This is a genomic window from Gilliamella sp. wkB308, from assembly GCF_001690185.1.
GTDB lineage: Bacteria > Pseudomonadota > Gammaproteobacteria > Enterobacterales > Orbaceae > Gilliamella > Gilliamella apicola_I.
In genome coordinates this window covers 1-57,671 of record NZ_LZGN01000007.1, presented here as the reverse complement: position 1 = coordinate 57,671, position 57,671 = coordinate 1, and the positions used below count along the sequence as shown (strand labels likewise).

Here is a 57,671-nt window from a genome sequence, read left to right as displayed (position 1 = left end):
ATATTTTTACAAGGCTGTAATTTTAAATGCTTAAATTGCCACAATCCCTATACTATATCACTATGTCAGGATTGTGGTGATTGTGTTGCCACATGCCCACATCAAGCATTAACGTTTAGTCATCATCAAGTTGTCTGGCAAACATCAGCTTGCCAGCAATGTGATACTTGCCTTCAGACATGCCAATATCAATCAACGCCGATGACTTACCGATATAGTATTGAAGATATATTAAACATCATTCGCAAATACCTACCCTTTTTAAATGGTATTACCCTCAGTGGAGGGGAAGCAACCATTCAATTACCTTTTATTGAAAAACTGTTTCATGCCATTAAAAATGCCGATGACTTAAAACATTTAACCTGTTTTATTGATAGCAATGGTTATCTATCCCAAACAGGTTGGCAAAAAGTAGTAAATGTCATGGATGGTGCGATGATTGATCTGAAAGCTTGGGATACCCAAGTTCATAAAAAGTTAACCGGCAGAGATAATCATCGAGTCATCAAAACAATAGAATATCTTTCAAAGATCCATAAATTACACGAAGTCAGATTTTTGATCATCCCCACTCATACGGATCTTCAAAATAAGGCAGAACAAATCGCGCACTTTTTATTGGCGCTGGATCCGACTATGAGAGTGAGAATTAATGCTTTTCACCACCATGGTGTCCAAGGAATAGCCAAAACATGGGAACCTGCATCAAAGCAGCATGTCGAAAATTTTGCTACTGAGTTAAAACAATTTGGGCTGAAAAATATTATTTTGCCTACTGTGTATTTATCATGATAATTAATTTGTTTTGCTTAGAGTAAAATAACCAACATATCTAAACCGTGACCCGCTAATTAAAAAGATCGATATAATGAACGACACCTTCATTACTGTGAAATTTTACAATAAAAATGAGCAGGTTTTTAAACCTACTCATTAAAGGAAAATCCAAAATAAATTTAAAGATATTATTTTACTACTTTAACTGCGTTTTTAAAAAAGCAGATAATTTTATATCCGCTTTAATATTTAACACATAAGGTATATGCTATATCTGGCTCAACAATAACGTTACCTTCTACAATCCCTACACTGTAGTATCGATTATTTCCATATATATTTTTTACTGATGATTGTTCATTGGTGAAATAAAAATCATAATAGATGAAATTTTTCAAATTTAACAAACCATTTAACATATCTCGACCAATAATATCTAAAGGTGCATAAAAGTAGACTTTACCCCATTCTGGCGTTAATCCTTCACCAATTGCTCTTTTGTATCCATTACCTTTTACATAATAGTTATCATTAGTGGTTGGAGTGTAAGCTAAAGGCGAGTTTGTAATCTCAGCTCGTGTTGGCAATCTATCATTATTGTTTTGACATAATCTATTTGAATTTTGCCAATTACCCGGAAGGTTATTTAAGAAATATAACCAATGTTTTATAGAAAAAGTATAATAAAACTGTGCTAGCGTTCGATTATTGGTCACTAATATGACAAATTTATCACCTTGTCCAGGTACATTGTCAGTAAATTTAAATTCACTTTTAGAATCAGCGTTTGAATTACGTGCAGTATTAACTAATGAATTATTTGGATTTTTGACTAAGGTGTAACTATAATCTGATATTGGATTGACAGGTACAATTCTAAAACGAGCTTCCGGAAAACCATAGGTTGGAAAATAATTACCATTTTGATCTTTTGCTGTGGCCTTAAAGCCTTGATGAACAGTAAATTGGTCACTGTTATAAGAAGGTGTAACATCTATTGTATCAGCACCATAAGGTGCATAATTTCCCCCTTCATCCCAACCATCGTGAGTAATCAAAGCCAGTATACCGGGTCTGATATAACAGATACCATCATCAGCACTCACTTCAAATGTTTTTGATACTTCTCTGGGTTCTGAAGTATCAGGCTCACCGTACTGAGTTTTAGCTATAAATTGTATCGTGACTGTTACCGATGATTTTGCATTCGCCGTAGATGAATTACACACATCACTACCCAAAAATGCCGTCGAATCAGAAGGAATAACATTATTGTTCTGATCTCGCCACTCAGCATTAATTGATTGAATGATAAAACTATCGCTAGTAGCCAATTTATCACCATCCACATCATTGATATCACTTTCATTTAAACTTGAAGTATCGACAGCAAATGAATACAGGCTAGGTGAAGTGTTGTAAGCAACAGAAATCTTATTGGCAGGTCCCGGCGAAATAATTGCCGGATCAAGATCATCAATGTTTAATTTGAATTGAATTCCGTTTAAAACTTTGGTGTCAGCGGTTTCAAGAATATCAGGCGGATTACCGTGAATGTATTCCACCGTGGTAGTCGAAACAGCTAATCCTGCTAAAGCAATACGATAAAAAAGCCCAAATATAAAAATAACGACAGTTTTCAATGTGAATTGCATCAAATAAAATTTTTGGGAAACAAACATATCACTATTCATGCTAATTCCTCTACTCATCAACTTGTCTGTAATTTGGAACAAAGTTATTGATTTGAAGTTTTAGTGAACGATAAATTTATCAAAACGTTGATAAATTTGTTACCGATTACATTTTAAATTTATTAAAAACAACATACACGCAATCAGAACTATTCGGTAATTATTCAATGTTGCATCCATGTAAAGGTATATTTTATTGAATAACTTGGTAACAACGGACTATGTCGTTATAAAAAACAGTGCAATATTCTAATATTGTTAATGACTCTTTTTAAGAATATCAAATTAAGGAATGCCATATAGTAGATCAAGTTAAACCAGTTTAATTACACAAACAACTTGATTAATTATCGATAATTAATCTTGCAAGATAACAAATAACTGAATTAATTTTGTATAGTATATAATAATATGAGTAATATGGAATAACTAAATATTGATTTATCATTATTTAATGGCTGTCAAAAGCATATTAGTTGAAAAACACGCAAGCAACCTAAGTTGATCTAGCTAACATTTTTATCATTGCATATCTAATCAGCAATTTGATTAACATGTCATGAAATAAAGATTAAAAAAGAAGGCATAAGCCCTCTTTATTGTTTTACAGATCAAATATTAAGTCCGCTATTTTCCTTTTTTGAAAGCAGCGGCAAACGCATTACCCATTGCACTATTAGTTACAGGCGTTGAATGTATACTTTTGGCAGAGCTAGTCGATTTATTGATTCTCGGTTTAGCACCTTCAGATTTTGGCATTGTTGGATCATCAAGTCGCATCGATAAAGCAATACGTTTGCGAGCAATATCGACTTCCATCACTTTAACTTTCACAATATCACCGGCTTTAACCACCGTTCTTGGATCTTCAACAAATTTATCCGATAAGGCTGATATATGCACTAACCCATCTTGGTGTACACCAATGTCAACAAATGCACCAAAATTAGTCACATTTGTTACCGCACCTTCCATGACCATGCCCACTTTCAAATCTTCCATAGTTTCGATATTATCGGCAAATTGAGCTGTTTTAAATTCAGGCCGTGGATCGCGTCCGGGTTTATCCAGTTCTTTGATAATATCGGTCACAGTTGGCACACCAAAATGGTCATCAACATAATCGACTGCTTTGAGTGAGTTCAAATATTTCGAGTCACCTAAAATCTCTTTTAATGATTTATGATTTTTATCTAAAATGCGTTCCACAACCGGATAAGCCTCGGGGTGAACGGCAGATGCATCAAGTGGATTGTCGCCATCCATAATACGCAAAAACCCAGCACATTGTTCATAGGCTTTAGGACCTAAACGTGAAACTTTTAGTAATTGCTTACGATTAGAAAATTGTCCATTTTCGTTACGCCAATTAACAATATTTTGTGCAATAACTTTATTTAGTCCCGCTATGCGAGCTAATAACATCATCGATGCCGTATTTAAATTTACGCCAACGGCATTTACCCCATCTTCCACAACAGCATCGAGTTTTTTAGCGAGCTGAGTTTGGCTAACATCATGTTGATACTGACCAACACCAATTGATTTTGGATCAATTTTTACAAGTTCAGCTAATGGATCTTGTAGTCGGCGAGCAATCGATACCGCACCACGTATTGATACATCCAAATCAGGAAATTCTTGAGCGGCTAGCTCGGACGCAGAATAGACCGAGGCGCCCGCTTCACTCACAATGACTTTTTGACCTTTAACCTCTGGATATTTTTTTTGTACATCAAGATAAAAACGTTCGGTTTCACGCGATGCTGTGCCATTACCAATCGCCACCAATTCAACTTGGTATTTAATACATAGTGCCGCAACAATCATTGCAGCCTTATCCGCTTGCCCAGTATGTGGATAAATCGTTTCGGTGGCAACTAATTTACCGGTTGCGTCAACAACAGCGATTTTTACCCCTGTTCGTAACCCGGGATCCATTCCCATAGTGACTTTCATCCCTGCCGGCGCAGCCATTAACATATCATGCAAATTAGCAGCAAACACATTGATCGCTTCTTCTTCCGCCTGCTCACGTAATGTGGTCATCAGTTCGGTTTCCATGTGCATTAAAATCTTAATGCGCCATGTCCAATTGATGACAGCCTTACGCCATTTGTCTGCGAGTTGATCGTTAAAATGAATGCCTAAATGCTCAGTAATAATTTGCTCGCAATAGCTTTCTTTTGGCGTTTCTTCAAATTGCGGATCGGCGTTAAGTGAAAGTTGTAAAAAGCCTTCATTTCGTCCTCTAAACATCGCTAAAGCTCGATGAGAAGGCACTTTTGAAATGAGTTCGCTTTGCGCAAAATAATCACGAAATTTTGCCCCTTCTTCCTCTTTACCTGTAACAACTTGCGAAACTAAATGCGCATTATTCCATAGATAATGGCGCACTTTAGCCAGTAATGCCGCATCTTCGGCAAATCGTTCCATTAGGATGTATCGTGCCCCATCCAATGCAGATTTGGTATCGGCAATTCCTTTTTCAGAATTTAAGAATTTTTCCGCTTCGCTATCAGGATCAAGTGTTGGATTATCCCATAACACATCGGCTAGGGGTTCAAGTCCTGCTTCAATAGCAATTTGTCCCCGTGTACGGCGTTTAGGTTTATAGGGTAGATAGAGATCTTCAAGTTCGGTTTTACTGAGTGTTTGGGTAATTTTTTGACTCAGTTCTGGGGTGAGTTTTCCTTGTTCTTCAATTGACTTTAATATCGTTTGTTTACGATCTTCAAGTTCTCGCAAATAACCTAACCGACTATCTAAAGTTCGTAATTGGGTATCATCTAACCCGCCGGTCACTTCTTTACGATAACGCGCTATAAAAGGAACAGTGCTTCCTTCATCTAATAATTGAATAGCAGCTAAAACTTGTTCTGGTTTAACTGTCAATTCACCCGCTATAATATGGCTTATTTGATTATTTATCATGATATCTCTGTATATCTCGTCGATTAACGGAATGTAAACTTATTATGCAAAAAGCTAATTATATAACAAGAGAGGGCTACTTGGCACTCGATCGTGAATTGAAATATTTATGGAAAGAAGAAAGACCTCGTGTTACTCAAGCTGTTTCTGATGCGGCAGCCCTTGGCGATCGTAGTGAAAATGCAGAATATATTTATGGAAAACGACGATTGCGTGAAATTGACAGACGAGTACGATTTTTAACAAAACGCCTAGAAATATTAACGATTGTCGATCCTGACCCAAGGCAAGAAGGCAAAGTTTTTTTTGGTGCTTGGGTCAAACTGGAAGATGAATCAGGTCACATACAAATTTACCGCGTTGTAGGAGCCGATGAATTTGATCCTAAAAAAAATTGGATTTCTATTAATAGTCCTGTTGCCAGAGCGTTAATTGGTCATAAAGTTGACGATGAAATATCAGTAATGACACCCAGTGGTAAAACTTATTTTTTTATCCTAGAAATTAGCTATACTGCAATGACATAATATTTTAATAATTTAATCATAAAGGAAGTAGATGATTGGTATGAAAAGAAGTAAAATTTTGTTTTTTCAATGCGTACTTTTTTTAATCCTATTACTGATAATAATTTCTTATTATTTTGTTCAACCTAATGATACAAAAACGTTATTATCAAATAATGAATTGACTTTAGAATTTGATCATGTTGAATTTGCCAAACTAAATCCTCTTTTTACTATAATGGATAAAGATGGATTTTATTTGCAATCAGACGATGAATTCGATCCAATTAGCTTCTATAATGAGAATTCTAAGCAATATTATTCATTTAATGGATCGGGTCTAAAAAGTTTTAAATTCAAAAGTAAGACACCTATTAACGGTCATTACTATCCTGATTTTTCTGTTATCATTTTACCATTTGATTCTAAAAATGAAGCTGAAAAATATAGTAAACTATTGCAGAAACAACTTTTTTGTAATCGTACTATTGACGAATGTGAATTGATGAAAACACCTTATACATTAATCACTAATGGGCATTTCGTTTTTATACTTAATACCAGAGCCGAAATGTTTAGAGGGTATATAGAAAAATATGCTAAAGTTCTACAAGATCTCCCTATGTAGTCAATCGATTATTTATAGACGTACTATCTACTGCCTATAAATTACGATGAATTCAGTTTACAATTAAGATCACGTTTACTCATCATTTAATTTATTATGATCACTGTCAGCCAATTATTTATCTATCCGATTAAATCGCTTGCCGGTATTCCCCTCAATATATCGGAGGTCGTTAAAGGAGGATTCAAATATGATCGTGTATTGATGATTAGTGAACCCGATGGAACATTTATCACTGCAAGACAATTTCCTGAGCTTTTAAAACTAAAAACAGCTATTGTTAACAACAGTATTGTTGTTTCAACGTTAAATAACGAATCAATTGCGATTCAATTTGATGAATTTATTGAAACTAATGAACCAACCGAGGTTTGGGGTAACCATTTTACCTCTCATATTGCACCAATCAGACTAAACCAATTTTTTAGTCACATTCTTCAAAAAAATGTGCAACTGCGTTGGATTGGCACTAATTTGACAAGACGAACAAAACGATATCCTCAAACACCGGTGAGCTTTGCAGATGGCTATCCTTATCTACTATTAAATGAAGCATCATTCAATCATTTACAACAAAGATGCTCGGAAAAACTCGATATTCAGCAGTTTCGAAGCAATATCATCATTCAAGGTGCCCTTCCTTTTGCCGAAGATGGCTGGAAAACAATCAAAATTGGCGATGTCATTTTTGATATCGTTAAACCGTGTAGTCGCTGTGTACTTACTACTTTTAATATTAATACAGCAAAGCCGTTAGCAAATAATGAACCACTTAATACGCTCCGCCATTTTCGTACTGATGAACAAGGGGAAATAGATTTTGGTATGAATATGATAGCTCGCAATGTCGGATCAATATCAATTGATGATCCTGTTGAGATAATCGAAAGGCAACCGGCCAAAAAGTATATTAAATCTTTTCCCGAAAATAATCAGTTTAACCACAAACAGTGTAATATTACTTTTGAGAACAATACAATTAAAGGAAATCAGCAACAGACTATTTTAGAACAATTGGAACAGCATAATATTACTATCCCTTATTCATGCAGAGTTGGAATTTGTGGAAAATGTGCAGTGGTATTAAAAGAAGGAAAAGTGAATCCTCTTACTCAATCAGCAATAAAACGTAACCACCATATTTTAGCTTGTAGTTGCATACCTGAGGGTGATATCAACATTGAATTAATAAAAAAACCCCAATAATCGTCGGTTATAGTATCCTGATTTATCAATAATAAATCGTTAATTATTGATTAGAATGGTTGATTGACACTTAATAAATTATCACACCCTCTAAGATAACAAGTTAGCCAGCCAATCAATACGCTAATAATGTAATGTGGCTTCATTTTAAAACCGTTGATGCTAAATGCTGTCCTTTAAAACATTTGTATTTAGTTTTAAAGCATTCAACTGCGATACAGTCACGAAAAGCCGTTTAAGTCATCGATTAAACAACTTAATGCATTGCCTGCTTCACAAATTGTTGTAAATAACAAAATCAACAAATCGAAATGAAGTCTTACTGACATGACAATAGTCAGATTGGAATGGAATTATTTACGAAATGGCTTCTAACTTAAGGTCTGTCAACGAACTCTCATCCATAACATTTTTTTGGATTGGTGCGAGTCTATCATTCATTACCTTAATTGCTTCAGAAAAATAAAATGTTTTATTCATTGCCACAAATGTAGGTTGAGCAATAATACACAGTGAAGCATTTTCACCCGCTTCAACAACTAATAAAAAAACCCGTTGTTCGCCCTCTTGCATGCTGACTTCAACTATGTCCGCTAATTTAGGGCGATATAGCTTAGGTTGTTGGCAAAAATACCAACTTTTTGGCATTTGAGGTTTAATGAAATTAGCCGCAACAATGGCATTAATGGATAATTCAATTTTTTGCGAGTCAGTTAATGCCAATATTTGACAACTATCATAAAATTGATAATAGGATGTTGCATCACTCACTGAAAATGGAAATTCCCTAAAAACATCAGGAATTAACATTTTACTTGAATAACATGAACGAAATAACATATCGTTTGATACTTCTAGCATCAAACTATCATATTGATTATCAAAATACCAACGCCAACAATCTGTCGGTCGAAAAGCAATTTTCATTGATATGTTATCCCTCCATAAAATTAAAAAATTGCATAAAAGATAACATAATTTAGGTAAAAAATAAATAAAAAAGTAAAATAAAATTTATTTAATTATATAATTTTTAAAAATTTTAGTGATCCATTATCAAGATCAAAAGGATCTAAGTTAGATCCTTTTGATCCTATTTTCGATCCTTTAAGATCACATCAAATTTAATACTAAAATTTAACTTAAACAAACCCGCTATTTTTTCTAACATTTATCCATAAAAAAAGGTGCAATTAAGCACCTTTTTGCGACCAAGCCAATTTGGCTAATTTATTGATTAACTAGCAACATTGATACGTTTCATATCAGTCATATAGCTTCTTAATTTACGGCCAATAATCTCAATTGGATGATGACGAATTTCATCATTTACATCTCGTAATTGCGCATTATCAACGCTACCTTCTGGGATCGCTTTACCAAGATCCCCTGATTGTAACATTGGCATAAATTTTTCTTTTAATAATGGGATCGCTGCATTAGCGAAAAGATAATTACCATATTCAGCAGTATCAGATATCACCACATTCATTTCGTATAAACGCTTACGGGCAATCGTATTGGCGATTAAAGGAAGCTCATGTAAGGATTCATAATAAGCAGACTCAGCTAAAATGCCAGATTCAAGCATAGTTTCAAAAGCAAGTTCAACCCCTGCTTTTACCATAGCAACCATGACGACACCCTGATCAAAATAGGCTTGTTCATCAATTTTACCTTGGTATTCAGCGGCTTTTTCAAAGGCTGTTTCACCGGTTTCTTTACGCCATTTTAATAAGTTTGCATCATCATTTGCCCAGTCTTTCATCATGGTTGCTGAAAACTCACCCGAAATAATATCATCCATATGTTTACGATAAAGATCGGTCATGATCACTTTTAATTCTTTTGCTAATGCATTAGCACGTAGCTTAGCCGGATTCGACAAGCGATCCATCATTAAGGTAATACCACCTTGTTTCAATGCTTCGGTAATAGTTTCCCAACCAAATTGTAATAATTTACATGCATAAGCCGGATCAACACCATCAGCCACAAGTTTATCAAAACAAAGTAATGACCCTGTTTGCAGCATACCGCAAAGGATCGTTTGTTCTCCCATAAGATCAGATTTAACTTCAGCAACAAATGATGACTGTAAAACACCAGCACGATGTCCACCGGTAGCCGCCGCCCATGCTTTAGCAATAGCTAAACCTTCACCTTTAGGATCATTTTCAGGGTGCACAGCGATCAAAGTCGGAACACCAAATCCTCGTTTATACTCTTCACGTACTTCGGTACCCGGACACTTCGGTGCTACCATGACAACTGTGATATCAGGACGAATTTTTTCGCCAACTTCAACAATATTAAAACCATGAGAATAACCTAAAGCGGCTCCCTGTTTCATCAATGGTTGTACTGCTTTTACTACCGCTGAGTGTTGTTTGTCAGGTGTTAGATTAATCACTAAATCTGCAGTAGGAATTAACTCTTCATAACTGCCTACTTTAAATCCATTTTCAGTTGCTTTTTTCCATGAAGGACGCTTTTCTGCAATCGCTTCTTTACGTAAAGCATAGGCGATATCAAGTCCTGAATCTCGCATATTTAAACCTTGATTCAAACCTTGTGCACCGCATCCTACTATTACAATTTTTTTGCCTTTTAGAAAATCGGCTTCTGATGCAAATTCATCACGAGCCATAAAACGGCATTGACCAAGTTGGTGTAATTTTTCACGTAAATTCAGGGTATTAAAATAGTTTGACATTGGGATCTCCATTAATTTATTTGTCATAATCGAATTGTCCAACACTATAGCCGAATTTAATTGTTGCGAAAATTGATATATTTAAAAAATCATATTGCATAAAATGCAATATACTTGCTAAATGTAATGCTTTCTTTTACTCTAAGCCACTATTTAATTATTGATAAATTATTCAATATGGATACACGATATAAGCAAGCAAATAAAGAAGCTAAGCTTTCACTGTTATTAACAATTATTTATCTTCTTGGCTGGATTGTTTGTGCTTACGGCGCTGACGATAAAACTGGCTTTTTGGGTCTTCCATTATGGTTTGAATTATCCTGCATTATGGTACCTGTCGGGTTTATTTTATTATGCTGGATCGTTGTAAAATTTCATTTCAAAAACATCTCATTAGAACAAACTAAGTGATCAAACAATGCATTTAGATATTATATTACCACTAGTCATCTATCTTATTTTTGTGTTTGCTTTATCTATCTATGCTTATGTTAAACGCAAAAAAGTCAATCAATTTACCGATTACTTTATTGGTAATCGAACAATGGGGGGATTTTTGCTCGCCATGACACTGGCTGCAACTTACATCAGTGCCAGCTCGTTTATAGGGGGGCCAGGTGCTGCTTATAAATACGGACTAGGCTGGGTATTGCTGTCTATGATTCAAGTCCCTACTGTCTTGCTATCTCTGGGAATTTTGGGTAAAAAATTTGCCATTTTAGCGCGCAAGTATAATGCTATCACATTAAGTGATATGCTCTATGCTCATTATAAAAGTAAAACCATTGTCTGGTTTGCCAGTATAGCTTTAGTGGTTGCTTTTGTCGGTGCAATGACTGTCCAGTTTGTCGGCGGTGCCCGTTTATTAGAATCTTCAGTAGGCATACCTTATAAAGTTGGTCTACTTATTTTCGGTATTGGTACAGTGATATATACCGCATTTGGTGGATTTCGAGCAAGTATCTTAAACGATGCTTTCCAAGGTTTAGTGATGATCATTGGCTCAATATTACTTTTAACCGCCATTATTTATGCTGGTGGTGGATTAACAGCTATTGTTGAACGTTTAAAAGAAATCGATCCTGCGTTATTAACCCCACAAGGTCCTGGCAATTTTATGGACTTTCCATTTATGGCATCATTCTGGATTTTAGTCTGTTTTGGTGTGGTTGGTTTACCGCATACAGCAGTACGTTGTATGGCTTATAAAGACAGTAAAGCGGTACATCGAGGCATCATTATCGGTACAATCGTTGTCACCGTTATTATGTTAACTATGCACCTTTCTGGCGCACTTGGGCGAGCAATTATTGATGATTTAACCATTCCCGATCAAATTGTCCCAACTTTAATTATTAAGGTGATGTCGCCACTTGCAGCGGGCATCTTTTTAGCTGCGCCTTTGGCTGCGATTATGTCAACCATTAACGCGCAACTGTTACAAGTCTCTTCAGTAATTATAAAAGATCTATTTTTAAGCATAAAACCTGAAACAAAATGCAGTGACAAAACCTTAACGCGAATATCCGTTATCATTACCTTTATTTTTGGCGCATTGCTCATTTTAGCAGCTTGGAATCCACCAGATATGATAATTTGGTTAAATTTACTTGCTTTTGGTGGGCTGGAAGCGGTATTTTTATGGCCTTTGGTACTTGGCTTATATTGGAAGAAAGCTAATGCAACTGGCGCATTATGTTCAATGTTTGCAGGAGCCATTAGTTATACCTTTTTAGCCGCTTATGACATTAAAATTTATTCTTTCCATCCAATTGTTCCTTCATTAATTATTGGATTGGTTGTTTTTATCATCGCCAATATATTTGGTAACTTAAGGAAAAATTATGCCTTGGATTCAACTCAAAATTAATACAACAAATGATCTTGCTGAACCAATAAGTGAGCTTTTGGAAGAATCAGGGGCGTTATCTGTTACATTTCAAGATACCTATGATACGCCTGTGTATGAACCCTTACCCGGTGAAACAAAACTTTGGGGTAATACAGATGTAATTGGGCTTTACGATGCTCAAACTGATTTAGATGAATTGAAAGCAATATTAAATCTTGATCAATATTCTTATAAATTCGAACAATTAGAAGATAAAGATTGGGAACGTGAGTGGATGGACAATTTTCATCCTATGCAATTTGGTCAACGCTTATGGATTTGTCCAAGTTGGCGCCCAGTTCCCGATCCTAGTGCAATCAATGTGATGTTAGATCCTGGCTTAGCTTTTGGAACAGGTACCCACCCTACCACTGCGTTATGTCTTAAATGGCTTGATAGTTTGGACTTAAAAAATAAATTAGTGATTGATTATGGTTGTGGCTCTGGAATTTTGGCGATTGCTGCGCTAAAACTGGGTGCAAAACGTGTCATCGGCATTGACATTGATCCTCAAGCTATTCAAGCTAGCCGAGATAATGCAGAACGTAACAATGTAAGTCATGACATTGAACTTTATTTAACTAAAGATATTCCTGATAATTTACAAGCTGATGTTTTAGTCGCCAACATTTTAGCTGGACCATTAAAAGAGCTCGAGCCGAATATCAGTAGTCTGATTAAAAAAGATGGATTACTAGGATTATCAGGTATTTTAACCTCTCAATCTCAAAGCGTCTGTACCGCTTACCAACCCCATTTTGACCTTGATCCTGTCGCTGAGCAAGAAGAATGGTGTCGAATTACTGGCAAAAAAAAGTAAAAAAATGACATTACCCCCTTTTAAGTTCGAGAAAAAATGCGTAATATAGCCGACCTTAAATTACTAAGCATTGGTAAGGTCACATTAAGAAATAATTTAATCGCCGCACCAATGGCAGGAATTAGTGACAGACCATTTCGAAATTTATGCTACCAGTTTGGTGCTGGTATGACTATTTCAGAGATGTTTTTAGCTAATTCAGATGTTTGGCAAACAGATAAATCTGCATTAAGAATGGTCTCAACGCAAGATTTAGGCATTCGCGCAGTACAAATAGTTGGCGCCGATCCTGACGAAATGGCTAAAGCGGCAGAATTTAATGCCAAACATGGGGCTGAGTTAATTGACATTAACATGGGATGCCCTGCAAAAAAGGTTAATAAAAAATTGGCAGGTTCTGCTTTAATGCAGTACCCGCAATTAATTGAACAGATTTTGCAAAAAGTTGTTGGTGCTGTTGATGTGCCAGTAACATTAAAAATGCGGACTGGATGGGATAAAAATCATAGAAATTGCATTGAAATCGCACAAATTGCGCAGGATTGTGGCGTAAAGGCGATTACTATTCACGGGCGCACCCGTGAATGTCTATTTAAGGGTGTAGCTGAATATGAATCAATTAAAGCAGTGAAAAAAAAGGTATCCATTCCCGTCATTGCTAATGGTGATATTTGTACCCCTGAACAGGCAAAAGATGTTTTTCAATATACGCAAGCTGATGCTATAATGATCGGCCGAGCGGCACAAGGGCGACCTTGGATATTTGAAGAAATTGCATTCTATTTAACACATGGAAAGTTACAAAAAGAAAAGACAGTTGATGAGGTTGAACAAATCGTTTTTACGCACCTTGAAGAGCTTTATCAATTTTACGGAGAATACAAAGGATTACGGATTGCCAGAAAGCATGTAAATTGGTATACCAAGAATTATGCTGATAGCGATCATTTTAGGCGCTTATTTAGTGTACTTAGCACCACAAGTGAGCAAGCTAGAACACTAAAAGCATTTTTTAGTCAAATTAGAAACAACAAAAAGAGTTAAGAATACTATGTCAGAACAACGCGTTACAGCTGCAGCACTAAAATTTACAACTGTAAACTCTCAAGACCAAATAACACAAAAACCTTTGCGAGATTCTGTCAAGCAAGCTTTAAAAAACTATTTATCACAACTTAATGGTGAAGATCCTAATGATCTATATGAATTAGTGTTAGCTGAAGTTGAACACCCATTCCTTGATATGGTTATGCAATATACACGTGGTAATCAAACTCGAGCGGCTAATATGCTCGGTATTAACCGTGGTACACTACGTAAAAAATTAAAACAATATGGAATGAGCTAATCGAACTGTTATTGATAAGCTTATTACATGCAAAAAAAGCACCTGTTTATTAGGTGCTTTTTTGTTTTTATAACAATAAAAAATCATACGGATTAAAAATCAATACACATATTGATAATGAATTTTAAACAAATGTTTGTTAAAATACGCTGATTTTTAAATTATCTAATCTGGAGAATTCTATGGCAGGTCATAGTAAGTGGGCCAATACCAAACATCGTAAAGCGGCGCAAGATGCTAAACGTGGTAAAATTTTTACTAAAATTATTCGAGAACTTGTAACGGCAGCCAAACTAGGTGGTGGCGATCCAGCGTCAAATCCTCGTTTACGTGCAGCAATGGATAAAGCACTATCAAATAATATGACACGCGATACCATGAATCGTGCTATTGCGCGTGGTGTAGGTGGTGAAGATGATAGTGATATGGAAACCATCATCTACGAAGGTTATGGTCCTGCAGGTACTGCCGTCATGGTTGAATGCCTAAGTGATAACCGTAATCGTACCGTATCAGAAGTACGTCACGCTTTCACCAAAACTGGGGGTAATTTAGGTACTGACGGTTCTGTATCCTACTTATTTACCAAAAAAGGCGTTATTTCTTATCCTACGGGTACAGATGAAGACAAAGTAATGGATGCAGCTTTAGAAGCTGGAGCTGATGATGTTGTCACTTATGATGATGGTGCAATTGATGTCTTTACCACCCCAGAATCATTTGGTGAAGTAAAAGATGCACTTGATGCAGCAGGTTTAGTTGCTGAATCAGCTGAAGTCTCAATGATTCCTGCGACCAAAGTGGATCTTGATATTGATTCTGCACCAAAATTATTACGTTTGATCGACATGCTTGAAGATTGTGATGATGTTCAAGAAGTATACCATAACGGTGAAGTTTCGGACGAAGTTGCTGCCGCACTTTAATGTCTATCATTCTTGGCATAGATCCTGGTTCTCGTTTGACGGGTTACGGTGTAATTCGTCAAACAGGACGACAATTAACCTATCTTGGTAGTGGTTGTATTCGTACAGCCGTCGATGATTTACCAACTCGATTAAAACGCATTTATGCAGGCGTTAGCGAAATCATCTTACAATTCCAACCGGATATGTTCGCTATCGAACAAGTCTTTATGGCACGTAATGCCGATTCAGCTTTAAAGTTAGGGCAAGCTAGAGGCTCAGCTATAGTTGCTGCAGTCAACAACGATTTACCTGTTTTTGAATATGCGGCTCGTTTAGTAAAACAAAGTGTAGTAGGCACAGGGGCAGCCGATAAAAAGCAAGTTCAACATATGGTCAAACTTTTGTTAAAATTACCTGCCAGTCCACAAGCTGATGCTGCTGATGCATTAGCTATCGCAATTACTCATGCCCATATGAGTCGACATCTAGTCAAATCTATTAAATAATCTTAATTATCCTACATTGCCCTTGCAAAATAGTACAATCAGCTAACTTAAATAATAACCTCATGCACCTAGATATCAATAGTAAACCGACAATGCTATTCAATCCTTGGATCAATTTTTTACCTTGTTATTTACAATGAGATCATATTTTGATGAGGATAAGATTAAAAACTCAATAAAAAAGCACGATAGAATCGTGCTTTTTGTTGGTTATCTTATTAATAAGATTTCGACTTTTTTAGCACATCCTAGCTGGTGCTAAGATATGCTTTTCAATTTTTCAAGTCACTATTTTTGGTCAGTGTTGTGCGAAAAATTACGTGGTAAAACGACCTTATTTTTATGTTTAGTAAACATTTTAGTAATAAATAAGAAGAATAATGGTACATAAAATATCGCTAAGAATGTTGCTGTTAACATACCACCAATTACCCCTGTACCTACCGCGTTTTGGCTTGCTGAACCTGCACCACTATTTAATGCTAAAGGTAACACCCCTAAAATAAAGGCGAACGATGTCATTAAAATTGGGCGTAAACGTAATCGACAAGCTTCTAGTGTTGCATCAATCAGCGATTTACCTTCTTTTTCTAAAGCATCTTTTGCAAATTCAACAATCAATATCGCATTTTTCGCAGACAGTCCCATTGTAGTTAATAGACCGACGATAAAGTAAATATCATTATCAAGCCCTCTAAACATTGTTGCAACCACCGTTCCTAAAATACCAAGTGGAATCACAAATAGTATTGAAATTGGTACACTCCAACTTTCGTATAATGCAGCTAATGCCAAGAACACGACAATGATAGAGATAATATAAAGTGTCGTTGTTTGGGATCCTGTTTGACGTTCTTGATAAGAAATATCGGTCCAGTCAAACGTAAAGCCTTTTGGTAAGTCTTTTGATAGTTGTTCCATTATTGCCATAGCTTGACCAGAACTTAAGCCCGGCGCAGCAGATCCACTAATTCCCATTGCAGCAACACCATCATAACGAACAAGCGATGGTGAACCATAACTTTTTGAAGTAGTCGCAAATGCATCATAAGGAACCATTTGACCTTTTTGATTTTTTACATGCCAATAACTAAAATCATCAGGTAACATTCGATAAGCCGCTTCAGATTGAAGGTACACTTTTTTGACTCGGTTATTATAGACAAAGTCATCAATATAAGCAGAACCTAATGCGGTAGATAATACTGTATTGACGCTACTGACAGAAACACCAAGCGCTTGAGCTGTTTCGAAATCCACATTAATTTTATACTGAGGAACATCTAACATACTGCCCGGACGCACTTGTTGAAGTTCAGGTCTTTTCGATGCTTGCCCTAAGATTTGATAAAAAGCACCCATTAAAGCTTCATGCCCTTGTCCTGATGTGTCTTTAAGCATATAGGAGAAACCATTAGCCATCCCTAAAGACGGAACTGCGGGTAAGTTGGCAATTATCACTCGACCTTCAGTAATGGTAGAGGCAAAGCCCCAACCACTGCCAACTAAAGCATCCACTTTTTGATCAGGGCGTTTACGCTCATCCCAATCTTTTAGGCGAACAAATCCAAGCCCCATATTTTGTCCACGACCTACCATACTAAACCCTGCAACAGTAAAGACTTCTTTAACAGAATCAGCTTTCTTTTCCATATAAAACTGAGTTGTTTTATTCAATACTGACATAGTTTGTTCTAATGTTGATCCGGGTGGTAATTCGACCATGACAATCAATACACCCTGATCTTCATTAGGTAAAAACCCTGTTGGTAAGCGGTTAAATCCAAATATTAATCCAACAATGATAACGACATAACAAACAAAGGCAATTAATGGATAACGTATTACTTTAATTACGCCTTTCTCATAAGTATGCAGTCCTTTGTCATAAAATTTATTAAACGCTCTAAAGAATAGTTTGGTTCCTTTGTCACACCAGCTAAATGGTGGAATCGCAAGTAATTTTTCCCAAAACGTTGATTTTTTGTTTTTACTTTTTGATGGTGCTTTTAATATCTGAGCACAAAGTGCAGGCGTTAAAACGATTGCCATAATCACTGACAATGACATCGAGGTAACTATGGTAATTGAGAATTGACGATAAATTCCCCCAGCAGCACCACCATAAAATGCCATAGGTACAAACACAGCAGATAATACAACGGCAATACCAATTAAAGCAGAAGTTATCTGTTCCATTGATTTCACTGTTGCATCATACGGGGACAATCCTTCATCATGCATGATACGCTCAACGTTTTCGATAACGACGATAGCATCATCCACCAGTAACCCGATTGCTAACACCATAGCAAACATCGATAACGTATTTATGGTAAATCCACAAATGTACAAGATTGCAAATGTTCCTAACAATACAACCGGAACAGTAATGGTTGGTATGAGAGTTGAACGAAGATTTTGCAAAAATATATACATGACGATAACAACTAATATAATTGCTTCAATCAGAGTATGCACAACATTACTGATAGATAATTTAACAAATGGTGTTGTATCGTAAGGATAAGCAAATTTAATATCTTCCGGGAAGATTGCCGATAACTCTTCGATTTTTTTATCGACTAATTCAGAGGTATCTAATTGGTTTGCGCCAGTTGCCAGATAAATAGCTAAACCAGCTGATGCTTTACCGTCATAGCGAGAAATAAAATTATAATCAGATGCACCAATTTCAACGTTAGCAACATCTTTTAATAAAATATTAGAACCGTCGGTATTGACCCGAACTAAAATATTTTGAAATTGTTCCGGTGTTTTTAAACGAGATTGAGCCGTTATCGTTGCATTAAGTTCCTGACCTTCAGTTGAAGGTAATGCACCTAATTGCCCTGCTGTCACTTGAGCGTTTTGTGCTTGAATTGCTGCAATAATCTCTTCAATTGACATGTTGAAATAATTGAGTTTATTTGGGTCAAGCCAAATACGCATCGCATATTCTGAGCCAAATAAAGTGGTATCACCAACACCTTGAACACGACGAATCGGATCTTGAACAGTAGAATAAATAAAGTCAGCAATATCTGCTTGAGTCTTTTGGGGGTTCGTTGAGTAAAAACCAATAACTTTTAGGAAGTTAGTGTTATTTTTAGCAACTGAAACACCATTTTTTTGAACACTTTCAGGTAAACGAGACTTAATACTTTCAACTTTATTTAACACTTGCACTTGCGCAAAATCAGGATTCGTTCCCGGTGCAAAAGTCAATGTAGTTTGAACAACACCTTGCGCACTACTGGTTGATTTCATATAGATTAAATTATCTATCCCAGTCAGATTTTGTTCGATTAACTGTGTAACGGTGTTTTCAATAGTTTGTGCATCTGCACCAGGATAAGCCGCTGAAACAGTAACAGCAGGAGGAGCAATATCAGGGTATTGTTCAACTGCTAGCAGTTTGATACATAGTGCCCCGCCTAGCATCATCATGATAGCTATTACCCATGCAAAAACAGGTCTATCAATAAAAAACTTAGCCATAATTAAATCTACCCCTGTTTTATTTCACGCTGTTTTTGATGATATTATCTAACTGTTCTTGAGTAAGAGTAGCTGGTTCACCAACAATTTGGCCTGTCATTGGTTTACCCATTTCAACTGCCGTTAAATTAAGTAAACCCGTAGTGATAACTTGTTCACCAATATCAATACCTTTCGTCACTACCCAATAACCATTGATACCAGTATAAACTTGAATACCTTGACGATATTCAATCGTATTATCTGGTTTTAGGATTTTTGCTGTATATTGGCCTTTACCATTACTCGTAATACCTTGTTGAGGAACAAGTTTTGCATTTTTAATATAACCTAAAGTCAATTGAGGTTTGACAAACATACCGGGCAAAATTTTGCCATCTTGATTTGGAAATTCTGATCTAAGGGTAACAGTACCTGTCGTTTCATTCACTGTCATATCAGAAAATTTGATACTCCCTGCTACGTCATATTTCGAACCGTCATTAAAATAAAGTTCAACATTATTTCCTTGCGCTGGTTCAAAAATCACGTTTTGATCTTGATTATATTTATTGTAACGCGTTGCTGCTTCAGTCATATCAACATAAATAGGATCAAGTTTTTGAACTAATGCTAACGCTGTCGCTTGACCTGCTGAAACTAATGCACCTTCAGTGACACTCGATTTACCAATATAGCCATCAATAGGGGAATATACTTTAGTATAATCTAAATTAACTTTAGCGGTATGTTCAGCTGCTTGAGCAACAAGTACACTAGCTTCTGCCTGCTGAGCATCTGCCGCCGCTTTATCATAATCTTGCTGACTAATGGATTTGGTCTTTAATAAGCCTGCATAGCGTTTTAAAGTCAGTTGGGCAATATTCGCATTAGCTTTTGCGCTAGCTACACTTGCAACAGCACTGTCATAATTAGCTTGATAAATAGCCGGATCGATTTGATAAAGTGATTGCCCTGCTTTTACATTTGAACTTTCTTCAAATTCTCGTTTTAAAACAATACCACTTACTTGAGGTCTAATTTCAGCAATTTGCGAAGCGACAACTCGACCAGGTAAACCAATCTTTAAGGTGTAATTCAATGGCTCTACTTTAAACACCGTAACTTTTGGTATCTGATTATTACCGCCTTGTGATTTGTTATCATCGCAGCTTGACAGTAAAAATAAGCTGGTGAGCGCTACCGGAATGGTGAGTAATAGCTTGTTAAATCTCATATAAAATTGACCTCAATCAACAAAATTGTTATTTTTAATAATTATAAATCTTATTTAAAAGTAACCGATGATTTTACAAAAAATATGCATAAATTGTAAGTATCTTTACAGGTTAATAGCACAGAGTTCTAAAAATTAAAATCTAACATTATTAATAAAAAAATATATACCGATAATTATGATTATTGGCAGAAATAAAGTAATATATGCTTATTGATTTTTAGTGCGAAAAAATTAGGCTTGATAAAATGATTCAATCAAAGGCGTTTATGTACTGACAATCAATTGAATTTTTTTTAATTTGCAAAGAAAAAGTAATTATTTTACATTGTGGTACTCCGTAATCACTTCATTCGATTCTTTTATTGAGTGATTTGAGTCTTTATTTAATTTAATTCTGAGATGGTTATTATGGATAATTTACGTATTGTTCTGATTGTTATTGCATCCTTGGTCATTATTGCATTATTGATACATGGATTATGGATTAATAAAAAGGAACGTTCTTCTCTGTTTAATTCAGATAAAAAAAGGAATATTAACCCTATTGCTCAACAGCAAACAGACATTTATATGGATGAAATAGAAGAAGATGATGTAATACTGATTAACCCCAAAAATAAAAAAACAACGACACCGCATGTTGACGCCGTTGAGATCATTGAAAAAGAAGCTTCTCCTCAGCAAGAGGATTTATTTAGTCATCAACCGATAGACGAACCAGAAGAAGATACTATCCCTGAGCCAGTTGTTAATCTTAATCAGGATCTGTTTGAAAATGAACCATTAGAAGAAAAAGTCGAAACAGAAAGTCACCTTGAAAAAACAGAAACAATCACAATAAATGAAGGAATTCATGAAGATGAACCTGTTGAGCAAAACAAAGTTTTAAACGCTGAATCCTCAGCTAACCATCATGAATCTGAAAAAGTAAACATCAACCATGAAGAAGAAGATAAAACAGAAATCATTGTGCTAAATGTTACAGGCATTAATGGGAGATTATTACAAGGTGATGTATTACTTGCCAGTATTATGCAATCAGGTTTTCAATTTGGTGATATGCGAATTTTTCATCGCCATGTCGATCCTGCGGGTAACGGCCCTGTTTTATTTAGTCTAGCAAATATGGTTAATCCAGGCTATTTGGATCCTGAAACCATGCACGAATTTACCACGCCTGGCGTTTCAATTTTTATGATTGCACCGACACAAGGAAACAATCAGCAAAATTTCAAACTTATGTTACAAACAGCTCAACGTATAGCCGATGATGTGAATGGTGTTGTCTTAGATGATTCCCAACACATGCTAACACCACAAAAAATCGATAGCTACAAAGAACGCATCAAAAAAGCATGCAACGAAATATAATCAAAATATGACAATAATTTTATCAGCTACCACCAACATTAGTTGGTGGTAAATGGACGGGAAATAAAAAGATTCAGATCCGATTGTTAACTAGATTCACCATGATAAACATATTGACTTAATCAAGTCATTCATACTTGATTGGTGTCTAATAACATTTAAAAATCTTAATTTAAATCAAGAGCATACTAACATGTCACTATCTAATTTACCCGAAAACCTTACCCATGATTCACAACAAAAAGTCCTCACTGAAGTTCAATCTTTACGTGATAAGATAAGACATCATGAATATTGTTATTATGTCTTAGATGCGCCTGAAATTCCGGATGCGGAATATGACAAATTGATAAAACAGCTTCAAACTATTGAACAGCAGCATCCCGAATTGATTACCCCTGACTCCCCTACTCAACGAGTTGGCGGTGCTCCCCTATCTCAATTTGCCTCAATAAAACATCAAATACCAATGTTATCTTTAGATAATGTTTTTGATGAGACAAGTTTTATTGCTTTCAATAAAAGAGTGAAAGATCGCTTACACTTAAAAGAGAATGATCCAGTAGAATATTGTTGTGAATTGAAATTAGATGGATTAGCGGTAAGTTTACTTTATGAAAATGGTCAATTTGTGCAAGCCGCAACCCGAGGAGACGGCACAACAGGAGAAGACATTACCGCCAATGTCAAAACAATAAAAACCATTCCACTAGTTTTAAGAGGAGAGCAGATACCAAGACGCTTAGAAGTTCGTGGTGAAGTGTTCATGTCCCATAAAGGCTTTGCTAAACTCAATGCTGAAGCAGAAAAACGAAACGAAAAAGTCTTTGCAAATCCTCGTAATGCAGCCGCAGGCTCTCTAAGACAATTAGACCCGAAAATTACAGCTAAAAGACCTTTATCGTTTTTCTGTTATGGTTTAGGTGTTATTGAAGGTGCCAGTCTGCCCGATACCCATTATGACCGTTTAATGCAACTTAAGACTTGGGGATTACCTGTTAGTGATAAAGTTCAAGTGCGAAAAGGTGCGCAAGCTGCTTTAGATTACTTTAAACAAATTGGTGAAGAGCGCATGTCATTGGATTTTGACATAGACGGTGTGGTGATAAAAGTAAATAATATCGCTTTACAGGAAGAACTCGGCTTTGTTGCCCGTGCTCCTCGTTGGGCAACGGCGTTTAAGTTTCCTGCGCAAGAAGAAATCACCCAATTAAATAAAGTTGACTTTCAAGTCGGCAGAACTGGCGCAATTACGCCTGTTGCAAGACTAGAACCGGTGTCTGTTGCAGGTGTGATTGTCAGTAATGCAACTTTGCATAACAGTGATGAAATCGCCCGATTAGGTGTTCGAGAAGGTGACTATGTTTCTATACGCCGTGCAGGGGATGTAATTCCTAAAATTGTATCGGTCATATTAGATCGAAGACCAGCCGACACCAAAGCGATTATCTTTCCAACCCACTGCCCGATTTGTGGTTCTTTAATTGTTCGTGATGAAGGGCAAGCGGTATCTCGCTGTGCAGGCGGACTTATTTGTCCAGCACAACGCAAAGAAGCGCTTAAACATTTTGTATCCCGTCGAGCCATGAATGTGGAAGGCATGGGCGATAGGCTAATTGAACAGTTAGTGGATAAAGATTATGTTAAAACACCCGCAGATCTTTATAGACTCACGGTACCATTACTCTGTTCGTTAGATAAAGTAGGCGATAAATCGGCTAAAAATTTATTAGCTGCGCTTGATACGTCGAAAAATACAACTTTAAGTCGCTTTATTTTTGCGCTTGGTATACCAAATGTCGGTGAAGTGACTGCTGAAAATTTAGCTAACCAATTTGGTAATTTAACGGCAATTGAAAATGCATCACTTGAACAACTACAATTAGTTAATGATATTGGTGTGGTTATTGCGGAAAGCATCATTGATTTTTTCCAAGAACCCCATAACCGCGACGTAATAGAACAGTTAACCAGTGATGACATTGGTATTCATTGGCAAGACACCAATCCCCAAGCACAAACAAAGACAACCGATTCACCATTTTCTGGTAAAACGATTGTTTTAACCGGAACGTTATCTGTTTTAACACGTGATGAAGCCAAAGATAAATTGAAACAACTTGGTGCCAAAGTAACGGGAAGCGTATCAAAGAATACTGATCTGGTGATTGCTGGTGAATCTGCCGGTTCAAAACTAGAAAAAGCGCAACAACTTGGCATTAAAGTCATTGATGAACAAGCGATGTTAAGTTTGCTAAATGAATAAGATTGTTTGGACTTGTCCAGTTATAGATACTATAACTGGCAACTCAACACCAAGGAGAAATTTATGCCATTATTAGATAGTTTTAAAGTTGATCACACTAAAATGAAAGCCCCTTTCGTCCGCGTTGCAAAGACAATGGTAACGCCAAAAGGCGATAACATTACCGTTTTTGATCTTCGTTTTACTATTCCCAACCAAGCCTTATTACCCGAAAAAGGGATACATACTTTAGAACACCTATTTGCAGGGTTTATGCGCGATCATCTTAACAGTGATACTGTTGAAATTATTGATATCTCGCCTATGGGATGTCGCACAGGGTTTTACATGAGTTTAATCGGTCAACCAGATGAATCGCTCGTTGTTGATGCTTGGCTAAAATCCATGCATGATGTCCTCAATGTAAAATCACAAAACCAGATACCCGAATTAAACGAATACCAATGTGGCACGTATAAAATGCATTCATTGGATGAAGCCAAGGCTATTGCTGAAACGATTATTCACTCAGGTATCGGTATTTGCCATAATCAAGATATTGCCTTAACCGATGCTCAACTTGCCACAATGAGTCACTAGGAGTTTGTTATGCCAAATGTAACCATCGATTTTTTAGAAGGTCGTACTATTGAACAAAAAAGAGAAATGGCTAAACGCATAACGGACGCGATTGTTCAAACGCTTAATTGTAAGCCTGAAGCGGTACAAATTATTATGCACGAATTATCCAAAGATCAGCTAGCAAATGGTGGTGAGCTAAGAATTGATAAGGAATAATACTTTTTAATTCTGCTATTAATAGTGATTAATCCAGCACTATACTTGATGTCTATTGCATAACAAAATAGTACGCAAATCTAAAAAAACCTCGAAAAACATCACTTATTTTTTGAGGTTTAATTATGTCAACTACGTTTGCTTTAATTATTGTCGACCATTTTTATGTCACATTTTATCAATCATCAATAATGTTAAATGTGTTTAATGGTCGCAGTGATGAAGATGAAGCAAATGCCCCATTTTATTAGCCTTGGTTTCTAAATAGTGTTCGTTATTTGGATTCTCGCCCACTTCCAAAGGAACTCTTTCCGTAACTTGAATTCCAGCTTGCTCCAATACTCTTATCTTTTCAGGATTATTCGTCAATAAACGAATTTGTGATACACCAAGCAGTGTCAGCATATCAGCACAAAGTTTAAAATCACGCTCGTCAGCTGCAAATCCTAACTGCTCATTTGCTTCCACCGTATCAAGTCCTTGGTCTTGCAGCGCATAAGCTCTAATTTTATTTAATAAACCGATATTACGCCCTTCTTGCCGATGATAGATTAAAATTCCTTGACCTTCTTTCGCAATTTGTTTTAAAGCTGCTTCTAATTGAAAACCACAATCACACCGTAAACTAAATAACGCATCACCCGTTAAACACTCAGAATGCACTCTGGTTAAAACAGAGGTTGCCTTTGAAATGTCACCAAACACTAATGCGACGTGATCCTTGCCAGTTGCAATTTCTTCAAAACCTACCATAGTGAAACAACCCCATGGTGTTGGTAGCTTCGCTTGTGCGACATGTTTTAATTGCATTATTATCTCCGTATTAAATGAATAACATAAACGAGAATCTATTAAAAATAAACCACATCTATGATAAAATAGACAGCACAATATGCTTAATTGAGTTTTTAAATGGGGTTAGTTATAAAAAAAACAATAGCTACATTGGCTATTTTTTTAATCGTACCATTGTTTATTATAGTCATAAATTGGCATTGGCTACCAGACACATTGAACGATAAATCAGAATATTTTTTTTGGGTTACTGAAACAGCAAGTTACCCATGGGCAATAATAACATCAATATTTTACTTCATTTTATTTTGTGCTTTACTAGTCAGCAAAACAGATAAAAAGTTCAAAAAGATTGTATTAGTATGGTTAGTTCTCGTGAGTGCTGTCCTCAGCGGACAAGTGATAAAATCTATCATAAAATCACAAACAGCAGAATCAAGACCTTATGTCTTATGGATAACAAAAGAACATAATACAACTGACCAATATTTTTATTCATTAACCAAGCCAGAAAGAGCCGCTTTTATCAAAGAATCATTAATCAATTCATCTACAATACCGAATTGGTTATCCAAACACTGGCAAAATGAAACAGGGTATTCTTTTCCCTCTGGTCATACACTATTTGCAGCAACATTTGCTTTTTTAGCCATTGTGCTACTCAACTTCAGGCGTAATTATATTTTTATATCCTTGATTGTGATATGGACGGTATTAATTGAAATAAGTCGATTATTACTCGGTATGCATACACCTATAGATTTAATATTATCCGTCATCATTGGTTGGGGTATTGCATTAATCTGCTATTTTTATGCTAAAAAATGGCATATAGTAACGTAATCATTTACCTAGTTTTTGCGTTACTAAGCGATTTAATGCCTTCAAATAAATCGGTAACAGGTTGTTTAACCAATAAATGGATAACAATAAAGAATAAAAAGTATTAAAAAAAGAAAGGTCAACATTATGAAATTAATTTTATCGATTATATTGATTATTGCTATTTTTGCATTGTCTATTGCTTTAGGTGCAGCCAATGATCAAGTAGTGACATTTAACTATTTAGTTGCTAAATCAGAATTACGCTTATCTGTTCTGCTGGCAATCTTATTTGGCAGTGGTTTTCTGGTAGGTTGGTTTGTTACGGGTTACTTCTTTTTGAAATCGAAATTACAACACTCATCAACTAAACGCCAACTAAACAAATTACAAAAAAAGTATGATGAAGATATCGCAATGAATCAAAAAGCAACATTAACAAAAATTAATTAAGAATAGACGATTATGTTTGAACTGTTATTTCTGTTACTACCTATTGCAGCCGCTTACGGTTGGTATATGGGGGACAGAAATGCAAAACAAAAATATTTAAACCAATCCAACCGGCTATCGCGCGAATATGTTGATGGTTTAAACTTTCTTTTATCAAATCAAAAAGATAAAGCTGTTGATTTGTTTTTGGATATGTTAAAAGAAGATGACAGCACTCTTGAGGCTCATTTAACTTTAGGAAATTTATTCCGCTCACGTGGTGAAGTTGATAGAGCGATACGCATTCATCAATCTTTAATGGAAAGTTCAGCATTGACGTTCGAACAACGCCTTTTAGCAATCCAGCAATTAGGGCGAGATTATATGGTTGCTGGTTTTTATGATCGTGCCGAAGAAATGTTTTTACAATTAATTGACGAAGATGATTTTCAACAATATGCACTACAACAATTGATTATCATCTATCAATCAACCAGTGAATGGATCAATGCGATTAATGCAGCCACCAAATTAGTCAGATTAGGTAACATTAAATACAAAACGGATATTGCGCAATTTTATTGCGAGTTAGCCACTATTGCTATGTCTGCTGATGATATGGAAAAAGCTTATAACTTGTTACAAAAATCAGCCGCCGCAGATGCAAAATGTGCGCGTACCTCGCTCATGCTGGGTCGGGTATTAATGAGACAAAACAAGAAGGAACAAGCCATTGAATCATTCAAACAAATTTTAACACAAGATAAAGCCTTCATCGGTGAGGCATTACCTTTATTAAAAACATGTTATTTAGAATTAAATCAACCCGAACAGTTTAAACAATTTCTACAATTATGCGTTGATCAAGATAGTGGCAACGTTGCTGAATTAATGCTTGCAGATATAGTCGAAAAACAAAGTGGACTTGATGCAGCTCAAAACTACATGTATCGGGAATTACTCAAACACCCTAATTTAAAAGGGTTTTATCGATTGATGAATTACCACGTAGCCGATGCCGAAGAAGGTCGAGCAAAAGAAAGTCTTTCACTTTTACGTAAGATGGTTGGCGAACAGATCAAAACCGTCCCTAATTATCGCTGTATTAAATGTGGGTTTACGGTCAACTCGATTTACTGGCTATGCCCTGCTTGTCGTTCTTGGTCAACCATAAAACCTGTTCGTGATTTTGAACAACATTCAGATAATTAATAAGAGCTTTATATGTATTTAATTGATTCTCACTGCCATTTAGATAGCTTAGATTTTAGCAACAAATCGATTGATGACGTATTGCAAGACGCAATACGTCACGATGTTAAACACTGCTTAAGTGTAGCAACCACGCTTTCAGGCTATGAATCGATGAGAGATTTTTTAAAACCCTATACTAAACAGTGCTCATTTTCATGCGGTATTCATCCTCTTAATATAGAAGAAGAGATCTATGACGCCAATCGCTTTGAGGCATTGGCAAGCCAAGATAATGTAATTGCGCTGGGTGAAACTGGGCTTGATTATTACTATCAACAAGATAACCTTGAACAACAACAAGCAAACTTTAAAGAACATATTCGGTTAGGTCGTAAACTCAATAAACCTATCATCGTTCATACACGCAATGCACGCCAAGATACCTTAAGAATCTTAAAAGATGAGCATGTTCACTCTGGGGTCTTACACTGTTTTACCGAAGATATCGATACGGCCAAACAATTGCTAGATATCGGTTTTTATATCTCTTTTTCGGGCATTATCACCTTCAAGAATGCTGAATCATTACGTGAAGTTGCCAGATATGTCCCAATGGATCGTATTTTAGTTGAAACCGATTCACCTTATTTAGCACCTGTTCCCTATCGAGGGAAAGAAAACCAGCCAGCTTATGTTCGTGAAATTGCTGACTATTTAGCGGTATTGAAAGGTGTTTCTATAGACAAGATAGCACGACAAACAACGAATAACTTTTGTCAATTATTTAATTTACAAGGGGCGTTACATGAGTAATAAGTTAACCATAGATTGGGATGATTTTTTAACGAATTATTGGCAAAAAAAGCCAGTTATTTTACGTGATGCTTTTAAACATTTTGTTGATCCTATCACACCTGAAGAACTTGCAGGTTTAGCGATGGAAGAAGAGATTGATAGCCGAATAGTCACCAACAAAAATGGGAAATGGGATGCCCAATTTGGTCCTTTCATTGACTTTAGCCACTTAGATGAAAACCATTGGAGTTTGCTGGTACAAGCAGTTGACCACTGGCATGAACAAGCAGCTACATTAGTTGAACCTTTCAAATGCCTGCCACAATGGCAATTTGAAGATCTGATGATTTCTTACGCAACAGATAAAGCAGGCGTGGGGCCTCATATTGACAACTATGATGTATTTATCATTCAAGGTAAAGGATGCCGACGTTGGCAGGTTGGCGACCGCAATGAGCATTATAAACAATTTAGTGCTCATAAAGCGTTACTTCATGTTGAAAACTATCAACCTATCATTGATGAAGAAATTACAGCAGGCGATATTCTATATATACCAATAGGCTTTCCACATAATGGTGTTTCAATTGGCGAATCGCTAAGTTATTCTGTCGGGTTTAGAACGCAAACATCTCAAGAACTATTAAGTGGTTTTGCCGATTATGTTATCGACAACCTACCGAATGGTATATTTTATCAAGATCCCAATTTAACATTACCCAAAGATTCCTATCGAATACAATCCTATGAATTAGAAAAATTACAAAACCAGATAATTGAATTGGTTAGAACACCTAAACTTTTTAACGATTGGTTTGGTAAACACATTACTATTCCAATGCATGAATTAAATATTGTTCCTGTCGAGCCACCATACCAATTTGATGAATTTGTCTCGCTTTTAAAAACTAATAATCTGTGCCGAGTACCGAGCATACGCATTCTAAAAGTAGGTGATTATGGCTATATTCATGGTGAAAAAATCCATTTGCCGATGCCTGTTATTGATCTTTTATGCCAAGAAGAAGAGCTTTATTATGAACAACTGGAAGATGAATCGACTTTAAAGGTCATTTTGGACTTAGTTAACAAAGGCTATTGGTATTTTATCGAAGACTAGTCAAGATTATCCGCTGGGAAACACTCAGCGGAAATTAGCTATCAATCATATAAATTTAGAAACTAAGATTCACTTAATAAATCATCTATACCCTATCACGATTCTTTACACAAAATAAAATTATCACTATTTGATGCATCCTTTAATATTTATATATAAAGTTACTTACAAGAAATGATTATTTTCTAGCAAATAACCAATTGTAAAGGCTTTTAGCTTGGATTTTTAAAGTTTTTAAGTATATACTTTGCACCGCTTTTAAACGACCTTATTGAATTAGCCTACAACCTATTTTAAAAGGTAAAGTTTAAATAAGTAACTCACTATTCACAATCATTAGAGGTAAATATGAAAACTGCGATAGACCCTATTAAACAAGCTGAAAGTGAAACTGGCTCCACCACAGCTTATCAAAAAAGAACGCTTTTTGCCTCTACAGTCGGCTATGCATTAGATGGTTTGGATATGATGATTTTAGGGGTCTGTTTTACCCTAATTCAAGCAACTTTTAATCTAACCAAAACCGATTTAGGAACATTAACTTCAGTAACATTATTAGGCGCTGTACTGGGTGGAATTCTTTTTGGAACCTTAGCAGACAAATATGGGCGTGTTAAAGTCTTTTCATGGACAATTATCATATTTTCTGTATTTACCGGGCTGTGTGCTATTTCACCAAATTATGAAAGCTTTTTAGTTTTCCGTTTTTTAAGTGGTCTTGGACTAGGTGGAGAATTTGGCATTGGCATGACGTTGGTGTCAGAAACTTGGCCAAAGCATAAACGTTCAAGAGCAACATCGATTGTTGCGTTAGGATTTCAGCTAGGCATTATACTGGCAACCTTAACAGTTAATTTTGTTGGAGAAGCACATGGTTGGCGTTGGGCTTTTGCTGTCGGTGTACTTCCTGCTTTGTTTGTTGCCTGGACACGTAAAGGATTGAAAGAGCCTGAAATTTGGCAAACGTTAAAAGATCAAAACAAAAATAAAATTGCCTTAGGAAAACTTTTTAAAAATGTCAAAACATCCTCAACAACTGTTGGATTAACCATTGCTTGTGCCGTACAAAATTTTGGTTTTTATGGCATCATGACATGGATGCCAACCATGATCGCAACCGAACGAGGTCTATCATTCAAAAACACCATGTTTTGGACAATATCAACCACCATCGGCATGTCATTGGGCATTTTAATTTTTGGTTGGTTATGTGACAAATTTGGGCGCCGTCCTGCTTATATTGTCTTTTTATTAGTTTCAGCGTTATCTATCTGGTTCTACTTTCAACAAACCGATATGATCGTTTTGATTTTATTTGGTTCAGTCATTGGTTTTTTCGTCAATGGCATGATGGGGGGATATGGTGCACTATTGGCTGAACATTACCCAACAGATGCTCGTTCAAGTGCAGAAAACATTATCTTTAATGTTGGACGAGGAATTGCTGGAGTATCACAAGTCTTAATTGCTTACTTAGCAACAGTTTATTCAATAAGCTATGCACTAGCATTATTATCTGCAGCTTATCTATTATCCGCTGCTGCATTTATGTTTTTAATTCCTGAAACAAAAGGAAAAACGTTAGAATAGTTTTTTATTATTACAGGGCTTATTAGCCCTGTAATAAAACTGCTCAACATAGCAAAAATATTATGTTGCACACAAAAGTGAATAGATAAATACGATGACAATTATCTTGTACAATCTGTTGATTTAACGATAATGGATAACATTTTTTTATTATTTAAATAATAATCATATCGAATACCATCCATGAATATTTCTTTAAAATGAGCAATATCTTTGTTATCCGAACAATAAAGCTCAAGAATCCCTGTGCGAGATGACTGTTCAAACTCTGGTGAGGTTAATTCTACTTCTTCAATATTTTTTATTTCATATTTATATATAAACTGATCGTTGTCCTTTGAAACATCCACTAACGCAAAATTCTCATCATAAACAATAGGAAGTTTTTTTTTCATTGAATCAATAACTATACGTTGATTTTTTTCTTTATAGCTCCCACTATCACAACCAAACAACGCCAAACTCCATACCAATAATGCAGATATTTTTTTATATTTCATGCTATTACCCATAAGTAAAATTAATATTATTTTGTTTTTTCCATTTTAAATAAAACAATTAATAAAAAAATAAAAAGTCCCTATATAATTTGAATGATGATTTTAATTTATATGGTTAAAATTTTACAACATAAAATATATTTTTATTTTAATAGTAAGCGTCAATAACAATACACTGTGTTAATTAAACTTTAGGTAATAACCTGATCGTTATCTTCTATCATTAGAAAATCATCATTTAATTAACTAACATAAATACATCATTTTGAGTTGATAATCTTCATTTTTTAAAATGATATTTAGATTCACATCTTTCTCAATAAACAAAATAAAAAAAGGGCTATTAATAGCCCTTTTCACCTTAATCGATACTCTACAATTTACCATCACAATCACTTGGTTTGAGATTAAGTGTTAATGCGTTACTATTATTGATATAGTAATTATGTGTAGCACCTTCAGGGAAAGCAAGTCTTAATGCTTTCTTCATTAGATCTGAGCTACAATAATCGGTAAGTAAATTATTTAATAATGTTTTTTGAGTATTCTCAATTTTTAAATCATCTGGCGTCACACCTTTCACATCATATTTATAATTAATCGTGTTGTTTTCTTTGGATACATCCACCAATGAAGTATTCTGATCAATATTCAGTGGTAATGTTTGTTTAATATTTTTAATCACCGCATCTTGTGCAAGATTATAGTTACCCTCTTTCAACTTATTCAATATATCGTTACTTTCTTCTTTTGCTTGTTCAAAATAATCTTGTGTTTTATCGCTGATATCTGCACCCGTTTGCTGTACTTTCTGTTTAATATCATCAACAGTCGATTTAGAATTATCACAGTTAACTAAAAAAATACCTAATAATGCAAGCGTGATTACTTTAAAAAATTTCATTTTTTTGCCTTTATTCTAAGTTAAGTTTTAACACTATTATGAACAATGCATAATAGAACGTGATTTAAGATGTCTAGCTTAAAATTTTTTTGTAATAAAAGAGCCTGAACAGCTCTTTTATCACGATATAAACATGAGATTAATTAGTATGCTCACCACCCGTTACACCATAAGTTTCTGCAGTGGTATAACTTGACTCTTCTGAAGCCAAATGTACATAGACCCCAGCAAGTTCAACCGGTTGCCCTGCTCTTTTGAGTGGTGTTTCTTTACCAAATTCAGGAATTGCATCGCTGAGTTGTCCACCACAAACTTGTAATGGTGTCCAAACCGGACCGGGTGCAACACTATTAGCACGAATACCTTTACTCGCTAATTGCTTAGCCAAAGCTTTTGTAAAAGCGATAATTGCCGATTTAGTTGAAGCATAATCTAATAATGTTGGACCAGGTTGGAAGGCTTGAACAGATGAAGTAGTAATAATAGTTGAGCCAGGTTTTAAATAACCTAATGCTGCTTTAGTTACCCAAAATAGCGAAAAGACATTAATTTCGAACGTTTTGCGAATTTGCTCTGTAGTCAGATCCATAATATCAGCTACTGCAGTTTGTTTACCTGCAACCAACGTTAAATTATCTAACCCACCAAGTTTATGATGAGCTTCATCCACCATTTTTTTACAAAACGCTTCATCACTTAAGTCGCCGGGTATTAATACCGCTTTACGTCCGGCAGCTTCAATAACTTTTGCCACATCTTCAGCATCTTTTTGCTCATCAGGATGATAATTGATTGCAACATCCGCCCCTTCTTTGGCATAAGCGATTGCCGCTGCACGACCAATACCCGAATCTCCACCTGTGACCAACATTTTAAGACCTTCTAAACGTTGATGACCTTTATAACTTTTTTCACCACAGTCAGGAACCGGATTCATCTCACATTGCAAACCAGGTGCTTTCTGTTTTTGTTTTGGAAATTTTTCATGATAATATTTGGTCGTTGGATTACAGGTTTGTTTACTCATAATTTTCTCCTAAGTTAAACACATACATGTTCATAAACGATAAATAACTTAAATAAAATCAATTAATAATGACAAAACCGTATAACTAGACAAAAGTTGAAACGAATCAATTAACAATTTTAATAAATAAGATGAATAGAGATAAAAAATTTAAATATTATTTTTAAAAATCATTAAGTTGTGACGAACTGAATCAAATATAATTTTAACTGTGGCTGTCCATAAATAACGGGGCGAGAATACAATTTATCAATCAACAAGACGAAAATTAATAGAATTTGATAAACGATCTCAGTTTAACAAATAAACGTCTATTAAGCCAGCACACAACAATTTATTCCCAATACTGCAAAAACGTAATGACCTATGATTGTTTGATTAAAAAGATAAATAATCAATAAAAGATCATTTATCTATCTGACAGTCATCTGGATTAAGTTCAACAATAATTATTTCTTCATTATCGATGAAGTAATGATAGTGGGCGCCATTTGGGAACACATTTTTCAGTTCTTTCATTTGTGGCACATTTTGGCAATAATCATCAAGTAAATTACTACGTAAAGTATCAAGCGTAGACGTTAATAATAGTGCCTGTTTAGGAGTATTCTTCACACGATATTTATAATGGATAATATTATTGTCAGCAAAAACATCAAATAGTGTTGTCAATTCATCAATTTCAATCGGTAACTCGTTTTTAACCGCATTAATTTCTAAATTTTGCGAAGTGAGCAAATCATTATTGGGTTTAGTTGAACTGTCAGCAGTGGAATGATTTGACGCAGGTTTAGAGTTATCACAATTAAGCAGCACAAAACCAATACTTATTAAAACAATTATCTTTAATATGTTCATACATATTTCGCCTTTTATTATTTTAAAAGTGTTTTTTTGATATGAAACTGTGTAAATAAGCAGATAAAAACGATTAATGATTAACATTTATACACTAATCTTTGAAAAATGCCAATTAAAAACTCGTGTAACGATAAAATCATTTTAGACATCAATCACAATTATTTTCAAACTTCTTGCAATCGCGAAAGCAAGACTTTAAAAAAACGCAAAAAAACAGTTGAATTTTTTTCTAAAACGAGTATTTTGTTAAGAATACTTACTCAAAGAAGCAAAAAAATTTAAATAAAACGTATGAATTTTTCACTTATTATCGTCCTCATCAATATTCTTGTCAGCGTGGTCATTATTCCAGCGCGGGGGCGTTCTTTGAGTTAAAAAAGCTTCATAGTTAACCCAAAACCCCCGCCCCAAAAAGCGGGGGTTTTTTTATGAGCAATGCAAATACCTGAAAAAAAGAGCGAGGAATAAATGTTAGGAACACAGTGGATAGTAAAAACCTTAAAAGAAAAAGGCGTTACCACCGTATTTGGGTATCCTGGTGGACAAATTATGCCTCTGTATGATGCCCTTTATGACGGCGGTATTGAACATGTGTTATGTCGTCACGAACAAGGTGCAGCAATGGCTGCTATAGGTTACGCAAGGGCGACAGGCAAAACAGGGGTATGTATTGCCACATCGGGGCCGGGAGCAACCAATATTATCACGGGACTTGCAGATGCTTTGATTGATTCAGTTCCAATCGTTGCAATAACGGGTCAAGTACCTAATAACTTAATCGGTACCGATGCCTTCCAAGAAGTTGATGTATTAGGTTTGTCATTGGCGTGTACTAAACACAGTTATTTAATTGATGATGCGCATGACTTACCCAATATATTTGAGGAGGCATTTACGTTAGCCAACTTAGGCAGACCGGGACCAATATTGATTGACGTTCCGAAAGATATCCAGCTTGCCAACTTAGATTACCAACAATATTTAACCAACCACACTTCTCAAAGTTATCTCAACAAATCAAAACCCTTTGTTATCTCTTCTGATGATATAAAATTAACCAAAACGATGATTCAAGACGCCGAAAAACCCATGCTTTATATCGGTGGTGGGGTTGGGCTTTCTGGCGCAATATCAGAATTAAGAGAATTTATGGAAATGACTCAAATTCCGAGCGTTTCAACCTTAAAAGGATTAGGGGCTGCCGATATCAATAATCCCTATTATTTAGGATTAATTGGCATGCATGGATTTAAAGCAGCGAACTTAGCGGTGCAAGAGTGTGATCTATTAATTGCGTTAGGGGTGCGATTTGATGACCGTGTTACCGGAAACCTGAATGAATTTGCTCGCCATGCTAAAGTCATTCATATTGATATCGATCAGGCTGAAATCAATAAATTAAAGCAAACGCATTTAGGTTTACAAGGAGACATCAAACAAGTCTTACCTTTAATTCACCAAACCGTATCGATAGAAGATTGGCACAAAAGAATAGACCAATTACGAAAAGCGTATCCAACTCGTTATGATCATCCGGGCGAACCTATCTATGCCCCAGCGTTACTCAAAAGTCTTTCAGAACAAAAAACAGCTAATACAATCGTCACTACCGATGTTGGGCAACATCAAATGTGGACAGCTCAGCACATGCAATTTAACCACCCACAAAACTTTATTACTTCTAGTGGACTTGGCACAATGGGGTTTGGTTTACCTGCTGCCATTGGAGCACAATTAGCAAGACCAAATGATTGTGTGATTTGCATTTCTGGTGATGGCTCTTTTATGATGAATGTTCAAGAACTGACCACAATTAAACGCAAAAAATTACCGATTAAAATTGTATTAATTGATAATCAACGTTTAGGCATGGTTAGACAATGGCAAGAACTCTTTTTCAATCAAAGATACAGCGAAACCAATTTATCTGACAATCCTGATTTTTTAATGCTAGCTAAAGCCTTCGATATCGACGGACAAAAAATTACCCAAAAATCAGAAATTCAAAGCGCCATCGATACGCTATTAAATTCAACAGGTGCCTATTTATTACATGTGTGTATTGATGAGCTTGAAAACGTGTGGCCTCTTGTTCCACCCGGTGCTGCCAATGAAAATATGTTAGATAACAACAGTAAGGAGTAAAAGATGAGTAATAACGATCAGCATCAATTTACTATCACCGCTTATGATAAATTAGGAACACTTGAGCGTATCTTACGGGTTATACGCCACCGTGGTGGTCACATTAAACAGATGCAAATGCAGACTAAAGATGATCAGATTCTATCGTTATCTTTAGCATTGACAACAAAGCGCCCTATTTCAGCACTACTTAATCAGATCGACAAATTGGTAGACGTGATATCGATTGAAATATAGTTATTTTCAATAATAAATCATGATGAAATAATAAGTTAAATTTATAAAAGTATACACTTTAGCAGTTAAACAAAATCGATAGTATAGTATAATGCTTGACCGTTTATTGTTGAAAGCACGGAGCTATATCTATGCTAAACAAAAGTAAAATTTAAGAGGAAATAAAAATGAGTTCTACAGCAAAATCGGATTATATTTGGTTCAATGGTGAAATGATTCCATGGGCAGATGCTAAAATTCATGTCATGTCTCATGCTTTACATTATGGTACATCAGTTTTTGAAGGTGTTCGTTGTTATAAAACTCATCAAGGCCCTGCTATTTTCCGTCATAAAGAACACGCACAACGATTATTAAATTCAGCCAAAATATACCGTTTTCCTGTTCCTTACACGATTGAAGAAATCATGGAAGCCACGCGTCAAACTATCAAGAAAAATAACTTAGAAAGTGCCTATATTCGTCCTCTTGTATTTATTGGCGATGTCGGTATGGGCGTTAATCCCCCTGCTGGTTATCAAACCGATGTCATGATTGCCGCTTTTCCTTGGGGTGCCTATTTAGGTGAAGATGCATTAGATCAAGGAATTGATGCTATGGTTTCTTCATGGAATCGTGTCGCATCCAATACCATTCCAGCAGCGGCAAAAGCTGGGGGCAACTACTTATCATCATTATTAATTGGATCTGAAGCTCGTGCTAATGGTTTCCAAGAAGGGATTGCCTTAGACGTACATGGTCACCTATCAGAAGGTGCGGGTGAAAATCTATTTATCATTAAAGACGGTGTACTATTCACACCTGTATTATCTTGTTCTGCACTTCCTGGTATTACTCGTGATGCTGTATTAACGCTTGCTCGTGATTTGGGTATCGAAGTCCGTGAACAAATTTTATCACGCGAATCACTCTATTTAGCTGACGAAGTCTTTATGACAGGTACCGCTGCCGAAATTACACCTGTACGAAGCGTTGATCGCATTCAAGTCGGTATTGGACGTTGTGGCCCAATCACTAAACAGATCCAACAAACATTCTTCGGGTTATTTAACGGTAAAACAGAAGATAAATATGGTTGGTTAGATATTATTAAATAATATCTCAAAAAATCCGCTAACTAATACGGCGGATAAATACTTTTTGTAATGCGATGCACATCAAAACATGATGGACTCATCAAAATGATAAACCGATTAAATCGGTCGCAAGTATAATAAGAACTTGGGAGCAACAAATGCCTAGATATCGATCAGCAACCTCCGTTGAAGGCAGAAACATGGCAGGAGCGCGTGCGTTATGGCGTGCTACTGGCGTAAAAAATGAAGATTTTGGAAAACCTATTATCGCCGTCGTAAACTCATTTACTCAGTTTGTACCGGGACACGTTCACCTTAAAGACATAGGACAACTAGTGGCTAAACAGATTGAAGCATCAGGTGGTATAGCTAAAGAGTTTAATACCATTGCAGTAGATGATGGTATTGCAATGGGACATGGTGGTATGCTTTATTCGTTACCTTCACGTGAACTTATTGCCGATTCTGTAGAATACATGGTCAATGCGCACTGTGCTGATGCGATGATCTGCATCTCCAACTGTGACAAAATCACCCCCGGTATGTTAATGGCATCTCTCCGTTTAAATATCCCAACGGTTTTTGTGTCAGGTGGGCCTATGGAAGCCGGGAAAACCAAACTTTCAGATCAAATCATCAAACTTGATCTTGTTGATGCCATGATTCAAAGCGCCAACCCCAATGTGAGTGACGCAGACAGTAAAGCGATTGAAGAATCAGCCTGTCCGACTTGTGGCTCATGTTCCGGCATGTTTACAGCGAATTCAATGAACTGCTTAACCGAAGCCTTAGGGCTTTCGTTACCCGGTAATGGATCACTCATTGCCACTCACAAGCAACGTGAACAACTATTTTTAAAAGCGGCCAAACGCATAGTTGAAATTACCAAACGTTATTACGAACATGATGATGAATCTTATCTACCAAGAGCCATCGCCACCAAAGCAGCCTATGAAAATGCCATGTCACTCGATATTGCGATGGGAGGCTCGACCAATACCGTTTTACACTTGCTTGCGACAGCGCAAGAAGGCGAAATTGATTTTACGATGTCAGATATCGATCGACTATCTCGTAAAGTACCGCACTTATGTAAAGTTGCACCAAGTACAGCAAAATACCACATGGAAGATGTACACAGAGCGGGCGGTGTTGTATCCATCATGTCAGAACTTGACAAAGCAGGACTACTAAATCGCAATGTTCACAATGTGCTTGGACTGTCATTACAAGAAACCTTTGCACAATATGACATTACGCAAACCCAAGATGAAGAAGTAAAAAAAATGTATCGCAGTGGGCCGGCTGGCATTCGTACAACGAAAGCATTTTCACAAGATTGTTATTGGGACACACTGGATGACGATCGGGAAAATGGTTGTATTCGTGACAAAGCACATGCTTATAGCCAAGACGGCGGACTTGCCACACTTTATGGTAATGTTGCCCAAGATGGCGCTATTGTAAAAACAGCCAGTGTTGCCGCTGAAAACCTTGTGTTTAGAGGGCCTGCAAAAGTATTTGAAAGCCAAGAAGATGCAGTTGATGCCATTTTAGGTGGAAAAATAGTTGAAGGTGATGTCGTTGTGATCATCTATGAAGGCCCAAAAGGTGGGCCGGGAATGCAAGAAATGCTCTACCCTACCAGCTATTTAAAATCAATGGGACTTGGTAAAGCTTGTGCACTCATTACTGACGGTAGATTTTCAGGCGGATCATCAGGCTTATCCATTGGACATATTTCACCAGAAGCGGCTAACGGTGGCGTAATTGGTCTGGTACGTGATGGCGATATTATTGATATTGACATTCCTAATCGAAAATTAGTTTTAGATGTGCCTGAAGATGAACTAGAACGTCGTCGGGTGGCTGAGCTTACTCGTGGCGACAAAGCATTTACCCCTCATAATCGTGACCGCTATGTGTCGTTTGCCCTAAAAGCTTACGCAAGTTTAGCGACCAGTGCTGATAAAGGTGCAGTCCGCGATAAAAGTAAACTAGGTGGCTAAAAGTGAAACAACAAACAATACTGACTGGTGCTGATTATTTAAAAGCAACGCTTTGCAGTGCCGTATATGATGTGGCGCAAGTCACACCGCTGGAAAAAATGGATAAACTATCTGCCAGATTAAATAATCAGATATTTGTCAAACGTGAAGATCGTCAGCTAGTGCACAGTTTTAAAATTCGAGGTGCGCAAGCGATGATCGCCAGCCTTTCCCCAGAAGAGCGACAATGTGGCGTTATTGCTGCTTCAGCTGGAAACCACGCACAAGGTGTTGCATTTTCAGCGAGCAAATTAGGCATAAAATCGCTTATTGTTATGCCCTTAACGACAGCGGACATCAAAGTAGAAGCAGTAAAAGGATTCGGGGGTGAAGTTTTGCTTTATGGTGCGAATTTTGACGAAGCCAAAGCCAAAGCCTTAGAATTAGCCAAAGAACAACGACGCATTTTTATTCCCCCTTTTGACCACCCACTGGTGATTGCCGGACAAGGCAGTATTGCCATGGAACTGTTGCAACAAAATGCCAAACTCGATCGTATATTTGTTCCCGTTGGCGGTGGTGGGCTTGCTGCTGGTGTTGCTGTCCTAATCAAACAAATTATGCCATCGATTAAAGTCATTGCAGTTGAACCTGAAGATGCTGCCTGTTTAAAAGCAGCCTTAGATGCCGGTCACCCAGTTGATTTAAATCGAGTAGGTTTATTTGCTGAAGGAGTTGCCGTTAAACGCATCGGCGATGAAACATTCAGACTTTGCCAACAATATATCGATGATATTATTACTGTTGATAGCGATGAAATTTGTGCGGCTGTCAAAGATTTATTTGATGATGTTCGAGCCATTGCTGAACCATCGGGTGCGGTCGCATTGGCAGGACTTAAAAAATACGTTGAAAAACACAATATTCAAGGTGAAAACCTTGCTCATATCCTATCGGGAGCTAATTTAAACTTCCATAATTTACGTTATGTGTCAGAACGCTGTGAATTAGGTGAAAAACGAGAAGTTTTAATCGCCGTGACGATTCCGGAGCAAAAAGGCAGCTTTCTAAAATTTTGTCAGATATTGGGTGGACGTTCAGTCACCGAATTTAATTACCGCTATCATGATGAAGAATCGGCATGCATTTTTGTGGGTGTTAAAATCACTAAAAATAGTGAAAAAGATGACATCATGCAACAACTCACTTCAGCGGGTTACCCCGTAGTTGACCTGACTGATGATGAAATGGCTAAACTGCATGTTCGCTATATGATTGGTGGCAAGCCTTGTAAGCCAATTCAAGAACAAGTTTACAGCTTTGAATTTCCAGAATCGCAAGGAGCATTACTCAAATTCTTACAAACACTTGGTACTAACTGGAATATTTCAATGTTCCATTACCGAAGCCATGGGACTGATTATGGTCGAGTTCTTGCTGCATTTGAAATTGACCAAACCAATAGCCATGATTTTGGTAAACACTTAACCGAATTAGGTTATGGTTTCCATAACGAAACCGAAAATCCATCGTTAAAACTCTTTTTAACCAATTCGAATTAAATAAAGAAAGACTATTCACTTTTACGGGCATTAATTAAAGTGAATAGTCCTAAATCTTAATCAAATAGTTTAAGCCTTTAAAAAAATTGATAGATTAACCATGATTAAATTAGCAACAATTGGAACCAATTGGATCACTGAAAAATTCATTGATGCGGCATTACAAACTAAACAATATCAATTAACCGCTATCTATTCCCGTGATATCAACAAAGCCAATGAACTGGCAAAAAAATACCAAGTTAATACGGTATTTGATAAGCTTACCGAGCTTGCTCAATATGCCAATGTCGATGTTGTTTACATTGCAAGCCCAAACTCACTCCATTTTGAACAAGCCAAATTGATGTTAGAAAATAATAAAGATGTAATATGTGAAAAACCATTAACCTCGAATTTGACGCAAACCCAAACATTAATTAACATTGCCAAACAACACAAAAAACTCATTTTTGAGGCACTTAAAACCGTTTATTTGCCCAATTATCAATTAATTCGGGATTATCTTCCAAAGTTAGGAAGAATTCGCAAAGCACTACTCAACTACTGTCAATACTCCAGCCGTTATGAAAGTTATTTGAATGGCAATAATCCCAACACGTTTAATCCCACCTTTTCAAATGGTTCTATAATGGATATTGGGGTTTACCCACTTAATTTTGGACTAGAATTATGGGGATATCCCAATAAAACAAATGCCAGTGCGACAAAACTTGCGTCAGGTGTCGATGCGCATGGCAGTGTCTTACTTAATTATGACGATTTTGATGTCATCATTTGGCATTCAAAAGTCAGTAACTCTTACCTTCCTAGTGAAATTCAAGGCGAAAATGGATCGCTTATTATTGAAAATCTTGCCACTTGTGAGCGTATTATTTATCAACCAAGAATCGGTGAAAAAAAAGAAATCACCCTTACACAACACAATAATGATATGTATTACGAAGCAGAAGAATTCGCTAAGCTATATCAACAACGTAACGTAGATCATAACGGTTTAGCCTATTCGATACTATCATCAACAATCTTGACTGAAATAAGAAAGCAAACTGGTGTGGTGTTTCCTGCCGATCAACATTAAAGATCTTTAAAATATACAAAATGAAATAATAAGTTGCCAAACGTTTATAGCAGAACGCTAACTAAAATTAGCGTTCTGGGTGATATATCCGTTGACTGAGTATAAAACAACTATCAGACCAAACACGCTTATTTAATATGTGCAATATAACCCTTAATAATCTCGACACTATTTTTAAATAACTGCTTTTCATTATCTGAAAAATCTAACTCAATAATTTTTTTGATACCATGCTGATCTAAAATCGCAGGCACACCTATTGCCACATCTTGATAACCATACTCCCCATGTAAAATACAACTTAATGCTAACGCACGATGGCTGTTAGTAAAAATATGCTGACAAATTTCAGTAATCGTACTGGCGATACCATATTCAGTGCAATGCTTAAATTTAGCAATTTCAAAACCTTTATTCTTCGCTTTGCTGCCAATATCATTAAAATCGATTCTATTTTTTTCAAGATGATTAAGGTTAATGCCATAAATCGATGAATGCGACCAAACGGGAAATTGTGAATCGCCATGCTCACCAATAATAAACGCATCGATACTTTGTGGACCAATATCCATTTGTTCACCCAATAAACGACGTAACCTTACTGTATCAAGCCAAACCCCAGTACCAATTATCCGATGACGGGGTAAACCTGATAATTGCCAAACTTGGTAAGTAATCGCATCACAAGGGTTAGTCGCCACTAAAAAAATCCCTTTAAAACCATTTTTCATCATATCTGGCACAATCGTTGCAACTATTTTTGACGTACCAGCTAGCTCCTCCGCTCGGCTTTTTTGCGCTAATCCCGAAGTAACCGTAATAATCGCAATATCAATATCAGCACAATCGTTGGCATCACGTAAACTGACTTTAATCATATTTTGCCGATAAGCAGCCGCATCTAACAAATCCTGAGCATGTCCATAAGCCCGATCTTTATTTACATCAACCAGTACAATTTCTTCACAAATACCACGATTAACTAAGGTATAAGCCGTCGTAGATCCCACATTCCCTACTCCAATAATCATGACTTTACGTAGTTTCATAATAAACTCCAATTATTTGAAAAATGAAATAAAATCAATAGAAATACAGATACGAAAGGGTTTGTCATCACAGCGTTAGTATTGCATATTCTTGTGTAAACGGGGAATCATTTTCGTATGTTAATAGTGTTCATGTTGAAGCAGTTTATTGTATTAGAACACTAAATCTAGTTTGGTGTTATTATCTGCCGATTCGGTTTATTTCAGTATATATAGGGAATATAAATTTTTATATAAATCTGATAATTTTTCTTGCGGTTTATCCCTGTGTATACAGGTATAAACAGAAATCTGGAAACCCGTCCAGTCGGTTAGTTTTAATTGACTGTATGATTGTTTTATATATTAAGCATTCTATATAATCACCAATTGCTTTTTTTGTGTGTTGTTTTTAGTAGGGATAGTCCAGCAAAAATAGCGGCTTTTTTAGAGCCATATTTTTCACCCAATTCAGTTACTAGCGCTTGTTCATTATCTGTCAGATACAATCCGAGCAATCTACTTCTACCAGCTCATTTTTGCGCCTCAGCTAAGCTCATCTATTAGATCCATCGTTTCATCAAAGTAATCACGTTCACCGCGTTCTGATTGATAGCGATATGCATTAATTTGTTTATTATTTTTGGACATTAATATTAGATGATTTTTATCTAGCGGTAATTTATATAGCTCTAAAAACGCCTCTTTAGCGGCAGGAAAAAATGGAGTTTTTGTACTGAGATTTTTAATTATTTCACTACCTCCTCGTCGTTTTTTAATAACGTAAACTTTATAAATATTTATATTTTCAGGTATCGCCATTCTCGTCCTCTACTGTCGTTATATTTATCTGTCATCTTCTGTGATTTATGACCCAAAAGGTTTCTCTTATCAACTCTTTGAACTCTATACAAACGTTCCGATAGCGATCTAATCTCGTGAAACGTTGGCGATGTTCCGCCCCAATAGTTAGTATCAAAAAAACAGTTTATCCTTATGTATATAGGGAACACTTCGCCGTTAGCCTAAAAACCATTTACCACCACTTTATCGCCTAAATTAAACATAAAAATTACCTCATTTATCTATTTATTGTTAAATAACTCGTGGTATTGTTTAATTGCTTTGTTAACTTGATTTGTTTTGATGTGTTTAGTTTAGTAAATAGCTAACCAAAAGCAAAACAAAATGTTTATTAATAACTAAACTTTTTCAAAAAAAATTATTTTATTTATATAACAATAGGTTAGATAATTATAAATTTTGTGTGGTTGAGTGTTTTTTCACATGGAGAGTAAAAAGATTTTTATGCAGATTTTAGACATGAAAAAACCCGCAATAGCGGGCTCTGTCTCAGTGAATGATCTTATTTAAGTAAATTCTCATTGAATTCTAATTGTAACTGAGGTTCATCGTTGTATTTCTTTTTAAATAAATAATTAAATTGTTCTTTAGATTCAGAAACGGACATTAACGTCGTAACTTCAATGATTTGTTTTCTCAAGTGTTCCCGACCAACATCAGAAGTTAAAGATTGATGCCATCTATATTTCCAGTTCCCATTTTCTGTTTTCCCGATATTGTCCTTTACTTTTTCAATTACACCTTTAGGCATTTGATCATATATGTATTTAATGGTCAATTTACCGATAAACGACGGCTTATTTTTAATATATTTAGGTATAAATGGTAAACCCCACAATCTAAAAATTTCTTTATAAAAATCATCCGTAAATGTTAGTTGCCATTTCAAAATTTCCTCTGAGACATAAGCGGTGAGAATTTTTTGTAATTCAAATCTTTCTCTTTCATACTGATAACCAGTAGCCTCGTCTATTAATGCTACAATACCAACTCTAGCAAAACCTCTAATTAATATTTCACATTGATCAGCAATGATTTTCTGTCTCGTGGATAAATTTATATTGTTTCTAGCCTCAAGAAATGCTTCACAAATATCAGCGAGTATTGTTGCCTCATAACCATTAATTTTTTGAGTCCCCTTATAACACTCAATTGGGTTGAAGTGGTCAGGACTTTTGCCCTTATAAATAAAGGGTTCAAGCGTTTTTTGATTCAAATATCTGGCCAACCTTGTCCCTGATTTCGTTTCATGCTCTTCTTGCAACTTCAGTGCATTTTGCATCGCATTACCAGATAAAACTCTAGTTCCATCCTCTAGGACATAACATGGTATTATTGTTTCACCCAAAACAATTTCACCTTCATGAATTATTTTTCTTTTTTCCATTAATCTATTCCTTCTGCCTTTATTATTTAAAAAAAACGTCGAAGCGGTTATCCGTGCTTTCTCAATAACATGGATTGGCTCAATATAACCTTTCCATGTATATAAAGTTGATTGTCGGATTTCACTCGAATAACATTTTTAATTACCTGTAATCGTTTTACAAATAAATTACGACCGAATATAAAAACATAAATTCCATCCCCCCTCAAACATCCGTTTAGATACATCAACAAATATTGCATCACCGCTATCTAACGTGTCCTGCATACTGCCACCACTGATATTGATGACTTTCAAATTTTCAGCGCTAACGCCCCTAAATAATAATTTTGCCTGCTCCGAATCATATTCAATTAATTTAACCATTTCCATCACATCCGAGTTTAGGTAGCCTAATCCTGCGCTAGCATTAATATCCAAAATTTCAATTATGTAGTTGTTATCATTAATGTGATCTCTATTATTCTGATTAATTCCATATAATTCATTATGTTCTGGTTTGTCTAAATAAAATTCAGGTATGCCATAATCATTTTCCAAACGTCGAGTTGATTTTTCACCAAATGATGATTTGCCATTAATTAATTGAGAAATGTAGTTTTTTGGTTTGTTAGTACCGTTTTCCCATTTAGAAACCGCTGCCCTTTAAATGTTACCCATTTTTTCCCATCTCTCCCTGGCTCAATCCCCGTTTACATCTAGCTATTTTTATTCGTTCTCCAAGCATTTTTACTCCGATATGCTGTTTATTGTTAATACAGATGTAAACGGTTTATTTTTGTTTTATTATTAACCAATTTGTTATGCTTTTTATTTATCTATCCTTTATTAATTTCGTGCTGTTTTTTTGGTATATCTTAATTGTGCTTTGCCATCGGGCATAAAATAAGTACCGTATTTGACTAGTCCACCTTCTTTAAAATAACAGACTAATTCATAGCTAAGCACCATAGAATCTTTATTTTTCTCATCAATATTGATATTTATTGATTCAAGTCGTGGCTCATAAATGAGTAATGTTTGTTCTATGGCTCTCATTAATACGTAAGCTGATGACGGTAATGCCTGAAAGATAGTGGACATGTCCGGTAGCCCATAATCAGGCATATGGTTGATAGCCCCTGCCCGACTATTTAGAATACGCTCGATATTATCCATTACACTTATAATGGTTTGTTCATTTTCGGCTATTTCATCTATCGGGATACCAGACTCAAAATAGCCATATAAGATGTCATATAATGAAGCACTCATTTACTTTTCTTCCACAAGTTTAATGCTATATTGGCTAGCGATAATTTCGCGTGGTTCAGTAATATAAAGATCACCACGTTCCAATACTAGTCGCCAACTGTTATCTTTTAGATTTGGTTCTTTGAAAAGCGCTATCACGCCTACTGCATCTGCTTTTTTATCAAATGGCGTATCAATTGAAATTGATGTATCGGGTTTTAGTACAACTTCTTTGCTTTCAATGAGTGATTCTTGTAATATTTCACTGTCATTATCAACGAGTTCCTGATAAGAAGCAGCGTTAAAATTATCAGCATCTTTTAATTGATAAATTCGGATCACAACAGGTGATGAGCGTCCATCATCATCTGTATTTAATTCAGCCCTTGCTTTTAGATCTAAATGTAATGTTCTGACATTCCATTTAAAGACAGAATCCGTGATTTCAACTGCCGTTTCGCTTACACTTTGAGCGATACCACAACCCATTAGCGAAATGATTAATAAACTAGCAAGTAATGTTTTCATTATTTTCATTTTTAGTCCCTTGATTGATATACTTGATAATCAACACCAGAATAGCTACCCAAATTCACTTTGATTTCGTCTTCAACAGGTTGATTATTTTCGTCAGTTTTATTAAATGAAGCAGTTAATCCTAATCTGCTATTTCTTGATTTTAGTTGGCTTCTTGGTAGAAAAATTCGCTTAATACACAGCGTTATTTTGGCATCTACACGATAACCTAAATAAGCACGTAATAAAGCTAAAATATCATGAAATAATTGTCCGTCGGGCAATAGCTCAGCAATTTGATGTTCGTGTTGAGGCGTGATAACAAGATGAATACTTTGATTACACTCTTTAAAACGTGAACCCAATGCAGCACCACCATCTAATCCGATTCGATGTGGCCCTTGACCGCCTAATTTTGCTGGATAATCAATTGACTGCCAAATAGGATAAAATTCGCTTACACTTACTTGCGCATCATCGACCATCACACGCACTAATCCGATAATGCCTTCAGCTGTACGTGTTTTTTGAGACATTAACCCTAATAATGCAAAACATCGAGATAGTGGCGTACCTATTTGTTCAATGGTACCTTTTACACCTAATCCAATTAAACCAGACAAGCATTTTGATACTGGGTCGCGCCCGCCACTTAAATAACATGCTGGATAATGATACTTCAACCAAATACGATAAAATTGAGTAATGACCCGATGATTGAACATATCTAAAAAATCAGTCATGGATTGATAATTTTCGTCTCGCCGAATAATCTTATCAAGCAAACCAAGCGGTAATACAGCATCAACCCCATACAACCCTAAAAAACGGGTTCTAACTGTTGTTGGACGATTTATATAGGGTGCTTTTTCTATATATTTCAGCTCACTTGCTGGGAAAGACATATCCACCGAAGGTGCAAAACGCAACGGATCTGCAGCAGGTGATTCGCTTTTACCCAATATAGGCTCGTCTGCATATAACTGCTCAAGTAACTGACAAAAACGATAAAAATTAATTTTTGGCAGTTGCTTTTCAAGCATCTGCATTAAAGGGCTGTTTTCGATGTTTTGCTCTGGTTCCATACAATTTTATTTCCTGTAGGTAGACTAATAATAACCAATTGTGTAAATAAATTAACATCGGCATATAAAGCAAAAAACTGATGTAATAATTCGCCGAACAGCATTACATCACCTTCCCCGGTAAATTGAAAACTATTGATAGTGACTTCTATTTCAATACCTCGTTGCAGCATACCTTTAACTGTGCGTTTAATCATTCGATGAGAAACTTCAACGATACCTTCCAAGCGTCTACGATTAAGTTCGTTATCTGTCCAATCATATAATGCGAGTGTTCCACGTAGAACTTCAGCATTCATTAGTGACAAATAATTCGGGGCAAGATGCGAAAGAACACGCCAATAAAAGCGATCCTCAGTTGGTGGATAGCAAGGTATTGTTGGAGAACAAAGATTTCGTACTTTAGCAATATTACCATTTGAGTCAGAAAGATCATGAATTCGAGCATTACGTAAAGCTTTACGAGGTAACATACCATTAGTACCTGTTATACGTAACGATAAAGTCTCGGTTTCGAGCATTTCGTTTTTATCCCAAATTTTACCGCCCAAAATCAGCCATGTGTCATGTAAACCGGAAGCTCCTCTTCTGACTCGAGTATGATAATACCTTTCTGGCGCATCATGACGCAGCATACCTCCACGGTGTTTAAAACTCGTGAATGGAACATATCGATAACGTCCATCACGCGTAATAGCTTCAACATGTTCAACAGAATACACTTCAACATGCCCATCTTGACGTAATAAAGGGCGAAGTAAATATTCGCTTTCTAGCTGATTTACCACAATAGGATCGGCTTCCATATCAAATAAATTGATGACTGGTACGCAATGCAAACGAATATTATCATCGCCAAAAGGCATATCGGTTGGCCATGATTGATTGAGCGTCAATTCAATATCAATATAAGTACATGCTTCTGATATATTGCTTGTTTTTAAACCATGCAAGTCAACAAACATAAATTTTTCACGAAATGCAAAATATTCTAGTAGAAGTTGATAGCCAGAAAATGCATTATCTGGTTTTAACCATAAGCGATCGTCCTCGCTGAATCCAACGGGGGTAATATGACCATTTAACGAAACTCTTGTTTCAGGATCATCAGAGTAACGAACATGAATTGAACCAACTTTCTGCGTTAAAACATGATGTAGCGTTGATGCGATGGGGGCATCTGCATTTAAATAAAGACGTAGACATGATAAATCCAACTGTTCAAAGTCAGCCAGTTCAGTAATACTCAACCGAATAGTAATCATGCTACGACCATCATGGCTTAGCCCTAATCTAGCTTGACTTATTTTAATAGGTCGTAAAGTGACATCTTGTGTTGTTCTAAATGGACACCGTGTACCGACATGCCCTAATGGCTCAGATTGCACTTGCAATCCCTTTGGAATGACTTCTTCACGTGATAACGTCGTATAATTTGGCGTAAGTTCCACAATCGATAATGATGGGATCAGTCGTAAATAGTGAGGCCAAAGTAATGTCACTAAACTTTCTGTTAATTCAGGTAAGTCATCATCAATTTTTTGACGTAAACGACCCGTTAAAAAGGCAAATCCTTCAAATAAACGTTCTACATAAGGATCACGATCACCGACACGATCTAAGTTTAACAAACTAGCTCTATCAGGATGTATTTTGGCGAATTCTTTTCCTGCTTCTCGCAAATACCGCATTTCTGATTCGTAATAGCGTAAAATTAAATCATCCATTTTTCATCTCTTTATTTTTTTGTATATTCTGTTTAATAATATCGTTATTGAAACTAACTACCCCATTAATAATGGTGTTTGATTAACGCTACATAACACTTAATGCTCTAGCTGGATCGAGTTGCATTAATTCGTGCTGTAACAAATCAATTTTTTCTGAAATCTCGGGTTTAAAGCCATCTTTCAGTTGATTTTTTTGCTTCATTAGTTTTAATAAAAACCGTTTAACATCAAATATTAATTCTGGTTCCCACTGTAAAAGTGTCATTGTTTGCTGTTGACTATTGAGACCAAGCAATAATTTCATAGCGATATCTTGTTTACCCATTTGCTCAGCAACTCTTGCTTGCGTATATTGCAGTAAAAAACGTTGTTTAGGTGAGCGTAAAGTAGGTAAATTTTGCAACCACTGAAATGCCTTTTCAATACTTTCACTATGCGCCAATTCTAACGCTTGTTTTTCAATTTCATTCCAGTCGTTTTCACCAGATATCGAAATTGGTTCAATACTGTCACCTTCATCTAAATGATGAATCCGCGCATTGGTTGCAATCCAATTGAGCGTTTCATCATCGGCAAACGGTGTGCCATTATCGAATGAAAGCCGTTCTATGCCATTTAATCTTTCAAGCATTAGCCCAATATCCGTTAAAAATATATCCGCCCAAGCTTGATGAGGTGCACCCATTTTCTGTAATGCCATAACTGTTGCTCGTTGTAAATCAAGCCAAAAATGGTTCGCACCTTCCATAAAAGCCGCTTCCACACGTTCAAAAAGCTCTGACCATTGTTGTTGGATGATTAAACGACTAATATTTTGTTTAAGTTCTGCTCTTGGTGCCGGTAAACGAGTTCGTCCTCGATGATCTGCTGGAGGTAAATCGACAATGGTATCCCAGCGTAATATTCGTAAAAAACGACCTGCTGCAAGATAGCCTTCTGGCTTTTCTCTTAAAAATGCAGCCATTTTGCGAGCTTGATCAAGTAAGTCTCGTTGGGAACCAATTTTAGCATCCGAAAGTTTTGGAAAAGATTCTGGCATTGATTCAGAAACAGGCATAGATGATGATGCGTTTTCTGATTGAGTACTTTTAACGGGTTGCTTTAAATTATTGCTAAAAAAATGAACAAGCGCTGAAAGATCTGGCGCTTCAAGGTTCTGTTCCGGTGTTTCACCAACAAACAATTTTTGACAAATACTATCAATTTGATTGAGGGCTAAAATAATTCGCGAAAGACACTCTTCTGAAATTGGTTGTAATTGCGTAAGTGGGTCAAGAAACCTTGCATTTGCTAGCCACTCTATCGCATTTTTACGGATATTATGCCGAGAAGGGTAAACAGAGGTTCCAAATTTTTCAAGTAAACCAGCTAATATTTCAACACCGTCGGCATAGCCATTGGCACCATCAATATGCAACCGAGCCAAACAATAATAAGTAACAACACGTACATCTTTACTATTCTTCTTTAAGATATTTTCACTTTCCGTCGCGACTAACTCATAATCAATTCCGGAAAGTTTAGCGATTTCTTCTTTTATTTCCTGAAAAGTATCGTGGTAAGTTAAATCTTCACCCGTTGGTTTATCAAGACTAATTGGCTCTAACCAATCAGCCCACTGTAAACTTAGATTTTTTTTAGCTGTTTCACTTGAATCTTGCGATCCAAATAAACGGTTTAACAATTGGCTAAACATAATAATCTTCCATCATTTAATTAATTTTCAAAAACTCTATTCGGTAATGTAAAGTTACGCAATTTTAACAACGTTAGTGGTCCTTGCCCCAACTGTGTACGTAAAATATATCGTAATCTACCTTCCTCTGATACTTTCCAAACCAGCTCATAGCGACTTGAATCAAGCGGTTTAACTGATGCTTTTTCAAGCAGTCTGATCAAAGACCAATCACCATTAAAATAATCAGAGAGTTTTAATCCTGTTTCATCAGAACTCCAACTTAACTGTGAATAAGGTGAATAACCATCACCAGGCCAATTGAATCGTTGCCAAGTTGGTGCTTGGTTATAATATTCTAATTTTTGTTTATTAATGATTAATTCAGTTCGGACAATATTATTACCACTGCGTGGCATTAGATCAAAGGCTAAACTAACATCACCTGATGTGATTAATTCAGATGATAAATCGTTAAATAACTCCAATGCGCTAATAAATTTCGGTGAAAAATTAAGTCCTTGAGCGTTCACCGTATTAACAACCCATCTGCCCCCTTTCTTTTCTAAAACGCCACCTAATTCATTTATAATAAAATTGTCGATAATGCCTGTATCACTACGTAAAAAACGAGCCAGTTCAGCAAACGACGCTTCGTTTTCACTATTTTTGAAAGGATAACGACCCGCAAATGACTTTTCCCATTGATGCACAATATAATTTTGCCAAATTTCGTTAAAACTTTCAGTCGCTGGGGTTAATACGACCTGCCACGATTGCTCAAGCGGTTGCTTAAATAAACTATGTCCAAATCCAGACCATTCATTACCTAAATTAGCGGCAATTAAATTTCCGTAATCTCGTGTTTCGGTCAAGTCAACTGACGTGCCTTTAAATACACTTTTAGCAAGTCCTTGCATCATTGCTTTAGGATCTGCGCTATTGGTCACATTTTGCAATTTTAAGCGGACTTGTGTGACTCGTGAAAGATAGGTTTGTAATGAAAGATTATTATTTTCATTTTTGATTAAGTTCACGATAGGTGAAAAAGTTTCTGTTAAAGGTCCTGAAGCCTCATTATTTGCTAAAGGAATAACAGATTGATTCTTTTTGCCTATGATTTGCTGTGCAGTACGAATTAAATTATCGGACAGTCCATCGCCAGAATAATCAACTTCAGACTGATATTTAACGACATTAATTAATGCAATCAAAGGGGATTGACGATTATCAGCCAATAAAGTCAATTGCTCAATAACATCAGACACATTATTAGCTGGTTGCCATTGAATATTATTTAAAAAATACGCCCAAGATGCTCCATATTCACTAAAATAACGATCTTTTAATTGCTGTCTTAACACATCGGGGGATATTGAAGCAATTAAATTGCTTTGGCTATCTTCGCCCAATACCCAGTCAATTTGCTCTTTACGTGATTTAGCTGCGCTATTAATTTCATTTTTAATAGTATCTTCCCATGCTTTACGGGTAAAAATACCGGGAACTTCAACATCATTAATAAAGAGTATATTGCTATCAATGCCTTCAAGTAATTGATTTAAATTTTGATTGGTATATTGTTGACTTGCACGCTGAATAATATCTTGATAAAGCGTGTTAACGGCATTTTGAACACCAATTTTATTAATCAATATTTTTTGTATACCATTGACCAAACGTTTGTCTTCTTGAAGCGCCCAGTCTGGCTTACTTTTTAATACTTGTCCCCAAAAACGGACCAGATCTGGCATTAATCGTTGCCAATCACCATCACTAATACCTTCTGGTGCTCGCCATTTTTGCGAAGCAAACTGACTTAAGTAAATACCATCACTTTTATCCGGATGACTTAACATTAAATAAGCCTTTAAAAAATCATAAGCTGAATCGGCTAATTTTAAACGCTCTGGACTATCTGGTGGTAGCTCTGTTAGCAAGGTTAAATAATCTGTCATTAGATTATGAAACGGAGTGGCAATATTTCTAGAATTGGTCACTCGATAAGAAAGCCACAGATTTTCCAAAAGCTCATTATTATGATTCAAACCAAATCGATAGCTAAATGGCGCACCGTGTTGCTTACGGTAAAGTAACTGCTCAATACGTTGTTGTAATTCATATTGGATTTGTAATTTGGTTGTTAAGTCTTGTTCAACCGAATTATCCGCATTTTTAACTAAATTAATACTATCATTGATAAGTGTTGAATTTCTAAAATACGAAGTCATCAAACCGATACTTAGTATCGTAAAAAATCCTAAGAGAACAAAACAAGAAATCACACCCCACTGAATTCCCATTCGCCGTCCATGTTGTAATCTAGAATCATCGCTAATTGATTGCCACGTTGGAGTCATGATCAAATAGTTATCATAAAATTGTTCTTCATTACTATTAGGAGATTGATGAGGGGTAAAAAACAACCCTCGGACTCGTGGAGAATAAGGAAATGCTGTCAATGCAACTAAATAACGTTTAATATTTGTAATATCTCCGTTAGTTAATTTTTGGCTAAACTTTAATAAAAAATCATAGAATGTATTAATTTTAATTTGTTGTACACCACGGATACAACACTCTTCTGATAATTTATATAACGCTGATTCAACTGAATCTATAGTTTCTTGCTTTAATGTAGAAAAGAAAATACCTATACTTTGTTCAGTTCTCCCTGTTTGCGGCCATTCACTATCTTGTGCCGAAACAAGATAAAGAGGAGCTGACCACTTTAGTAACTTATCTCGTGCTTCAAATTGCGATATTGACTTTTCAATTAATAAATGCTGCTTTCGAGTATTGTCTAGATATTGCTTAGGAACGACCCATATTAGAGCATTTAAAGGTTTACTTAAAAAAGGAATAAAACGTGAAAAACGTTTTTTCAAAGTTAATAACCAAGAAGTATCAAGTGGATCTTCAATATCACCACCGTAAATCATTAGAGTTTTATCGTTTAATTGCCATTTTTCAAGTTGCAAACGAGGAAAAACTAATTCAACATCTGAACTTGCACCAATTACAAGGCATTTTTGAATTCTATAACGCCAAAACATACCATGACGGTTACGAATAAATTTAATAGGCTCCATAAATACATCAGTTTTTTTTACTTTTTCTTGCTTCTTATTATCGCTATCGATACTCGTTTTATCTCCACGCTGAAAATCCAATTCCATCACTTTGTGTGATAACAAATTAATAAGTCCATGGAAATGAGATAGAAATAACGCAAAAATGATAACTAATAAAGACGCGATAACTTTTTCGGTATTCCATACAAGAAACGAAAAATTATCCTGCCAAATCAAAACAACAATAATCATTGCAACAATTAGCAATAAAAACATCCAAATAAGTTTATAGTTTTTCATTTTTTTCACTTCTCTTATTATTTTCTTCTGGCAAACACGATACAACTGAGGCAGTAACATAAGGAGTACCTAATATTACTAATTGTTTATTTTTTGATTGAACTATATTTTCAATAGCTAAAGCGAGGTTTAACCAATAGGAACATAACCCTGCATTACCTATTGAATGTTCTAAATCTAAAACATCTTTTGGTTCAAATCTGATTTCATTAAAATAATTCATGATGTCGTTTTTTATATCTGTAGTCATACAGTTACACCAAACAATATCATATGGGTCAGCACTATCGCTGCTCCACAATAAAGCATTATCAATAGTATTATTTAACTGATTAGTTTGTTCACTACGATGGACTTTAACTCCTAATTTACTAATATCAGAGGCATAACAATTTTTATCTACATTTTCACCAGCTAACAATAACATTGAAATGAATTCACCTTCATTTTTAACTGGAGTTTGAAACATATGACTGCTAATGACTAACAATAATTCATTATCATGCTGACTGTTATCTAACCACGATTCTATAAATGTAGAAGAATTTTTTGGCTCTTCAATTTTAAAGCTAGCAGGGTCATTGATAATTTTTCCCAAAGTTTCAGACCATAAAACCTCCATTTTATTTTCTTCCAATTCCAATTCAAAAAATAACCTTACATGAATATTGATATTACTATTTAAAGTCAAAAATTTAACCTTAAATTTTGCTTTCCATTGTTCAAATACTGATTTCAAAAAGTTATAATTACTATCATTGTTTTTGTAATCATTTATTAAAGATGTGTAAGCAATAACAGCACCATCATTACCATATTGTTTCGCGATCATCTGAAAACTTTTATTTTTTAATGCACGAACATTTTCGGTATTACCTTGTTGCGTGACAAGCGCATGTTCTAAAACATACAACCCTCTTTGTCCATATTTGATTAACTGTTGCTTTCGGCGTTCACGATGTAAATTCCATTCTTTATTATAATTTTTACGGTAACCATGAAAATAAATACCATTTAAAAATATAAGCAACCAAGCAAAAAAAGGAAATAAAAAGAAACCTGATATGAATAAATTATTTGGGATATTGTAAAAAAAACTCAGCACAAAGGTAATTATACTTCCGCACAAAATGAACCCTACAAGCAATATAACCCAAAACCAACGATTTATTTTTTTAACTTCTGGTTTTGGTTTTGGTAGTAATGTTAAATCCACAGGCATTAAGCTTTCCCAACCTTAGATACTGATGAAATTAAAGAACAACCACAAGCAGTTTTATGACCATCCAAAGCAATACATTTACCTTGATCTGTAAAACTTGATTCTCCTTCAATGATAGGATTAACCCCATGATTCTTTATAGGACAGCTAACTAAATCTCCTACTCGAGCTACAGGCTTACCTAAAACAATCATTGTCGATGAGGCAGTTATGACTTTTCCTCCATGATCAGTTGAGTCACCTAAACGAATGACCCCTATTAAATTGCTCACTTTTTCATTTCCTTTATTATTTCCTTACTCTTTTAACATATTTTAACCCATCTTGTAATTAAAATTAATATTTTTTTAATTT

The 57,671-nt window shown here is 35.7% G+C and carries 49 protein-coding genes and 2 pseudogenes (1 of these 51 running past the window's edge); 27 read left to right on the top strand and 24 right to left on the bottom strand.

The features are described from left to right. Positions 1–795 carry the 3' portion of a YjjW family glycine radical enzyme activase gene (locus tag A9G10_RS01225; RefSeq protein ID WP_065557884.1) on the top strand. 75 nt of this gene lie to the left of the window's left edge, so only the last 795 of its 870 coding nucleotides appear in the window; its start codon lies beyond the left edge, outside the window; its stop codon occupies positions 793–795. Between the two features lie 227 nt (positions 796–1,022). On the opposite strand, the gene A9G10_RS01220 is transcribed toward A9G10_RS01225, so the two are convergent. Beyond that, a complete protein-coding gene (locus tag A9G10_RS01220; protein WP_065557883.1) occupies positions 1,023–2,474 on the bottom strand; it encodes a hypothetical protein in 1,452 nt (483 codons plus the stop codon). A 765-nt stretch (positions 2,475–3,239) separates the two neighbouring features. Continuing rightward, positions 3,240–5,408, bottom strand: a pseudogene (locus tag A9G10_RS01215) (Tex family protein); the annotation flags it as partial. A 44-nt stretch (positions 5,409–5,452) separates the two neighbouring features. On the opposite strand from A9G10_RS01215, the gene greB reads away from it, so the two are divergent. The 3 genes from greB (at position 5,453) to A9G10_RS01200 (ending at position 7,748) form a co-directional block, all read left to right on the top strand. After that, on the top strand, positions 5,453–5,935 hold the full coding sequence (gene greB / locus A9G10_RS01210) for a transcription elongation factor GreB (RefSeq protein WP_065557881.1): 483 nt from the start codon (positions 5,453–5,455) through the stop codon (positions 5,933–5,935). 31 nt (positions 5,936–5,966) lie between these two features. Then, a complete protein-coding gene (locus tag A9G10_RS01205) occupies positions 5,967–6,542 on the top strand; it encodes a hypothetical protein (protein WP_065557880.1) in 576 nt (191 codons plus the stop codon). Between the two features lie 96 nt (positions 6,543–6,638). Then, complete coding sequence (locus A9G10_RS01200; protein WP_065557879.1) at positions 6,639–7,748, top strand: YcbX family protein; 1,110 nt, start codon at positions 6,639–6,641, stop codon at positions 7,746–7,748. A 357-nt stretch (positions 7,749–8,105) separates the two neighbouring features. Here A9G10_RS01200 and A9G10_RS01195 read toward each other — a convergent pair whose 3' ends face one another. Together A9G10_RS01195 and ilvC are read right to left on the bottom strand one after the other, a co-directional pair. Further along, on the bottom strand, positions 8,106–8,675 hold the full coding sequence (locus A9G10_RS01195) for a cell division protein ZapC (RefSeq protein WP_065557878.1): 570 nt from the start codon (positions 8,673–8,675) through the stop codon (positions 8,106–8,108). A gap of 310 nt (positions 8,676–8,985) precedes the next feature. Further along, the gene (gene ilvC / locus A9G10_RS01190) at positions 8,986–10,464 is read right to left on the bottom strand and encodes a ketol-acid reductoisomerase (RefSeq protein WP_065557877.1); all 1,479 of its coding nucleotides are present in this window, start codon (positions 10,462–10,464) and stop codon (positions 8,986–8,988) included. Positions 10,465–10,590: 126 nt separating this feature from the next. Between ilvC and A9G10_RS01185 the strand changes: the two genes are divergently transcribed. The 7 genes from A9G10_RS01185 (at position 10,591) to ruvC (ending at position 15,940) form a co-directional block, all read left to right on the top strand. Next, entirely contained in the window at positions 10,591–10,878 is a 288-nt protein-coding gene (locus tag A9G10_RS01185) for a YhdT family protein (protein WP_257006705.1), read from the top strand. Positions 10,879–10,885: 7 nt separating this feature from the next. Then, the gene (gene panF / locus A9G10_RS01180) at positions 10,886–12,337 is read left to right on the top strand and encodes a sodium/pantothenate symporter (RefSeq protein ID WP_065557876.1); all 1,452 of its coding nucleotides are present in this window, start codon (positions 10,886–10,888) and stop codon (positions 12,335–12,337) included. Next, positions 12,312–13,178, top strand: coding sequence for a 50S ribosomal protein L11 methyltransferase (gene prmA / locus A9G10_RS01175; RefSeq protein WP_065557875.1), 867 nt, complete (start codon positions 12,312–12,314; stop codon positions 13,176–13,178). The genes panF and prmA overlap by 26 nt, the downstream gene beginning before the upstream one ends. Before the next feature lie 36 nt (positions 13,179–13,214). Continuing rightward, entirely contained in the window at positions 13,215–14,222 is a 1,008-nt protein-coding gene (gene dusB / locus A9G10_RS01170; protein WP_065557874.1) for a tRNA dihydrouridine synthase DusB, read from the top strand. A gap of 7 nt (positions 14,223–14,229) precedes the next feature. Next, on the top strand, positions 14,230–14,526 hold the full coding sequence (fis, locus tag A9G10_RS01165) for a DNA-binding transcriptional regulator Fis (protein WP_025315996.1): 297 nt from the start codon (positions 14,230–14,232) through the stop codon (positions 14,524–14,526). Between the two features lie 182 nt (positions 14,527–14,708). After that, positions 14,709–15,452: a YebC/PmpR family DNA-binding transcriptional regulator gene (locus tag A9G10_RS01160; protein WP_065557873.1), complete on the top strand. Its 744-nt coding sequence runs from the start codon at positions 14,709–14,711 to the stop codon at positions 15,450–15,452. Continuing rightward, entirely contained in the window at positions 15,452–15,940 is a 489-nt protein-coding gene (ruvC, locus tag A9G10_RS01155; RefSeq protein WP_065557872.1) for a crossover junction endodeoxyribonuclease RuvC, read from the top strand. The genes A9G10_RS01160 and ruvC overlap by 1 nt, the downstream gene beginning before the upstream one ends. A gap of 288 nt (positions 15,941–16,228) precedes the next feature. On the opposite strand, the gene A9G10_RS01150 is transcribed toward ruvC, so the two are convergent. Both A9G10_RS01150 and A9G10_RS01145 read right to left on the bottom strand, forming a co-directional pair. After that, the gene (locus A9G10_RS01150; RefSeq protein WP_065557871.1) at positions 16,229–19,441 is read right to left on the bottom strand and encodes an efflux RND transporter permease subunit; all 3,213 of its coding nucleotides are present in this window, start codon (positions 19,439–19,441) and stop codon (positions 16,229–16,231) included. Positions 19,442–19,460: 19 nt separating this feature from the next. Beyond that, entirely contained in the window at positions 19,461–20,657 is a 1,197-nt protein-coding gene (locus tag A9G10_RS01145) for an efflux RND transporter periplasmic adaptor subunit (RefSeq protein ID WP_065557870.1), read from the bottom strand. Positions 20,658–21,068: 411 nt separating this feature from the next. Between A9G10_RS01145 and zipA the strand changes: the two genes are divergently transcribed. The 4 genes from zipA to A9G10_RS01125 all read left to right on the top strand — a co-directional run bounded on the left by zipA (position 21,069) and on the right by A9G10_RS01125 (position 25,074). Next, positions 21,069–22,031 (top strand): cell division protein ZipA, encoded by a 963-nt coding sequence (gene zipA / locus A9G10_RS01140; protein ID WP_179855793.1) that lies wholly within the window; start codon positions 21,069–21,071, stop codon positions 22,029–22,031. Positions 22,032–22,224: 193 nt separating this feature from the next. After that, entirely contained in the window at positions 22,225–24,297 is a 2,073-nt protein-coding gene (ligA, locus tag A9G10_RS01135) for an NAD-dependent DNA ligase LigA (RefSeq protein WP_065557868.1), read from the top strand. 63 nt (positions 24,298–24,360) lie between these two features. Continuing rightward, entirely contained in the window at positions 24,361–24,876 is a 516-nt protein-coding gene (luxS, locus tag A9G10_RS01130; protein WP_065557867.1) for an S-ribosylhomocysteine lyase, read from the top strand. A 9-nt stretch (positions 24,877–24,885) separates the two neighbouring features. Further along, positions 24,886–25,074 carry a 2-hydroxymuconate tautomerase gene (locus tag A9G10_RS01125; RefSeq protein WP_065557866.1) on the top strand — a complete coding sequence of 63 codons (189 nt, stop codon included), beginning with the start codon at positions 24,886–24,888 and terminating at the stop codon, positions 25,072–25,074. 204 nt (positions 25,075–25,278) lie between these two features. Here A9G10_RS01125 and ribA read toward each other — a convergent pair whose 3' ends face one another. Beyond that, positions 25,279–25,884, bottom strand: a complete 606-nt coding sequence (gene ribA, locus A9G10_RS01120; RefSeq protein WP_065557865.1) for a GTP cyclohydrolase II — start codon at positions 25,882–25,884, stop codon at positions 25,279–25,281. Between the two features lie 102 nt (positions 25,885–25,986). On the opposite strand from ribA, the gene A9G10_RS01115 reads away from it, so the two are divergent. The 6 genes from A9G10_RS01115 to A9G10_RS01090 all read left to right on the top strand — a co-directional run bounded on the left by A9G10_RS01115 (position 25,987) and on the right by A9G10_RS01090 (position 31,822). Beyond that, a complete protein-coding gene (locus tag A9G10_RS01115; RefSeq protein ID WP_065557864.1) occupies positions 25,987–26,712 on the top strand; it encodes a phosphatase PAP2 family protein in 726 nt (241 codons plus the stop codon). A 126-nt stretch (positions 26,713–26,838) separates the two neighbouring features. After that, entirely contained in the window at positions 26,839–27,144 is a 306-nt protein-coding gene (locus A9G10_RS01110; RefSeq protein WP_065557863.1) for a LapA family protein, read from the top strand. A 12-nt stretch (positions 27,145–27,156) separates the two neighbouring features. Next, the gene (lapB, locus tag A9G10_RS01105; RefSeq protein ID WP_065557862.1) at positions 27,157–28,335 is read left to right on the top strand and encodes a lipopolysaccharide assembly protein LapB; all 1,179 of its coding nucleotides are present in this window, start codon (positions 27,157–27,159) and stop codon (positions 28,333–28,335) included. Between the two features lie 12 nt (positions 28,336–28,347). Continuing rightward, on the top strand, positions 28,348–29,130 hold the full coding sequence (locus A9G10_RS01100) for a YchF/TatD family DNA exonuclease (protein ID WP_065557861.1): 783 nt from the start codon (positions 28,348–28,350) through the stop codon (positions 29,128–29,130). After that, positions 29,123–30,232, top strand: coding sequence for a ribosomal protein uL16 3-hydroxylase (locus tag A9G10_RS01095; protein ID WP_065557860.1), 1,110 nt, complete (start codon positions 29,123–29,125; stop codon positions 30,230–30,232). Before A9G10_RS01100 ends, A9G10_RS01095 begins: the two co-directional genes overlap by 8 nt. Before the next feature lie 348 nt (positions 30,233–30,580). Further along, complete coding sequence (locus A9G10_RS01090) at positions 30,581–31,822, top strand: MFS transporter (protein WP_065557859.1); 1,242 nt, start codon at positions 30,581–30,583, stop codon at positions 31,820–31,822. A gap of 101 nt (positions 31,823–31,923) precedes the next feature. On the opposite strand, the gene A9G10_RS01085 is transcribed toward A9G10_RS01090, so the two are convergent. The 4 genes from A9G10_RS01085 to A9G10_RS01070 form a co-directional block, all read right to left on the bottom strand. Then, positions 31,924–32,322 (bottom strand): hypothetical protein, encoded by a 399-nt coding sequence (locus A9G10_RS01085; RefSeq protein ID WP_065557858.1) that lies wholly within the window; start codon positions 32,320–32,322, stop codon positions 31,924–31,926. A 373-nt stretch (positions 32,323–32,695) separates the two neighbouring features. Beyond that, positions 32,696–33,226 carry a YtxH domain-containing protein gene (locus tag A9G10_RS01080; protein ID WP_065557857.1) on the bottom strand — a complete coding sequence of 177 codons (531 nt, stop codon included), beginning with the start codon at positions 33,224–33,226 and terminating at the stop codon, positions 32,696–32,698. A 139-nt stretch (positions 33,227–33,365) separates the two neighbouring features. Then, a complete protein-coding gene (locus tag A9G10_RS01075) occupies positions 33,366–34,253 on the bottom strand; it encodes an SDR family oxidoreductase (protein ID WP_065557856.1) in 888 nt (295 codons plus the stop codon). 405 nt (positions 34,254–34,658) lie between these two features. Further along, positions 34,659–35,111: a hypothetical protein gene (locus A9G10_RS01070; protein WP_065557855.1), complete on the bottom strand. Its 453-nt coding sequence runs from the start codon at positions 35,109–35,111 to the stop codon at positions 34,659–34,661. Positions 35,112–35,582: 471 nt separating this feature from the next. On the opposite strand from A9G10_RS01070, the gene ilvG reads away from it, so the two are divergent. The 6 genes from ilvG to A9G10_RS01040 all read left to right on the top strand — a co-directional run bounded on the left by ilvG (position 35,583) and on the right by A9G10_RS01040 (position 43,203). Then, positions 35,583–37,259: an acetolactate synthase 2 catalytic subunit gene (ilvG, locus tag A9G10_RS01065; protein WP_065557854.1), complete on the top strand. Its 1,677-nt coding sequence runs from the start codon at positions 35,583–35,585 to the stop codon at positions 37,257–37,259. Positions 37,260–37,262: 3 nt separating this feature from the next. Further along, positions 37,263–37,496: an acetolactate synthase 2 small subunit gene (gene ilvM, locus A9G10_RS01060; protein ID WP_065557853.1), complete on the top strand. Its 234-nt coding sequence runs from the start codon at positions 37,263–37,265 to the stop codon at positions 37,494–37,496. A 167-nt stretch (positions 37,497–37,663) separates the two neighbouring features. Continuing rightward, on the top strand, positions 37,664–38,593 hold the full coding sequence (locus A9G10_RS01055; protein ID WP_065557852.1) for a branched-chain amino acid transaminase: 930 nt from the start codon (positions 37,664–37,666) through the stop codon (positions 38,591–38,593). Positions 38,594–38,730: 137 nt separating this feature from the next. Next, the gene (gene ilvD / locus A9G10_RS01050; RefSeq protein WP_065557851.1) at positions 38,731–40,581 is read left to right on the top strand and encodes a dihydroxy-acid dehydratase; all 1,851 of its coding nucleotides are present in this window, start codon (positions 38,731–38,733) and stop codon (positions 40,579–40,581) included. 2 nt (positions 40,582–40,583) lie between these two features. Next, complete coding sequence (gene ilvA / locus A9G10_RS01045; protein WP_065557850.1) at positions 40,584–42,122, top strand: threonine ammonia-lyase, biosynthetic; 1,539 nt, start codon at positions 40,584–40,586, stop codon at positions 42,120–42,122. A 100-nt stretch (positions 42,123–42,222) separates the two neighbouring features. Further along, positions 42,223–43,203 carry a Gfo/Idh/MocA family protein gene (locus A9G10_RS01040; RefSeq protein WP_065557849.1) on the top strand — a complete coding sequence of 327 codons (981 nt, stop codon included), beginning with the start codon at positions 42,223–42,225 and terminating at the stop codon, positions 43,201–43,203. Between the two features lie 128 nt (positions 43,204–43,331). On the opposite strand, the gene A9G10_RS01035 is transcribed toward A9G10_RS01040, so the two are convergent. From A9G10_RS01035 to A9G10_RS00980, 13 genes and pseudogenes are all read right to left on the bottom strand, one after another. Continuing rightward, positions 43,332–44,252 (bottom strand): L-lactate dehydrogenase, encoded by a 921-nt coding sequence (locus tag A9G10_RS01035; RefSeq protein ID WP_065557848.1) that lies wholly within the window; start codon positions 44,250–44,252, stop codon positions 43,332–43,334. 525 nt (positions 44,253–44,777) lie between these two features. Then, the gene (locus A9G10_RS01030) at positions 44,778–45,053 is read right to left on the bottom strand and encodes a hypothetical protein (RefSeq protein ID WP_065557847.1); all 276 of its coding nucleotides are present in this window, start codon (positions 45,051–45,053) and stop codon (positions 44,778–44,780) included. Next, a pseudogene (locus A9G10_RS12960) lies at positions 45,032–45,190 on the bottom strand (integrase); the annotation flags it as partial. The pseudogene A9G10_RS12960 and the gene A9G10_RS01030, both read right to left, overlap by 22 nt. A gap of 407 nt (positions 45,191–45,597) precedes the next feature. Beyond that, entirely contained in the window at positions 45,598–46,482 is an 885-nt protein-coding gene (locus tag A9G10_RS01025) for a P63C domain-containing protein (RefSeq protein WP_065557846.1), read from the bottom strand. 168 nt (positions 46,483–46,650) lie between these two features. Further along, a complete protein-coding gene (locus A9G10_RS01020; RefSeq protein WP_065557845.1) occupies positions 46,651–47,022 on the bottom strand; it encodes a S24 family peptidase in 372 nt (123 codons plus the stop codon). A gap of 288 nt (positions 47,023–47,310) precedes the next feature. Continuing rightward, positions 47,311–47,736: a type VI secretion system baseplate subunit TssE gene (gene tssE, locus A9G10_RS01015; RefSeq protein WP_065557844.1), complete on the bottom strand. Its 426-nt coding sequence runs from the start codon at positions 47,734–47,736 to the stop codon at positions 47,311–47,313. Further along, positions 47,737–48,252 (bottom strand): type VI secretion system lipoprotein TssJ, encoded by a 516-nt coding sequence (tssJ, locus tag A9G10_RS01010; RefSeq protein WP_065557843.1) that lies wholly within the window; start codon positions 48,250–48,252, stop codon positions 47,737–47,739. It lies immediately after the preceding gene. Positions 48,253–48,254: 2 nt separating this feature from the next. Beyond that, positions 48,255–49,316: a type VI secretion system baseplate subunit TssG gene (tssG, locus tag A9G10_RS01005; protein WP_065557842.1), complete on the bottom strand. Its 1,062-nt coding sequence runs from the start codon at positions 49,314–49,316 to the stop codon at positions 48,255–48,257. Further along, a complete protein-coding gene (gene tssF / locus A9G10_RS01000) occupies positions 49,280–51,043 on the bottom strand; it encodes a type VI secretion system baseplate subunit TssF (protein WP_065557841.1) in 1,764 nt (587 codons plus the stop codon). Before tssF ends, tssG begins: the two co-directional genes overlap by 37 nt. Before the next feature lie 88 nt (positions 51,044–51,131). After that, positions 51,132–52,742, bottom strand: a complete 1,611-nt coding sequence (gene tssA / locus A9G10_RS00995; RefSeq protein ID WP_065557840.1) for a type VI secretion system protein TssA — start codon at positions 52,740–52,742, stop codon at positions 51,132–51,134. Between the two features lie 20 nt (positions 52,743–52,762). Beyond that, positions 52,763–56,095, bottom strand: coding sequence for an ImcF-related family protein (locus tag A9G10_RS00990; RefSeq protein WP_065557839.1), 3,333 nt, complete (start codon positions 56,093–56,095; stop codon positions 52,763–52,765). Next, positions 56,082–57,317, bottom strand: a complete 1,236-nt coding sequence (locus tag A9G10_RS00985) for a hypothetical protein (protein WP_065557838.1) — start codon at positions 57,315–57,317, stop codon at positions 56,082–56,084. Before A9G10_RS00985 ends, A9G10_RS00990 begins: the two co-directional genes overlap by 14 nt. Beyond that, complete coding sequence (locus A9G10_RS00980) at positions 57,317–57,589, bottom strand: PAAR domain-containing protein (protein WP_218837303.1); 273 nt, start codon at positions 57,587–57,589, stop codon at positions 57,317–57,319. The genes A9G10_RS00985 and A9G10_RS00980 overlap by 1 nt, the downstream gene beginning before the upstream one ends. Between the last annotated feature and the right edge of the window lie 82 nt (positions 57,590–57,671).

Bases quoted from the DNA above. Each gene is read 5' to 3' on its own strand.
- tssA (WP_065557840.1), bottom strand. From the start codon at position 52,742: ATGTTTAGCCAATTGTTAAACCGTTTATTTGGATCGCAAGATTCAAGT.
- A9G10_RS01205 (WP_065557880.1), top strand. From the start codon at position 5,967: ATGATTGGTATGAAAAGAAGTAAAATTTTGTTTTTTCAATGCGTACTT.
- A9G10_RS01030 (WP_065557847.1), bottom strand. From the start codon at position 45,053: ATGGCGATACCTGAAAATATAAATATTTATAAAGTTTACGTTATTAAA.
- tssG (WP_065557842.1), bottom strand. From the start codon at position 49,316: ATGGAACCAGAGCAAAACATCGAAAACAGCCCTTTAATGCAGATGCTT.
- A9G10_RS01195 (WP_065557878.1), bottom strand. From the start codon at position 8,675: ATGAAAATTGCTTTTCGACCGACAGATTGTTGGCGTTGGTATTTTGAT.
- A9G10_RS00990 (WP_065557839.1), bottom strand. From the start codon at position 56,095: ATGAAAAACTATAAACTTATTTGGATGTTTTTATTGCTAATTGTTGCA.
- A9G10_RS01185 (WP_257006705.1), top strand. From the start codon at position 10,591: ATGCTTTCTTTTACTCTAAGCCACTATTTAATTATTGATAAATTATTC.
- A9G10_RS01075 (WP_065557856.1), bottom strand. From the start codon at position 34,253: ATGAGTAAACAAACCTGTAATCCAACGACCAAATATTATCATGAAAAA.
- A9G10_RS00985 (WP_065557838.1), bottom strand. From the start codon at position 57,317: ATGCCTGTGGATTTAACATTACTACCAAAACCAAAACCAGAAGTTAAA.
- ligA (WP_065557868.1), top strand. From the start codon at position 22,225: ATGTCACTATCTAATTTACCCGAAAACCTTACCCATGATTCACAACAA.
- ilvG (WP_065557854.1), top strand. From the start codon at position 35,583: ATGTTAGGAACACAGTGGATAGTAAAAACCTTAAAAGAAAAAGGCGTT.
- A9G10_RS01160 (WP_065557873.1), top strand. From the start codon at position 14,709: ATGGCAGGTCATAGTAAGTGGGCCAATACCAAACATCGTAAAGCGGCG.
- dusB (WP_065557874.1), top strand. From the start codon at position 13,215: ATGCGTAATATAGCCGACCTTAAATTACTAAGCATTGGTAAGGTCACA.
- A9G10_RS01110 (WP_065557863.1), top strand. From the start codon at position 26,839: ATGAAATTAATTTTATCGATTATATTGATTATTGCTATTTTTGCATTG.
- A9G10_RS01085 (WP_065557858.1), bottom strand. From the start codon at position 32,322: ATGAAATATAAAAAAATATCTGCATTATTGGTATGGAGTTTGGCGTTG.
- A9G10_RS01055 (WP_065557852.1), top strand. From the start codon at position 37,664: ATGAGTTCTACAGCAAAATCGGATTATATTTGGTTCAATGGTGAAATG.
- fis (WP_025315996.1), top strand. From the start codon at position 14,230: ATGTCAGAACAACGCGTTACAGCTGCAGCACTAAAATTTACAACTGTA.
- A9G10_RS01125 (WP_065557866.1), top strand. From the start codon at position 24,886: ATGCCAAATGTAACCATCGATTTTTTAGAAGGTCGTACTATTGAACAA.
- ilvC (WP_065557877.1), bottom strand. From the start codon at position 10,464: ATGTCAAACTATTTTAATACCCTGAATTTACGTGAAAAATTACACCAA.
- ruvC (WP_065557872.1), top strand. From the start codon at position 15,452: ATGTCTATCATTCTTGGCATAGATCCTGGTTCTCGTTTGACGGGTTAC.
- A9G10_RS01115 (WP_065557864.1), top strand. From the start codon at position 25,987: ATGGGGTTAGTTATAAAAAAAACAATAGCTACATTGGCTATTTTTTTA.
- A9G10_RS01220 (WP_065557883.1), bottom strand. From the start codon at position 2,474: ATGAATAGTGATATGTTTGTTTCCCAAAAATTTTATTTGATGCAATTC.
- A9G10_RS01150 (WP_065557871.1), bottom strand. From the start codon at position 19,441: ATGGCTAAGTTTTTTATTGATAGACCTGTTTTTGCATGGGTAATAGCT.
- A9G10_RS01095 (WP_065557860.1), top strand. From the start codon at position 29,123: ATGAGTAATAAGTTAACCATAGATTGGGATGATTTTTTAACGAATTAT.
- A9G10_RS01040 (WP_065557849.1), top strand. From the start codon at position 42,223: ATGATTAAATTAGCAACAATTGGAACCAATTGGATCACTGAAAAATTC.
- ilvD (WP_065557851.1), top strand. From the start codon at position 38,731: ATGCCTAGATATCGATCAGCAACCTCCGTTGAAGGCAGAAACATGGCA.
- panF (WP_065557876.1), top strand. From the start codon at position 10,886: ATGCATTTAGATATTATATTACCACTAGTCATCTATCTTATTTTTGTG.
- tssJ (WP_065557843.1), bottom strand. From the start codon at position 48,252: ATGAAAATAATGAAAACATTACTTGCTAGTTTATTAATCATTTCGCTA.
- A9G10_RS01100 (WP_065557861.1), top strand. From the start codon at position 28,348: ATGTATTTAATTGATTCTCACTGCCATTTAGATAGCTTAGATTTTAGC.
- A9G10_RS01025 (WP_065557846.1), bottom strand. From the start codon at position 46,482: ATGGAAAAAAGAAAAATAATTCATGAAGGTGAAATTGTTTTGGGTGAA.
- luxS (WP_065557867.1), top strand. From the start codon at position 24,361: ATGCCATTATTAGATAGTTTTAAAGTTGATCACACTAAAATGAAAGCC.
- A9G10_RS01080 (WP_065557857.1), bottom strand. From the start codon at position 33,226: ATGAAATTTTTTAAAGTAATCACGCTTGCATTATTAGGTATTTTTTTA.
- A9G10_RS01200 (WP_065557879.1), top strand. From the start codon at position 6,639: ATGATCACTGTCAGCCAATTATTTATCTATCCGATTAAATCGCTTGCC.
- greB (WP_065557881.1), top strand. From the start codon at position 5,453: ATGCAAAAAGCTAATTATATAACAAGAGAGGGCTACTTGGCACTCGAT.
- zipA (WP_179855793.1), top strand. From the start codon at position 21,069: ATGGATAATTTACGTATTGTTCTGATTGTTATTGCATCCTTGGTCATT.
- A9G10_RS01070 (WP_065557855.1), bottom strand. From the start codon at position 35,111: ATGAACATATTAAAGATAATTGTTTTAATAAGTATTGGTTTTGTGCTG.
- A9G10_RS01035 (WP_065557848.1), bottom strand. From the start codon at position 44,252: ATGAAACTACGTAAAGTCATGATTATTGGAGTAGGGAATGTGGGATCT.
- ribA (WP_065557865.1), bottom strand. From the start codon at position 25,884: ATGCAATTAAAACATGTCGCACAAGCGAAGCTACCAACACCATGGGGT.
- A9G10_RS01090 (WP_065557859.1), top strand. From the start codon at position 30,581: ATGAAAACTGCGATAGACCCTATTAAACAAGCTGAAAGTGAAACTGGC.
- lapB (WP_065557862.1), top strand. From the start codon at position 27,157: ATGTTTGAACTGTTATTTCTGTTACTACCTATTGCAGCCGCTTACGGT.
- A9G10_RS01145 (WP_065557870.1), bottom strand. From the start codon at position 20,657: ATGAGATTTAACAAGCTATTACTCACCATTCCGGTAGCGCTCACCAGC.
- ilvM (WP_065557853.1), top strand. From the start codon at position 37,263: ATGAGTAATAACGATCAGCATCAATTTACTATCACCGCTTATGATAAA.
- tssF (WP_065557841.1), bottom strand. From the start codon at position 51,043: ATGGATGATTTAATTTTACGCTATTACGAATCAGAAATGCGGTATTTG.
- tssE (WP_065557844.1), bottom strand. From the start codon at position 47,736: ATGAGTGCTTCATTATATGACATCTTATATGGCTATTTTGAGTCTGGT.
- prmA (WP_065557875.1), top strand. From the start codon at position 12,312: ATGCCTTGGATTCAACTCAAAATTAATACAACAAATGATCTTGCTGAA.